This is a genomic window from Dactylosporangium sp. NPDC000244 (genome assembly GCF_040300725.1).
In the GTDB taxonomy this organism is placed as follows: domain Bacteria; phylum Actinomycetota; class Actinomycetes; order Mycobacteriales; family Micromonosporaceae; genus Dactylosporangium.
Genome location: NZ_JBEPEH010000070.1, coordinates 1 through 41,019, shown reverse-complemented (window position 1 = coordinate 41,019; position 41,019 = coordinate 1). Strand labels below are relative to the sequence as shown.

Genomic DNA, 41,019 nt, shown 5'->3' with positions numbered 1-41,019 from the left:
CGGACCGCGCTGGAGTCCGGGCACCGGACGTTCGTCGAGGTCTCCGCGCATCCGGTGCTCACCATGGCGCTCACGCAGATCGTCGACGACGCGCACGTGCTGGACACTCTGCGCCGCGACGCCGACCAGCCGACCCGGCTGCTCGCCAACCTCGCGAAGGCCTGGACGCTCGGGCACCCCGTCACCTTCGACACCGTGCTGCCGCACACGGCGAGCGTGGACCTGCCGACGTACGCCTTCCAGCAGCAACGCTTCTGGCCCACCCCGGCCCCGCAGCAACCGGCCGCGGCCGACGGCCTCGACGCCGACTTCTGGGCCGCCGTCGAGCGCGAGGACCTCGCCGCCCTCGCCGACTGGCGCCGCCGCCGGGAGGCCCGCGCCGTGACCGACGGCCTCGCGTACCGCATCGCCTGGGACCCGATCCCGCGCCCCGAGCCGACCACCGGCCCCTCGACCTGGCTGATCGTCGCGGCCGGCCCGGACGACGGCCTGGCCGAGCAGCTCGAGCGCCGCGGCGCGCGGACGCACGTGCTCAGCCCCGGCTCGGACATCCCGGCCGACGTGGTGTTCGACGGGGTCCTGCACGTGGCGGACTCGCTCACCACGACCCTCGCGCTCGTGCAGACCCTCGGCGCGGCCGGCGTCGCGGCCCCCCTGTGGTGCCTCACCCGCGGCGCCGAGACCGACCCGGAGCAGGCCGCGATCTGGGGCCTCGGCCGGGTCGTCGCCCTCGAGCACCCCGAGCGCTGGGGCGGCCTGATCGACCTGCCGTCCACGCCGGACGATCGCGGCTGGGACCTGGTGTGGGCCGCGCTCACCGGCGCGCACGGCGAGGACCAGCTCACCATCGACGGCGGCGGGCTGCTCGGCCGGCGGCTCGTGCGGGCCGCGGCCGTCGAGCCCGACGCCGACGCGGAGCCCGAGTTCCGCGGCACCGTCCTGGTCACCGGCGGCACCGGCGCGCTCGGCGCCGAACTGGCCGCCTGGCTCGCCGAACGCGGCGCCGAACACCTGCTGCTGCTCAGCCGCCGCGGGCCCGGCGCGCCCGGCGCGGCCGCCCTCATCGAACGCCTGGAGGCCCTCGGCGCGCGGGTCACCATCGCCGCGGCCGACGTCGCCGACCGTGACGCGCTCGCCGCCGTCCTCGCCGCCGTCCCGGCCGACCTGCCCCTCACCGCCGTCTTCCACGCGGCCGGCGTCCTCGACGACGGGGTCCTCGACCGGCTCACCGCCGACCGCGTGAGCGCCGTCCTGCGGCCCAAGACCGTCGGCGCGCTCAACCTCGACGAGCTCACCCGCGACCACGACCTCAGCGCGTTCGTGCTGTTCTCCGCGATGGCGGCCGAGATCGGCAGCGCCGGCCAGGGCAGCTACGCCGCGGCCAACGCCTTCCTCGACGCGCTCGCCGAGCGCCGGCACCGCCGCGGCCTGCCCGCGACCGCCGTCGCCTGGGGCCCCTGGGCCGTCGACGGCATGGCCGCGGGTGACGCCGTCGTCGAGGAGCGCCGCAAGCGCAGCGGCGTCACCGGACTGCCGGCCGAGCGGGCTTTGGCCGCGCTGCGCCAGAGCCTCGGCCGCGGCGAGGCCGTCACGGTGGTCGCCGACATCGACTGGGAGCGGTTCGTGCCCGGCCTCGTCGCCGTGCGCCCCTGCCCGCTGCTCGGCCGGATCGCCCCGCAGGCCCGGCAGGCCCTCGCCGACCCGGCCGGGGACGCCGCCGGCGGCCCGGCGCTCGGTGCCCGGCTCGCCGGCCTCGCCCCCGCCGAGCGGGAGCAGGCCGTCGTCGACCTGGTGCGCGGGCACGCCGCCGCGGTCCTGGGCCACGCCTCGCCCGAGGCGATCGAGGTCGACCGGCCCTTCCGCGACTTCGGCTTCGACTCCCTCACCGGGGTCGAGCTGCGCAACCGGCTGATCGCCGCGGCCGGGGTCCGGCTGCCGGCGACCGTCGTGTTCGACTACCCCAACTGCGTCCTGCTGGCCGAGTTCGTGCGGGCCCTCGTCCTCGACGGTGCCGTGGCGGTCGACAACCCGGTCTTCGGCGACCTGGACCGGCTCGAGGCCACGCTGACCCGGGCCGCGCCCGACCGCAGCGCCCGGGCGCGGATCGCCGAGCGGCTCCACGCGCTGCTCGCCGCGGTCAACGCCGAGGACGGCGCCGGGGACGGGACGGTCACCGAGCGGATCGAGTCGGCGACGCCGGACGAGCTGTTCGACTTCATCGACCGCGAGCTGGGGGTGTCGTGATGGCCATCGCGAGAACGGCGCTGACGAAGGAGTTGACGGGCCGTGGCTGACGAGGCGAAGCTCCTCGAGTACCTCAAGCGGGTCACCGCCGACCTGCACCAGGCCCGCCAGCGCCTGCGCGAGGTCGAGTCCGGCCGGCAGGAGCCGATCGCGATCATCGCGATGAGCTGCCGGTTCCCCGGCGGCGTCGCCTCGCCCGAGCAGCTGTGGGACCTGGTCGCGGACGGCCGCGATGCGGTCGGCGACTTCCCGGCCGACCGCGGCTGGAACCTCGAGTCGCTGTACGACGCCGACCCCGACACCCTCGGCACCTCCTACGCGCGCCAGGGCGGCTTCGTCGACGGCATGGCCGACTTCGACCCCGCGTTCTTCTCGATCTCGCCGCGCGAGGCCCTCGCCATGGACCCGCAGCAGCGGTGGCTGCTCGAGGCCTCCTGGGAGGCCCTGGAACGGGCCGGGATCGACCCGCTGTCGCTGCAGGGCAGCCAGACCGGCGTCTTCGCGGGCAGCACCGGCCAGGACTACGGCGCCGTCGTCATGGGCGCCGCCGAGGGGCTCGAGGGCCACCTCATGACCGGCAACGCCGGCAGCGTCGTGGCCGGCCGCATCGCCTACACCCTGGGCCTGGAGGGCCCCGCGGTGACCGTCGACACCGCCTGCTCCTCGTCGCTGGTCGCCCTGCACCTGGCCGCCCAGGCCCTGCGCCAGCAGGAGTGCGGGCTCGCCCTCGTCAGCGGCGTCACCGTCATGTGCACGCCGGCCGCGTTCGTCGAGTTCTCCCGCCAGCGGGGCCTCGCCGCCGACGGCCGGTGCAAGGCGTTCGCCGCCGCGGCCGACGGCACCGGCTGGTCCGAGGGCGTCGGCGTCCTCCTCGTCGAGCGCCTCGCCGACGCCCGGCGCAACGGCCACCCGATCCTCGCCGTCGTGCGCGGCAGCGCGGTCAACCAGGACGGCGCCTCCAACGGCCTGAGCGCCCCGAACGGCCCCGCCCAGCAGCGTGTGATCCGCCAGGCCCTCGCCAACGGCGGCCTCGCGGGCGCCGACGTCGACGCGGTCGAGGCCCACGGCACCGGCACCACGCTCGGCGACCCGATCGAGGCGCAGGCGCTGCTGGCGACCTACGGCCAGGACCGCGAGCACCCGCTGTGGCTGGGCTCCATCAAGTCGAACATCGGGCACACGCAGGCCGCCGCGGGCGTCGCCGGGGTCATCAAGATGGTGATGGCGATGCGCCACGGGGTGCTGCCGAAGACGCTGCACGTGGACGAGCCCACGCCGCACGTCGACTGGACCGCCGGATCGGTGTCCCTGCTGACGGACGCGCAGGAGTGGCCGCGCGCCGGACGCCCGCGCCGGGCCGCCGTGTCGTCGTTCGGGGTCAGCGGTACCAACGCCCACCTGATCCTGGAAGAGGCCCCCGAGGACGCCCCGGCGGAGCAGCCCGAGGCCACGGCGACCCTGCCGGTCGTGCCCGTGCTGGTGTCCGGCCGCAGCGCCGCCGCCCTCGCGGAGCAGGCCGCCCGCTGGTCCGGGTCGCTGCCCGGCGACGCGTCCGCGCTGGACGTCGGCTGGTCCTCGGTCGCGACCCGCCCCGCCTTCGAGCACCGCGCGGTCGTGCTTGCCGCCGACCGCGAGTCCCTCGCCGCGGGCCTGAGCACCCTGAGCGGCGCGGTGTCCGGCGTCGCGACGCCCGGCCGCCGCGTCGGCGTGCTGTTCTCGGGCCAGGGCGCCCAGCGGGCGGGCATGGGTTCCGGGCTGCGTGACTTCCCGGTGTTCCAGCGGGTGTACGCCGAGGTGCGGTCGCATTTCGGTGAGCTGCCGGATGAGCGGGTCGACGAAACGGAGATCACGCAGCCGGCGTTGTTCGCGATCGAGGTTGCCCTGTATGAGCAGTTGAAGGCGTGGGGTCTCCAGCCGGCAGTGGTCGGCGGTCACTCGATCGGCGAGCTGGTCGCGGCGTATGTGGCCGGGGTGTGGTCGCTGGAAGACGCGTGCAAGGTGGTGGCGGCTCGGGCTCGGTTGATGCAGGCTTTGCCGGCCGGCGGGGGGATGCTGGCGGTTGGTGCTCCGGTCGAGGATGTGCCTGAGGGCGTGTCGGTGGCGGCGATCAACGGGCCGAACTCGTGGGTGTTGTCGGGTCCGGCCGAGCTGCTGCCCGAGTTCCCCGGGATCCGCACCAGCCGCCTGAGGGTTTCGCACGCGTTCCACAGCGCGCTGATGGAGCCGATGCTGGACGAGTTCCGCGCGGTCCTCGACACCGTCACGTTCAACGCGCCGCAGATTCCGATCGTTTCCAACGTCACCGGTGGGCTGATCGCCGAGTTCGACGCCGACTACTGGGTGCGGCATGTGCGTGGCACCGTGTTGTTCGCCGACAACGTGGCCGCCATGCGCGCCGAAGGGGTCGACACCTTCGTCGAGGTCGGGCCGGACGCCATTCTGGTACCGCACCTGCCGTCCGAAGACGCGGTCGTGGTCGCCTCGCTGCGGCGCGACCGCGACGAGGCCGCCGCGTTGCTGGCCGCGCTCGCCGGGCTCTACGTCAACGGGGTCCCCGTCGACTGGGACGCCGTCTTCGAGGGCACCGCGCCGCGCCGGGTGGACCTGCCGACGTACGCGTTCCAGCGCCAGCGCTACTGGCCCCGCCCCGGCCGCGGCATGGGTGGCGAGCCCGCCGCCATCGGCCTGCGCGCCGCCGAGCACCCCCTGCTCGGCGCCGTCGTCTCCGTCGCCCAGGCCGACGCCGTGCTGTTCACCGGGCGCCTGTCGCGCCAGAACACCCCGTGGGTCGCCGACCACGTCGTCTTCGACACGGTGCTGCTGCCCGGCACCGGCTTCGTCGAGATGGCCATCCGCGCCGGGGCGCAGGTGGGCGCCGAGCGGGTACGCGAGCTGACCCTCGAGGCCCCGCTCATCCTGCCGCCGTCCGGCGGGGTCGACATCCAGCTCTGGATCGGCCCGCCCGACGACACCGGCTGCCGCACCCTGACGCTGCACTCGCTGACCGACGACACCGCCGACGAGCCGATCTGGACCCGCAACGCCAGCGGCGTGCTCGAACCGGCGGCGACCGGCGACGCGAACTGGTCCGACTTCGCGCAGTGGCCCCCGGCCGGCGCCGAGGCCGTCGACACCGGCGACCTGTACCGCGGCCTCGCCGCCCAGGGCTACGACTACGGCCCCGCCTTCCACGCGCTGCGGGCCGGCTGGCGCCGCGGCGAGGACGTCTTCGCCGAGCTGGTCCTGCCCGAGGACCCGGCCGCTGAGGCCCGCCACTACGAGCTGCACCCGGTCCTGCTCGACGCCGCCCTGCACACGCTCGGCCTCACCAACCCGCCGCCCGCCGAGGAGAATCCGGGCACGCCGGTCGGGTACGGCCGCCTGCCCTTCTCCTGGAACGGAGTCAGCCTGCACGCGGCCGGCGCCGCCGCGCTGCGGGTCCGGGTCACGCCCACCGGCCGGGACAGCATCCGCCTCGCGGTCGCCGACGTGACCGGCGCGCCGGTCGCCGCCGTCGACCAGCTGGTGTTGCGCCCGGTCTCGGCCGACCAGCTGCGGGTCGCGGGCGCGGGGCACACCGACTCGCTGTACCGCGTCGACTGGACCCCGATCCCCGGCGCCCCCGGCACCGGCTCCGGCACCTGGGCGGTCCTCGGCGACACCCTCGACGCCGTCGCCGCCCCCGGCTACAAGGACGTGGCCGCCCTGGCCGCCGCCGTCCGGGCGGGCACCCCGGCCCCGGAAGTGGTGCTGGCCGCCTGCACCGTGGCCGGCGAGCCCGCCGACGTCCCCGCGGCGCTCGCCGCCGTCACGAACCAGGCCCTGCGCCTGCTGCAGGAGTGGCTCGCCGAGGACGTGCTCGCCGACACCCGCCTCGCCCTGGTCACGCGCGGCGCGGTCGCGACACCCGCCGACCCGGGCGTGTCCGACCTGGCCGGCGCCGCCGTAGCCGGGCTCATCCGCTCGGCCCAGTCGGAGAACCCGGACCGCTTCGTCGCGATCGACCTCGACGAGCACCCGGCGACCATCGCCGCGCTGCCCGCCGCGCTCGGCACCGACGAGCCGCAGCTGGCCGTGCGCCAGGGCACCGTGTTCGCCGCCCGGCTCGGCCGCGTGCCCGCCGCCGAGCAGCCGGCCCCCGGGTTCGACCCGGCCGGCACCGTCCTCATCACCGGCGCGACGGGCACCCTGGGCCGGCTCATGGCCCGCCACCTCGTCACCACCCGCGGCGCCCGGCACCTGATCCTCACCAGCCGCCGCGGCCCGGCCGCCGAGGGCAGCGCCGAGCTCGTCGCCGAGCTGGCGGAGCTGGGCGCGGCCGCCGAGGTCGTCGCCTGCGACGCGAGCGACCGCGACGCCGTGGCGGCACTGCTGGCGGGCATCCCGGCCGAGCACCCGCTGACCGCCGTCATCCACGCGGCCGGCGTCCGCGACGACGGCGTCATCTCCTCGCTCACCCCCGACCGCATGGCGGCCACCCTGCGCTCCAAGGCCGACGCCGCCTGGCACCTGCACGAGCTGACGGGCGGGCACCGCCTGGCCGCGTTCGTCATGTACTCCTCGCTCGCCGCCACCGCCGGCGGCCCCGGCCAGGGCAACTACTCGGCCGCGAACGCCTTCCTCGACGGCCTCGCGCACTACCGCCGCGAGCGGGGCCTGGCCGCGCTGTCGCTGGCCTGGGGCCTGTGGGCCGACCGCAGCGGCATGACCACCGAGCTCGACGACGTCCATCTCAGCCGGATCTCCCGCTCCGGCGTCACGGCGATGACGGCCGAGGAGGGGCTGGCGCTGTTCGACGCGGCCGACGCCGCCGGGGGACCGGCGCTGGTCCCGGCCCGCCTCGACCTGGCCGCCATGCGCGCGCAGATCGGGCGCGGCGCGGTGCCGGCCCTCTACCGGGGACTCATCCGCGGCCAGGTCCGCGCGGCCGCGGACATCGCGGCCGGCCCGTCGCTCGGCGAGCAGCTCGCGGCGCTGGGGGAGGCCGAGCGGCGCGGCGCCCTCGTGGAGCTCGTCCGGTCGCAGGCCGCCGCGGTCCTCGGCTACGCCGACGTGGCCGCGATCGAGGCCCGCAAAGCGTTCAGCGAGCTCGGCTTCGACTCGCTCACCGCGGTCGAGATGCGCAACCGGATGGGCTCGGCGGTCGGGCTGCGGCTGCCGGCGACGCTCATCTTCGACTACCCGACCACGCTCGACCTCGCCGAGCACCTCTCGGCCCAGATCGCCGGCACCGTCCAGCCGGTCCGGCCCGCCGTCGTGGCGGCCGCGAACACCGGCGACGACGCGATCGCGGTGGTCGGCATGGCGTGCCGCTACCCCGGCGGCGTCCGCAGCCCCGAGGAGCTCTGGCGGCTCGTCCGCGACGGCGTCGACGCCGTCGTCGAGCTGCCCGGCGACCGCGGCTGGGACCTCGAGTCGCTCTACAGCCCCGACCCGGACCAGCCCGGCACGTTCTACGCCCAGGCCGGCGGGTTCCTCGGCGGCGTCGGCGAGTTCGACGCCGACTTCTTCGGGATCAGCCCCCGCGAGGCGGTCGCGATGGACCCGCAGCAGCGGCTGCTGCTGGAGACGTCCTGGGAGGCGCTGGAGCGGGCCGGCCTCGACCCGCACGCGCTGCGCGGCAGCCCGACCGGCGTGTTCATGGGCACCAGCGGGCAGGACTACGGCACGCTGCTGGGCAACGCACCGGCCGGCGCCGAGGGCTACGGCCTCACCGGCATCACGTCCAGCGTCGTTTCGGGGCGCCTGTCGTACGTCCTGGGCCTGGAGGGCCCCTCGGTGTCGATGGACACCGCCTGCTCCTCCTCCCTCGTCGCCCTGCACTGGGCCTGCCACTCGCTGCGCCTCGGCGAGTGCGACCTCGCGCTGGCCGGCGGCGTGATGGTGATGGCCACGCCCGCCGCGTTCGTCGAGTTCTCCCGCCAGCGCGGCCTCGCGACCGACGGCCGCTGCAAGTCCTTCGCCGCCGGCGCGGACGGCACCGGCTGGGGCGAGGGCGTCGGCGTGCTCCTGGTCGAGCGCCTCGCCGACGCCCGGCGCAACGGCCACCCGATCCTCGCCGTCGTGCGCGGCAGCGCGGTCAACCAGGACGGCGCCTCCAACGGTCTTACGGCCCCGAACGGCCCCTCGCAGCAGCGCGTCATCCGCCAGGCCCTCGCCAACGCGGCGCTGAGCCCGTCAGAGGTGGACGCCGTCGAGGCGCACGGCACCGGTACGACGCTCGGCGACCCGATCGAGGCGCAGGCGCTGCTGGCGACGTACGGCCAGGAGCGCGAGCGTCCGCTGTGGCTCGGCTCGATCAAGTCCAACATCGCGCACACCCAGGCGGCCGCGGGCGTCGCCGGCGTGATCAAGATGATCATGGCGATGCACCACGGCGTCCTGCCGAGGACCCTGCACGTGGACGAGCCGACCCCGCACGTCGACTGGACCGCCGGAGCGGTCTCGCTGCTCACCGAGAACCAGGACTGGCCGTCCGTGGACCGCCCGCGGCGGGCGGCCGTGTCGTCGTTCGGGATCAGCGGCACCAACGCCCACGTCATCATCGAGCAGCCCGAGCCGTCGGATGCTCCCGAGCCGCCTCCCGTCACCGGACTCGTGCGGGGCGCGGTGGTCTGGCCGATCTCGGGCCGTTCCGCCGCGGCGGTCGCGGAGCAGGCGGCCCGGCTCGCGGAGGTCGCCCACACGGCGCCCGCCGAGCGGATCGCCTGGTCCCTCGCGACGACCCGGGCGGTGTTCGAGCACCGGGCGGCCGCCGTGGGCCGGACCGCCGAGGAGCTCGTAGCCAGCCTGAACGACCTGACGATCACCGGCACCGCGGGCCAGGGCGGCCGGGTGGTGTGGGTGTTCCCGGGTCAGGGGAGCCAGTCGGCCGGTATGGGGGCGGGCCTGTTCTCGTCGTGCCCGGTGTTCGCGGACGCCATCGTGGAGTGCCAGCTGGCTCTGGCGCCGTGGCTGGATGTGGACATCGCGGGCCTGCTGACCGGTGACGACACGGGTTGGCTGGACCGGGTCGAGGTCGTCCAGCCCGTGCTGTTCGCCGTCGGCGTGGCCCTGGCCCGGGTCTGGCAGCGCGCGGGTGTGAAGCCGCACGCGGTCATCGGCCACTCGCAGGGCGAGATCGTCGCCGCCCACGTCGCCGGGATCCTGTCGCTGGACGACGCCGCAAGGGTCGTCGCGGTGCGGGCGCGGGCGCTGAAAGACCTGAAGGGCACCGGCACGATGGCGTCGGTCCCGCTCTCCGCGGACGAGGTCACCCCGCTGCTGCCCGAGGGCGTGATCATTGCGGCCGTCAACGGCCCTCGGACGGTTGTCGTGGCGGGGCCGGTGGGCGCGGTCGAGGACCTGGTGTCGCGGGTGGAGCGGGCGAGGCTCATCTCCGTCGACTACGCCTCGCACCACCCGAGCGTCGAGCAGGTTCGTGCGCAGGTGCTCGCCGACCTCGACGGCATAACCGTGCGGCCCGGGCACATCCCGATGATCTCGACGGTCGCCGGGGCGACGATGTCCGCCGAGTACTGGATGGACAACCTGCGCCAGCGGGTCGAGTTCGAGGCCGCCGTGCGGACCGCGCTCGAGTCCGGGCACCGCACGTTCGTCGAGATCTCCGCGCATCCGGTGCTCACCATGGCGCTCACGCAGATCGCCGACGACGCCCACATCCTCGACACCCTGCGCCGCGACGCCGACCAGCCCACGCGGCTGCTCACCAACCTCGCGCACGCCCACTGCATCGGCCTGCCCGTCGACTACACCGCCGTGCTCGCCCCGGCGGCCCCGGTGGACCTGCCGACGTACGCCTTCCAGCGCCAGCGCTTCTGGCTCGACCCGCAGCCGAACCCGATCCACGACGTCGGCTCGGCCGGCCTGCTCGACGCCGGCCACCCGCTGCTCGGCGCCGCGGTCACGTACCCCGACGACGACCGGGTGCTGTTCACCGGCCGGCTGTCGGTGCGCACCCACCCGTGGCTCGCCGAGCACCGCGTGATGGGCACGATCCTGATGCCCGGCACCGGCTTCGTCGAGCTCGCCAACCACGCCGCCCAGCAGGTCGGCTGCCCGCGCGTCGACGAGCTGACGCTGCTCGCCCCGCTCGTCGTGCCGGAGCAGGGGGCGCTCGCCGTGCAGCTCGCGGTCGGCTCGCCCGACGGCGACGGCCGGCGCACGATCCAGCTGCACTCCCGGCCGCACGACGGCGCCGCGGAGCAGGCCCCGGCTGGCCAAGGGCTTCGGGGTGGGGACTGGACCTGCCACGCCACCGGCGTGCTCGCGCCGGCCGCGTCCGGGCCCGCCGCCGGCGCGTTCGACCTGAGCGTCTGGCCGCCCGCGGGCGCCACCGCGGTCGAGACCGACGGCTTCTACGCCGGCGTCGAGTCCACCGTCTTCGGCTACGGTCCGGCCTTCCGCGGCCTCAAGGCCGCCTGGACCCGCGGCGACGAGGTGTTCGCGGAGGTCGAGCTGCCGGTGGAGTACCGCGGCCAGGCCGACCCCTTCGGCGTGCACCCCGCGCTGCTCGACGGCGCCCTGCAGGCCATGCCGATCGGCGGCTTCCTCGGCCGGATGGGCGACGGCGGCGACCCCACCCTGCCCCGCCTGCCGTTCGCGTGGACCGGCGTGACGCTGCACGCCCGCGGCGCCGGCGCCCTGCGCGTCCGGCTCGCCGCCGCGGGCGAGGCCGGCGTCCGGTTCGAGGTCGCCGACCCCACCGGCGCGCCGGTCGTCACCGTCGAGTCCCTCATCATGCGGCCCGTGAACGCCGACGCCATCGGCGCCGCCTCGGCCCGCAACGACTCCCTGTACCGCGTCGACTGGACCCCCCTCGCCGTGCCCACCGGCCCCGTGCCCGGCACCTCGGGCTGGGTCGTGCGCGGCGACGACGACCTGGCGCTCTGCGCCGCGATGGAGGCGGCCGGCGCGCGCATCCTGCCCGACATCGACGCCGAGACGCCCGACGTGGTCCTGATCGCGGGCACCACGACCCACGACGTGCTCGGGCAGATGCAGGCCTGGCTCGGCGACGATCGGCGGGCCGACGCCCGGCTCGTCGTCGTGACCCGCGGGGCCGTCGCGGCCGGCGACTCCCCGCCGCACCTGGCCGCGGCGCCGATCTGGGGCCTGGTCCGCGCGGCGATGTCCGAGCACCCCGGCCGGTTCCAGCTCGTCGACGTCGACGAGCCGGGCGAGGCGCTCGCGGCCGCCGTCCACAGCGGCGAGCCGCAGCTGGCGATCCGCGGCGGGCAGGTGCTCGTGCCCCGGCTCGGCCGCGTGCCCGCCAACGCCGAGCGCACCGAGCGGTCGATCGACCCGGCCGGCACCGTCCTCATCACCGGCGGCACCGGCACCCTGGGCCGCATCCTGGCCGGCCACCTCGCGGCCGCCCACGGCGTCCGCCACCTGATCCTGGCCAGCCGCAGCGGCCCGGCCGCCGAAGGCTCCGGCGCGCTCGTGGCCGAGCTGGCCGAGCTGGGCGCGACCGCCGACGTCGTCGCCTGCGACGCCGCCGACCGGGACGCCCTGGCGGCGCTGCTGGCCGTCGTCCCCGCCGACCGGCCGCTGACCGCGGTCGTCCACGCCGCCGGCGTGCTCGACGACGGCGTGTTCACCGCGCTCACTCCGGACCGGCTCGACGCGGTCACCCGGCCCAAGATCGAGGCGGCCTGGAACCTGCACGAGCTGACCGCGGGCGAGGACCTGGCCGCGTTCGTCCTGTTCTCCTCCGCGGCCGCCACGTTCGGCAGCGCCGGCCAGGCCAACTACGCCGCCGCCAACGCCTACCTCGACGCGCTGGCCGCCCACCGCCGCGGCACCGGCCGACCCGCCCTCTCGCTCGGCTGGGGGCTGTGGGCGCAGGCCAGCGGCATGACCGGCCACCTGGACGACGCCGACCGGCGCCGCATGGCCGACCAGGGTGCGACCACGCTCAGCACGGAACAGGCGCTGGAGCTGTTCGACGCGGCGATCGTCCTGGACGCCGCGACGATCCTGCCGCTGCGCCTGGACCAGGCCTCGCTGCGGGCCCAGGCCGAGGCGGGCGCCCTCGCGCCCATCCTGCGCGGGCTGGTCCGCACCGGCCTGCGCCGCAGCGCCGACGGCGGCGCCGTCACCGGCGGCCCGACCCTGGGCCAGCGCCTCGCCGGCGTGCCCGAGGCGGACCGCGGCCGGGTCGTGCTCGACGTCGTGCGCACCCACATCGCGGCCGTGCTCGGCCACGCCTCGGCCGACGCCATCGACCCCGACCGGCTCTTCACCGACCTCGGCTTCGACTCACTGACCGCGGTCGACCTGCGCAACCGGCTCAACGCCATCTCCGGGCTGCGGCTGCCGGCGACGCTCGTCTTCGACTACCCGACCCCGGCCGCCCTGGCCGAGCGGCTCGGCTCGGAGCTCGTCACCGACGCCGCCCCGTCCACCCAGCCGGTCTTCACCGAGCTCGACGCGCTCGAGGGCCTGCTGTCGGCGGTGCCGCTCGACGACGCCGCCCGGGCCCGGTTCACCGCCCGCATGTACGAGCTGCTGGCCAAGGCCAGTTCCCCGGTCGGCCGCCTCGACGACGGGGCCGGCTCGCCCGACCTCGAGTCGGCGACCGACGACGAAGTCTTCGAGTTCATCGGAAAGGAATTCGGGATCTCCTGAGCCCATCCCACCGACGCTAGGAAGGTTCAGCAATGAACGAGCAGCGTTCCCGGTCGTTCCTGTCCCGCATGGGGCAGCGCCTGCGAGGCACCGCGGACCCGGACCCGAGCCCGGAGGGCGACGCCGCGACCCGGTCGTCGGACACCGCGGCGCTCGCGCGCGAGCTGGCGGCCAAGCCCCCGGCGGAACAGGAACAGGTGCTGCTCGACACCGTCCGCGAGACCGTCGCGGAGCTGCTGGGGCTGGGTCCGGCCGACGCCGTCTCGCCCGACGCGCTCTTCGCCGAGCTCGGCGTCGACTCCCTCGTCGCCTTCGCCCTGCGGGCCCGCCTGACCGAGGTGACCGGCCTGCGCCTGTCGGCGACGCTGGTCTTCGACTACCCGACCCCGGCAGCCGTCGCCGCGTTCCTGCGCGGCGAGCTGGCCGAGGGCGCCACCCCGTCGCTGCAGCCCCTCTTCGCCGAGCTCGACGTGCTCGAGGGGATGTTCGCGGTCGCCGTGCTCGACGCCGAGTCCCGGGCCCGGGCCCAGCGGCGCCTGCAGGAGCTGCTGAGCGGCATCAGCGAGACCCCGCCGGAGCACGCCGAGCAGAGCCGGCCCGACCTGGCCAAGGCGAGCGACGACGAGGTCTTCGACTTCATCGGCAAGGAATTCGGAATTCATTGAGATGGGTGGCAGCAGATGAGTGACGACGACAAGCTTCGGTACTTCCTCAAACGAGTGACGGCCGACCTGCACGACAGCCGCCGCCAGCTGCGGGCCGCCGAGGCCAAGCAGCACGAGCCCATCGCGATCGTGTCCATGAGCTGCCGCTTCCCCGGCGGTGTCACGACCCCCGAGGAGCTGTGGGACGTCGTGGCCGACGGCCGCGACGCCCTCGGCGAGTTCCCCGACTACCGCGGCTGGGACCTCGAGGCGCTCTACGACCCCGACCCCGACAAGCCCGGCAAGAGCTACACGCGCGTCGGCGGGTTCGTCGACGGCGCGGGCGGCTTCGACGCGTCGTTCTTCGGCATCAGCCCGCGCGAGGCGATGGCCATGGACCCGCAGCAGCGCTTACTGCTCGAGACCTCGTGGGAGGCGTTCGAGCGGGCCGGGATCGCGCCGAGCTCCGTGCGCGGCACCCAGACCGGCGTCTTCGTCGGCATGGCGACCGGCAACTACGGCCTCGGCGTCAACTCCATGCCCGAGGGCGTCGACATGTACGTCGGCACCGGCAACACCACGAGCGTCGCCTCCGGCCGCATCGCCTTCACGCTCAACCTCAACGGGCCCGCCGTCACCGTCGACACCGCCTGCTCCTCGTCGCTGGTCGCCCTGCACTGGGCCTGCCAGTCGCTGCGGCAGGGCGAGTCCGACCTGGCCCTCGCCGGCGGCGTCACCGTCATGTCGACGCCGGGCGTGTTCATCGTCTTCTCCCGCCAGCGCGGCATGTCCGTCGACGGCCGCTGCCGGGCGTTCGCGGCCGGCGCCGAGGGCACCGGCTGGGGCGAGGGCGTCGGCATGCTGCTGCTGGAGCGGCTCTCCGACGCCCGCCGCAACGGCCACCCGGTCCTCGCCGTCATCCGCGGCTCGGCCCTGAACCAGGACGGCGCCAGCAACGGCCTCACCGCGCCGAACGGCCCGGCCCAGCAGCGGGTCATCCAGGCCGCGCTGGCCAACGCCCGGCTGTCCCCGGCCGAGGTCGACGTCGTCGAGGCCCACGGCACCGGCACCACCCTCGGCGACCCGATCGAGGCCCAGGCGCTGATTGCCACCTACGGGCAGGACCGCCCCGCCGACGCGCCGCTCTGGCTCGGCTCCGTCAAGTCCAACATCGGCCACACCCAGGCCGCCGCGGGCGTCGCCGGCGTCATCAAGATGGTGAAGGCGATCGAGCACGGCGTGCTGCCCAAGACGCTGCACATCGACGCGCCCACCCCGCACGTGGACTGGTCCGCGGGCGCGGTGGAGCTGCTGACCGAGGCCCGGCCGTGGCCGGAGGCCGAGCGCCCGCGCCGCGCCGCCGTCTCCTCGTTCGGCGTCAGCGGCACCAACGCCCACGTCATCATCGAGCAGCCCACCGCCGAGGAGACCGAGCCGGCGGCCGAGCCCGAGGCCGCCCCGGCCCCGGCCGAGCCGCTGGTCGCCGGGCCGGTGGTGTGGCCGTTGTCGGGCCGCTCGGCCGGCGCCGTGCCCGAGCAGGCCGCCCGGCTCGCCGCGTTCGTGCGCGCCAACCCGGACGTGCGCGTCGAGGACATCGCGTGGTCGCTGGTCGCGGCCCGCTCGACGTTCGAGCACCGCGCCGCCGTCGTCGGCGCCGACCGCGACACCCTCGCCGACCGGCTCGACGCCATCGCGGCCGGTGTCCCGGCGACCGGCGCGGTGAGCGGGACCGCGACGTCCGGCGGCCGCCTGGTGTGGGTGTTCCCCGGCCAGGGCAGCCAGTCCGCCGGCATGGCCGCCGGGCTGCTGGGCACCTGCCCGGCGTTCGCCGACGCGATCGCCGAGTGCCAGACCGCCCTCGCCCCCTGGATCGACCTGGACATCCCCGCGCTGCTCACCGGCGCCGACACCGCCTGGCTGGACCGGGTCGAGGTCGTCCAGCCGGTGCTGTTCGCCGTCGGCGTCGCCCTCGCCCGGGTCTGGCAGCGGGCGGGCGCGAAGCCGCACGCGGTCATCGGCCACTCCCAGGGCGAGATCGTGGCCGCGCACGTGGCCGGCATCCTCTCCCTCGACGACGCGGCCCGGGTCGTGGCGGTGCGGGCACAGGCGCTCAAGGCGCTCAAGGGCACGGGCACGATGGCTTCCGTCCCGCTGACGGCGGACGAGGTGCCGGACGATGTGGTGGTCGCGGCGGTCAACGGCCCGCGCTCGCTCGTGGTGGCCGGGCCGCCGGACGCGGTGCAACGCCTGGTGGACCGGGTCGAGGGCGCCAAGCTGATTCCGGTCGACTACGCCTCGCACCACCCGAGCGTCGAGCAGGTCCGCGACCAGGTGCTCGCCGCCCTCGACGGCATCACCGTCCAGCCCGGCCACACGCCGATGATCTCGACGGTGGCCGGGGCGACGATGTCCGCCGGCTACTGGATGGACAACCTACGCCAGCGGGTCGAGTTCGAGTCGGCCGTACGGACCGCGCTCGAGTCCGGGCACCGCACGTTCGTCGAGATCTCCGCGCACCCGGTGCTCACCATGGCCCTCACGCAGATCGTCGGCGACGCGCATGTGCTGGACACCGTGCGCCGCGACGCCGACCAGCCGGAGCGGCTGCTGAGCAACCTCGCGCTGGCCCACAGCCTCGGCCACCCGGTCCGCTACGACGCGATCCTCGCGCCCGCCGGGACCGTCGACCTGCCGACGTACCCGTTCCAGCGCGAGCACTACTGGCTCGACGGCACCGGCCCGCTCGTGCCCGCGGCCACCGGCGAGACGGTGGGCGCGGACCCGTCGCAGCGCCGTTTCTGGGCCGCCGTCGACTCCGAGGACCTCACCCAGCTGGCCGAGGCCCTCACCGTCGACGACACCGACCTCATCGGCACCATCGACGCCCTGCGCCCGGCCCTGCCGGTGCTGCTCTCGTGGCGCAAGCAGCGCAACCGCCAGGCCGTCATCGACAACTGGCGCTACCAGGACACCTGGAAGCCGCTCGCCGGCGCGAAGGCGGCCCCGCTGCCGGGCACCTGGCTGATCCTCACCCCCGAGGCCGAGGCGGCGACCGCGTGGGAGCCCGCCATCGCCGCGGTCGTGGCCGAGCACGGCGGCACCGCGGTGACGATCCGGCTCAGCGCGGCCGAGCTGGAGCGCGACGGGCTGGCCAAGCGCCTGCTCGCCGTCGTGCAGCCCGAGACCGCCCCCGACGGCCCGCTGCCCGACGGCATGGTCGCCGGCGCGGACGTGACCGGGGTGCTGTCGCTGCTCGGCCTCGACGAATCCGCCCACCCGCGGCACGCGTCGGTGCCGATCGGGCTCTCCGCGACCGTCGCGCTCGTGCAGGGCATGGGCGACGCCGGGCTGCGGGCCCCGCTGTGGAGCCTCACCAGCGGCGCGATCTCGACCGGCCTGATGGACAAGCTCCGCTCGCCCGAGCAGGCGATGGTCTGGGGCTTCGGCCGGGTCGCGGCGCTGGAGCACCCGGACCGCTGGGCCGGCCTGATCGACCTGCCCGAGGAGGCCGACGAGCGCACGGGCGACCTGCTCGCCGCGGCGCTCGGCGGGCGGGCCGAGGACCAGATCGCGGTCCGCGCCGCCGGGCTCTTCGCCCGCCGCCTGACCCGGGTCGCCCTCGGCGACAGCCTGCCGCAGATGCCCTGGCAGCCGTACGGCACCGCGCTGATCGTCGGCGGCACCGGCGCCCTCGGCAGCCACGCGGCCCGATGGCTCGCCCGGCGCGGCGTCGAGCACCTGATCCTCGTGAGCCGCCGCGGCTCCACCGACCCGGACGCGCCCGCCCTGGAGGCCGAGCTGACCGAGCTCGGCGCCCGGGTCACGATCGTGGCCGGCGACGCCTCCGACCGGGCGCTGCTCGAAGGGCTGATCGAGGAGATCCCGCTCGAGTGCCCGCTGACGACCGTCGTGCACGCGGCGGCCACGTTGGACGACGCGCTCATCGCCGACCTCGGGCCGGAGCAGATGGAGCGGGTGCTGCGGGCCAAGGTCGACGTCGCCCGCCACCTGCACGAGCTGACGATGGACCTCGACGTGTCGGCGTTCATCCTCTTCTCGTCGTTCGCCGGCACGGTCGCCAGCTCGGGCGTCGGCAACTACGCGCCCAGCAACGCCTACCTCGACGGCCTGGCCCAGTACCGCCGCGGCCTCGGCCTGCCGGCGCTGTCGATCGCCTGGGGCGCCTGGGACGGCGGCGGGATGGCCGAGGGCGACTTCGGCGACGTCCTGCGCCGCCACGGCGTGCGCGAGATGGCCCCGGAGTCGACGATCGCCGCGCTGGAGCAGGCGATGGACTACAGCGAGACGTTCCTGACCGTCGCCGACATCGACTGGGAGCGGTTCTACACGGCGTTCACCGCGACCCGGCCCGCGCCGCTGGTGGGGGACCTGCCCGACGTACGCCACCGTCAGCCCGTCGTCGTGGAGGCCGCCGGCACCGAGGAGCACGGTCCGCTCGCGGCCCGGCTCAGCGCCCTGCCGCCGGCCGAGCGGCCCCGGGCCGTGCTGCAGCTCGTCCTCGGCCAGGTCGCGTCGGTGCTGAACTACCCCTCCGCCGAGGCGATCGACGACAACCGGGCGTTCCGGGAGCTGGGCTTCGACTCCGTCACCGCGGTCGAGCTGCGCAACCGGCTCGGGGCGATGACGGGCGTACCGCTGCCCGTCACGCTGGTCTTCGACTACCCGACGCCGGCCACCCTCGCCGACTACGTCTACGCCGAGGTGGTCGTGGACGAGTCGGTCCTGCCCGAGGCCGTCCTGGCCGACCTGGACCGGCTCGCCGACGACCTGCCCGTGATCGCCGGCGACGAGCAGGCCCGGATGCGGGCCATGATGCGGCTCCAGGCGATGCTCACCAGCCTCGAGCAGGCCGGCGACGACACCGCCGCCGGCACCGACATCAGCGCCCGGCTGGCCCAGGCCAGCGACGAGGACCTCTTCGCCCTCGTCGACGGCGACCTCGGCGTCTCCTGACCGCCGGCCCCCGACGACCCGTACCGCATCACGAGGGAGCGCGACCCCGATGGCCAATGAGGACAAGCTCCGTGACTACCTGAAACGGGTCATGGCGGACCTGCACGTCACGCGCCAGCGACTCAGCGAGGTCGAGTCGCAGGCGCAGGAGCCCGTGGCGATCGTGGCCATGAGCTGCCGGTTCCCCGGCGGGGTCGACGCGCCCGAGGACCTGTGGGACCTGCTGGCCGGCGGCGGCGACGCCATCTCGCCGTTCCCGGCCGACCGGGGCTGGCCGCTGGAGTACCTCTACGACCCCGACCCGGACCGCGCGGGCACCTCCTACACCCGGGAGGGCGGCTTCGTGGCCGGCGTCGGGGACTTCGACGCCGGCATGTTCGGCATCAGCCCGCGCGAGGCCCTCGCCATGGACCCGCAGCAGCGGCTCCTGCTGGAGGCGGCCTGGGAGGCGTTCGAGCGGGCCGGGATCGACCCGTCGCGGCTGCGCGGCAGCCGGACCGGGGTCTTCGTCGGGACCAACGGGCAGGACTACGGGCCGCTGCTCATGATGGCCCCGGGCAGCAACGAGGGCCACCTCATGACCGGCAACGCGGCCGCGGTGGTCTCCGGGCGGCTGTCGTACACCCTCGGCCTGGAGGGCCCGTCGGTGTCGATCGACACCGCCTGCTCGTCGTCGCTGGTCGCCCTGCACTGGGCGATGCAGGCGCTGCGCTCCGGCGAGTGCGGCCTGGCCCTGGCCGGCGGTGTGACCGTGATGTCGACCCCGGGCCTGTTCCTCGCCTCGAGCCGGCAGCGGGCACTGTCGCCGGACGGCCGGTGCCGCTCCTTCGCGGCGTCGGCCGACGGGACCGGCTTCGCCGAGGGCGTCGGGCTGCTGCTCGTGGAGCGCCTCGCCGACGCCCGCCGCAACGGGCACCCGGTCCTCGCCGTCGTGCGGGGCAGCGCGGTCAACCAGGACGGCGCCTCGAACGGTCTCACGGCCCCGAACGGCCCCTCGCAGCAGCGGGTCATCCGGGCCGCGCTCACCAGCGCCGGCCTGTCGCCGGTGGACGTCGACGCCGTCGAGGCCCACGGCACCGGCACCACGCTCGGCGACCCGATCGAGGCGCAGGCGCTGCTGGCCACCTACGGCCAGGACCGTCCGTCCGGCCGGCCGCTGTGGCTCGGCTCGGTGAAGTCGAACATCGGCCACACCCAGGCGGCCGCGGGCGTCGCCGGGATCATCAAGATGGTCCTCGCGATGCGGCACGGGGTGCTGCCGAAGACGCTGCACGTGGACACGCCGACCCCGCACGTGGACTGGTCCGCGGGCGCCGTCGAGCTGCTGACCGAGCCGCGGCCCTGGCCCGCGGGGGAGCAGCCGCGCCGGGCCGGGGTCTCCTCGTTCGGGATCAGCGGCACCAATGCGCACGTGATCATCGAGGAGGCGGAGGTCGTACCGCCGCCGCCGGACGAGACCGCCGATGGCCCGGTGCCGGTGCTCCTGTCGGCCCGGACCGGCACCGCCCTGGCCACGGTGGCCCGGCGCTGGTCGCGGTGGCTGGCCGCGCACCCGGACGCCGACGTCGCCGGGCTCGGCCGCGCCTCCGCCGTGTCCCGCGCCGCCCTCGAGCACCGGGCCGTCGTCCTCGCCGCCGACCGCGACGAGCTGCTCGCCGGCCTCGACCGGGTCGCGGCCGGGACGGCACCCCTGACCGGGGTCGCCGGGGCCGGGCGCCGCATCGGGGTGCTCTTCTCCGGGCAGGGCGCGCAACGGGCCGGGATGGGCTCGCAGCTGTACGGCCGATACCCCGTCTACACCCGCGTCTACGACGAGGTCTGCGCCGCGTTCGACGGACTGCTGCCGGTGGCCCTCAAGCACGTCCCGCCGGGGCTCGCCGACGAGACGCAGTACGCCCAGGCCGGGCTCTTCGCCATCGAGGTGGCCCTGTTCGAGCAGCTCCGAGCGTGGGGGCTGCGGCCCGAGGTGGTCGGCGGCCACTCCATCGGCGAGCTGGTCGCGGCCCACGTCGCCGGCGTCTGGTCGCTGCCCGACGCGTGCGCGGTCGTCGCCGCGCGCGGCCGGCTGATGCAGGCCCTCCCGCCGGGCGGCGCGATGCTCGCCGTCAACTGCGACGAGGCCACCGCCCGCGGCCTGCTCACCGAGGGCGTCTGCATCGCGGCCGTCAACGGCCCCCGCTCGGTGGTGCTCGCCGGCCCGGCCGCGGCGATCGACGCCATCGACACCGAGGGATTACGGACCAACCGGCTGCGGGTGTCGCACGCCTTCCACTCGGCGCTCATGGACCCGATGCTGGACGAGTTCCGCGCGGTGCTCGAGGGCGTCACCTTCCACCCGCCCCGGCTCCAGGTCGTCTCCAACGTGCGCGGCGAGCTGATCACGGAGTTCGACGCCGAGTACTTCGTGCGGCACGTGCGCGACACCGTGCGGTTCGCCGACGGGCTCGCCGCCCTGCGCGCGCACGGCATCGACACCCTCGTCGAGGTCGGCCCCGACGCCGCCCTCGCCCCCCACCTGCACGCGAGCGCCGACGGGGCCGTCGTCGTGCCCACCCTGCGCCGCGACCGGCCCGAGCCCGGGGCGCTGCTCACCGCGCTCGCCGAGCTGCACGTCGCCGGCGCCGCCCTCGACTGGGCCGCGTTCCACCCCGGCCCGCCCCGCCACGCCGATCTGCCCACGTACCCGTTCCAGCGCGTCCGCTACTGGCCCGCGTTCCCCGAGCCCGGCGAGGCCCCGGCCCCGGCCGGCGAGACCGACGCGTTCTGGGCCGCCGTCGACGACGAAGACCTCACCGCGCTGACCGAGCTCACCGGTGCTCCCCGCGAGGACGCCGCGGCCGCGCTGCCGGTCCTCGCGGCCTGGCGGCGGCAGCAGCGCGAGCAGTCGGCCGCGGACGGGTGGCGCTACCGCATCGACTGGGAACCCCTGACCGACCGCCCGGAGCCCGTCCTCGCCGGCCACTGGCTCGTGCTCGCCCCCAAGGGGGGCGCCGACCACGACCCGATCGCCGAGGCGCTGCGCACGGCCGGCGCCGAGGTCGTCACCGCCGAGGTCGACCTCGCCGGCGCGAGCCGTGAGCAGCTCATCGACGAGCTCTGGGCCGCGCTGACCCGGCCCGCGCCCGGCGCTCACACCGGCGCGCTGATCGGCGGCGTGCGGGGCGTGCTGTCGCTGCTCGCCCTCGACGACCGCCCCGACCCGCTGCACCCCGGCGCCCCGCTCGCCCTGGCCGGCACCGCGGCCCTCGTGCAGGCCCTCGGCGACCTCGGGCTCGACGCGCCGCTGTGGTGCGCGACCCGCGGCGCGGTCCGCACCGGCGCCGCCGACCGGCCCGCCGACCCGGTGCAGGCCGCCGTCTGGGGCCTCGGCCGCGTCGTCGCCCTCGAGCACCCCGACCGCTGGGGCGGCCTGATCGACCTCCCGGACCGGCTCGACCGGGCCGCCGCCGGGCGCCTCGTCGCGGCCGTCACCGACCCCGACGGCGAGGACCAGGTCGCCGTCCGCGGCTCCGGCCGCCTCGCCTGCCGCCTGCACCACGCGCGGCCCGGCAAGGCCGGCGACGCCGACGGCTGGAAGCTCTCCGGCACCGCCCTCGTCACCGGCGGCACCGGCGGCCTCGGCCGGCACGTCGCCCGCTGGCTCGCCGAGTCCGGCGCCGAGCACATCATCCTGGCCAGCCGCCGCGGGCCCGACGCCCCCGGCGCCGCCGACCTCGCCGACGAGCTAGCCGCCGACGGGGTCCGGGTCAGCCTGGCCGCCTGCGACGTCACCGACCGCGACGCGCTGGCCGCCCTCATCGCCGGCGTCCCGGACGAGCTGCCGCTCACCGCGGTCGTGCACACCGCGGCCGTCCTCGACGACGGCATCGTCGACGCGCTCACCGCCCCGCGGCTCGAACGGATCCTGGCCGCCAAGGCGCTCGCCGCGGCCCACCTCGACGAGCTCACCCGCGACCTGCCGCTGCGCGCGTTCGTGCTCTTCTCCTCCTTCGCCGGCGTCGCGGGCAATGCCGGCCAGGCCGGCTACGCGGCTGCGAACGCCTACCTCGACGCCCTCGCCGAGCGGCGCCGGGCCCGCGGCCTCGCCGCGACCTCGGTCGCCTGGGGCGCCTGGAGCGGCGACGGCATGCCGGCCCAGAACGACCGCACCCGCGAGCGGATGCGCCGGGGCGGCGTCACCCCCATGCCGCCGCGCCTCGCCCTGGAGGCGCTGACCGGCGCCCTGCTCCGCGACGAGACCGCGCCGATCGTCATCGACCTCGACTGGGACCGGTTCGCCGGCGCCTTCACCGGGCTGCGGCCGAGCCCGTTCATCGGCGCGCTGCCCGAGGTCCGGCGCCTGCGCCAGACGCTGGCCGCCGACCCCGAGCCCGCGGCCGCCCCCGGCGACGGGCTGGCGGCCCTGGCGCCGGCCGAGCGGGCCGCGGCGCTGCTGGAGCTCGTGCGGTCGGCCGCGGCCGCCGTGCTCGGCTACGCCGGCGAGCAGGACGTGCCCGCCGACCGGCCCCTGCGCGACCTCGGCCTCGACTCGCTCACCGCGATCGACCTGCGCAACGTGCTGGCCACCGCGACCGGGCTCACGCTGCCCACCACGCTGGCGTTCGACTACCCGGCCCCGGTGCTGCTCGCCGCCCACCTCGACGCGCTCCTCGGCGGCTCAGCGGCCGAGGTCGTGGTCGCGGCCCGCCCGGCGGGCCCGGCCGACGAGGCCATCGCGATCGTCGCGATGAGCTGCCGCTTCCCCGGCAGCGGCTCGCCCGAGGAGCTGTGGCAGATGCTGGCCGCGGGCCGCGACGGGATCACCGAGTTCCCCGGCGACCGGAACTGGCCGATCGAGCAGCTGTACCACAGCGACCCCGACCACGCCGGCACCAGCTACGTGCGCCACGGCGGCTTCCTCGCCGGCGTCGCCGACTTCGACCCCGGCTTCTTCGGCATCAGCCCACGCGAGGCGGTCGCGATGGACCCGCAGCAGCGGCTCCTGCTCGAGTCCGCGTGGGAGGCGTTCGAGCGGGCCGGGCTCGACCCGCACGCCTTACGCGGCAGCCCGACCGGCGTCTTCGTCGGCACCAACCACCAGGACTACGCCGCCCTCATGTACGGCAGCGACAACGCCGAGGGCCACCTGCTCACCGGCAACGCGGGCAGCGTGCTGTCCGGTCGCGTCTCCTACACGTTCGGCCTCGAAGGCCCCGCGGTCTCCGTCGACACCGCCTGCTCGTCCTCGCTCGTGGCCCTGCACCTGGCGGCCCAGGCGCTGCGGCGCGGCGAGTGCGACCTGGCGCTGGCCGGCGGCGTGACGGTGATGTCGACGCCGGGCGTGTTCGTCGGCTTCTCCCGCCAGCGCGGCCTCGCCGTCGACGGCCGCTGCAAGGCCTTCGCGGCCGGCGCGGACGGCACCGGCTGGGGCGAGGGCGTCGGCATCCTGCTCGTCGAGCGCCTGGCCGACGCGCGGCGCAACGGCCACCCCGTCCTCGCGGTGCTCGCGGGCTCGGCGGTGAACCAGGACGGCGCCTCGAACGGTCTGACGGCCCCGAACGGTCCCTCGCAGCAGCGGGTCATCCGCCAGGCCCTCGCCGACGCCGGCCTGGCACCGTCCGATGTGGACGTGGTCGAGGCGCACGGCACCGGCACGACGCTCGGCGACCCGATCGAGGCCCAGGCGCTGCTGGCGACCTACGGCCAGGACCGGGGCGAGCCGCTGCTGCTGGGCTCGATCAAGTCGAACATCGGCCACACCCAGGCCGCCGCGGGCGTCGCGGGCGTGATCAAGATGATTCTCGCCATGCGGGCGGGCGTCGTGCCGCCGACCCTGCACGTCGACACCCCGACCCCCCACGTGGACTGGTCGGCCGGGAAGGTAGAGCTGGCGACCGAGGCCCGTCCGTGGCCGGCGACCGATCGGCCCCGCCGGGCCGCGGTGTCGTCGTTCGGCATCAGCGGCACCAACGCCCACGTGATCCTCGCCCAGCCCGACGAGACGCCCGGCGAGACTTCACAGACGAGCGGCCTGGTCGTGGGGCCGGTGGTCTGGCCGATCTCGGGCCGTTCGGCGGCGGCGGTCGCGGAGCAGGCGGCCCGGCTCGCGGCCGTCGCCCGCACCGCACCCGCCGAGCAGATCGCGTGGTCCCTCGCGACGACCCGGGCGGTGTTCGACCACCGTGCGGCCGCCGTGGGCCGGACCACCGATGAGCTCGTAGCGAGCCTCAACGACCTGACGATCACCGGCACCGCGGGCCAGGGCGGCCGGGTGGTGTGGGTGTTCCCGGGCCAGGGCAGCCAGTCGGCGGGCATGGCGGCGGGGCTGTTCTCCTCGTGCCCGGTGTTCGCGGACGCCATCGTGGAGTGCCAGCTGGCGCTCGCGCCGTGGCTGGACGTGGACATCGCGGGTCTGCTGACGGGTGACGACGCGGGTTGGCTGGATCGGGTCGAGGTCGTGCAGCCGGTGCTGTTCGCCGTCGGCGTGGCCCTGGCCCGGGTCTGGGAGCACGCGGGTGTGAAGCCGCACGCCGTGATCGGCCACTCGCAGGGCGAGATCGTCGCCGCCCACGTCGCCGGGATCCTGTCGCTGGACGACGCCGCAAGGGTCGTCGCGGTGCGGGCGCGGGCGCTGAAAGACCTGAAGGGCACCGGCACGATGGCGTCGGTCCCGCTCTCCGTGGACGAGGTCACGCCGCTGCTGCCCGAGGGCGTGGTCATTGCGGCCGTCAACGGCCCTCGGACGGTCGTCGTGGCGGGGCCGGTGGGCGCGGTCGAGGATCTGGTGTCGCGGGTGGAGCGGGCGAGGCTCATCTCCGTCGACTACGCCTCGCACCACCCGAGCGTCGAGCAGGTTCGTGACCAGGTGCTCGCGGATCTGGCCGGGATCACGATCCGGCCCGGGCACATCCCGATGATCTCGACGGTCGCCGGGGCGACGATGTCGGCCGAGTACTGGATGGACAACCTGCGCCAGCGGGTCGAGTTCGAGTCGGCCGTACGGACCGCGCTCGAGTCCGGGCACCGCACGTTCGTCGAGGTCTCCGCGCACCCGGTGCTCACCATGGCCCTCGCCCAGATCGCCGACGACGCCCACGTGCTCGACACCGTGCGCCGCGACGCCGACCAGCCGACCCGGCTGCTGGCCAACCTCGCGCAGGCGCACGCGCTCGGGCACCCCGTCACCTTCGAGACCGTCCTGGCGCGCACGGCGGCCGTGGACCTGCCGACGTACGCGTTCCAGCACCAGCGGTTCTGGCCCCAGCCGCCGCAGTGGCCGGCCTCAGAGCCGGCGCCGGAGCACGAGACCGAGCACGAGTTCTGGGCGGCCGTCGAGCGCGAGGACCTCGGCTCGCTCACCGAGACCCTCGACGTCGACGCCGACGGGTCGCTGCGCACGTTCCTGCCCGCCCTGGCCGCCTGGCGTCGCCGGCGCCGGGAACAGGGCCGCCTCGATGCCGCCCGCTACCGGGTGGCCTGGACGCCCGTGGCCGCGGCCGGGGAGCCGGCGACGGGCACCTGGCTGCTCGCCGTCCCGCCCGGCGCCGACCCCGAGCTGGTCGCGCAGTGCTCGGCGGCGGTCGGGGGCGTGACGGTACACCTGGAGATGGACGGCACCGAGGAGGAGACGGCGGAGGTCGTCGCCCGGCTCCGGGACGGGTTCGAGGCGCCGGCCGGCGTGCTGTCCCTGCTCGCCCTCGACGACCGCGACCGCGACGACTTCCCGGTGCTCGGCCGCGGCGTGGCCGGCAACCTGCTACTCCTGCAGGCGCTCGCCGAGCTCGACTGGGCGGCGCCGGTGTGGTGGCTCACCCGCGGCGCCGTGTCGGTCGACGCCGGCGACGCCCTCGCCGCGCCCCGGCCGGCGATGCTGTGGGGCCTCGGCCGCACCGCGGCGCTCGAACATCCGCAGCGCTGGGGCGGGCTCGTCGACCTGCCCGCCGAGCTCGGGTCCGCGGGCGTGGACCGGCTCGGGCGGGTGCTGGGCGGCGGTACGGGCGAGGACCAGGTCGCGATTCGGGCCGCCGGCGTGTTCGGCCGCCGCCTCGTCGCCTGCGGACCGTCCGACGGCCCGGCCCCGGGCACCGCGTGGCGGCCCACCGGCACCGCGCTCGTCACCGGCGGCACCGGCGCGCTCGGCGGGCACGTCGCCCGCTGGCTGGCCGGCGCCGGCGCCGAGCGGATCGTGCTCACCAGCCGCAGCGGGTGGGAGGCCCCCGGCTCCGGGGAGCTCGCCGCCGAGCTGCGCGCGCTCGGCGCCGAGGTCGTCGTCGCCGCCTGCGACGTCGCCGACCGGGCCGAGCTGGCCGCGGTCCTGGCCGAGACCGCGGCGACCGGCTCGCCGGTGCGCACGGTGGTGCACTGCGCCGGCGTCAGCGAGGTGATCCCGGTCCGCGACATGGACCTCGCCGACCTCGCCGACCTGGTCGGGGCCAAGGCGGCCGGCGCGGCGAACCTCGACGCGTTGCTCGGCGACGCCGACCTCGACGCGTTCGTGCTGTTCTCCTCCGTCGCCGGCGTCTGGGGCGGCGGCGGCCAGGGCGCCTACGCGGCCGGCAACGCCTACCTGGACGCGCTCGCCGAGCGCCGCCGGGCCCAGGGCCGCCCGGCCACCGCGGTCGCCTGGGGCGCCTGGACCGAGTCGGGCATGTTCGCCGACGGCGCCCAGGACCAGCTGCGCCGCCTCGGCCTCGACGGCATGGAGCCGGCCACCGCGATCGCCGGGCTGCAGCGCGCCCTCGACCTCGCCGACACCACCGTGACCGTCGCCGACGTCGACTGGGCCGTGTTCCACCCCCGGTTCACCGTCACCCGGCCCAGCGCCCTCTTCGGCGAGCTGGCGGCCGTGCGGGCGCTCGAGGCCGCGGACGAGGCCGTCGAGGACACGGCCGATGCCGCCGCCGACTGGCTCGCCCGGACGAGCGCGCTCAACGCCGCCGCCCGGCGCCGGGCCCTCGTCGAGCTCGTCCGCGAGCACGCGGCGAAGGCGCTCGGGCACCCGTCGCCGGACGCGATCGAGGTCGGCCGCGGCTTCCTCGACCTCGGCTTCGACTCGCTCACCGCCGTGGACCTGCGCAACGCCCTGAGCCGCGCCACCGGACGGAAGCTGCCGACGACGCTCGTCTTCGACCACCCGACGACGGACGCGCTCGCCGACCACCTCGCCGGGCTGCTGTTCGACGCCGAGGGGCCGCACGAGCCGGGTGAGGACGCGGAGCTGCGGCAGGCCCTGGCCGCCATCCCGCTCGCCCGGCTGCGCGAGTCCGGCCTGCTCGACCCGCTGCTGCGCCTGGCCGCCGGCGATGAGCCCGCCGCGGCGCTCGCGTCGGAGGCGCCCACTTCGATCCAGGAGCTCGACGTCGAGAGCCTCATCCGGCTCGCGATGGACGGATCCGACTCGTGACCCCGAGGAGCCGGCGATGAGCGTATCGATGGACAACGTCGTCGAGGCGCTGCGGACGGCGCTGGTCGACAACCAGCGGCTCAAGCAGCAGAACCAGCGCCTCGCGGCGGTCACCGGCGAGCCGATCGCGATCATCGGGATGAGCTGCCGGTTCCCGGGCGGCATCGCCTCGGCGGAGGACCTGTGGGACCTCGTCGCGGCCGGCCGCGACGCCATCGCGCCGTTCCCCGACGACCGCGGCTGGGACCTCGACGCCCTCTACAGCCCGGACCCCGACCGCAGCGGCGCCTCGTACGCCCGCGAGGGCGGCTTCCTGCGCGGCGTCGGCGAGTTCGACCCCGGCTTCTTCGGCATCAGCCCGCGCGAGGCCCTCGCCATGGACCCGCAGCAGCGGCTGCTCCTGGAACTGTCGTGGGAGGCGATCGAGCGGGCCGGCATCGACCCGTCCTCGCTGCGCGGCACCCGCACCGGCGTCTACGCGGCCACCAGCGGCCAGGACTACACGGCCCTGCTCGCCGCGACCGCCACCCCCGTCGACGGCTACCTCGGCACCGGCAACTCGGCCTCCGTCGCCAGCGGCCGCATCTCTTACACGCTCGGCCTGGAGGGCCCGGCGATCAGCATCGACACGGGCTGCTCCTCGTCGCTCGTCGCGCTGCACCTGGCCGCCCAGGCCCTCCGCCACGGCGAGTGCACCCTGGCCCTCGTCGGCGGGGTGTGCGTGATGTCGACCCCGGCCGCGTTCGTCGAGTTCTCCCGCCAGCGCGGCCTCGCCGTCGACGGCCGCTGCAAGTCCTTCGCCGCGGCGGCCGACGGCACCGGCTGGGCCGAGGGCGCCGGGCTGCTGCTCGTCGAGCGGCTCAGCGACGCCCGCCGCAACGGCCACCCCGTGCTCGGCGTCGTCCGGGCCACGGCCGTGAACCAGGACGGCGCCAGCAGCGGGCTCACCGCGCCCAACGGCCCGTCGCAGCAGCGCGTCATCCGGGCCGCGCTCGACGGGGCCGGGCTGGGATCGTCCGACGTGGACGTCGTGGAGGGCCACGGCACCGGCACGCGGCTCGGCGACCCGATCGAGGCGCAGGCGCTGCTGGCCACCTACGGCCGCGACCGCGAGCCGGGCCGGCCGCTGCTGCTCGGGTCGGTGAAGTCGAACATCGGCCACTCGCAGGCGGCCGCGGGCGCCGCGGGCATCATCAAGATGGTCATGGCGATGCGGCACGGCCTGGTCCCGGCGACCCTGCACGTCGACGAGCCCACCCCGCAGGTCGACTGGGCGGGCGGCGCGGTCGAGCTGGTGACCGCCGCGCGCCCGTGGCCCGCGTCCGACCGTCCCCGGCGGGCGGGCGTGTCGTCGTTCGGCATCAGCGGCACCAACGCCCACGTGATCCTCGAGTCGGTGGAGGAGCCTGCCGCCGCACCCACCGCCGAGGCCGGCCTGCCGGTGGCGTGGACGGTGTCGGCCCGCTCCGAGGAGAGCCTGACCCGGCAGACGGCCCGGGTGCGGGACTGGCCGGGGTCGCCGCTGGACATCGGCTACTCGCTGGCGTCGACGCGGGCGGGCCTCGAACACCGGGCCGTGCTCATGGGCGAGCAGACCGTGCGCGGCTCGGTGACCCGGGGCGGTCTGGCCGTGCTGTTTCCCGGCCAGGGCTCGCAGCGGCCCGGGATGGGCGAGGAGCTGTCCGCGGTCCATCCGCGGTTCCGGGAGGTGTACGAGGAGGTCCGCTCGCTGCTGCCGGAGCCGTCGGGGTCGGTGGACGAGACGCGGAATGCGCAGGCGGGCCTGTTCGCGATCGAGGTCGCCTTGTTCGAGCAGTTGCGCGAATGGGGTCTGAAGCCGGATTTCCTGGCCGGGCACTCGGTCGGTGAACTCTCGGCCGCGTATTGCGCCGGGGTGTTGAGTCTTGCAGACGCGGTCAAGGTTGTTGAGGCTCGCGGCCGGTTGATGGGTGAGCTGCCGCCGGGCGGGGGGATGCTGGCGGTCGGTGCTCCGGTGGACGTAGTGCCCGATGGGGTGTCGGTGGCGGCGATCAACGGGCCGTCGTCGGTGGTGTTGTCGGGTCCGGTTGAGGTGTTGGACGGGCTGGTGTTCCCGGGAGTGCGCACGACGCGGTTGCGGGTGTCGCACGCGTTCCATTCGCCGCTCATGGAGCCGATGACCGCCGCGTTCGCTGAAGTGTTGCGGTCGGTCGAATGGCGGCCGGCTCAGATTCCGATCGTGTCGAACGTGACCGGTGAGTTGATGACCGAGTTCGACGCGGACTACTGGGTTCGACACGTGCTGGCGACGGTGCAGTTCCACCCGACGCTGCGACATCTGCACCGGGAGGGCGTGCGGACGTTCCTCGAAGTCGGGCCGGGCAGCGCGCTCAGCGTCCTCGGGCCCGACTGCGTCGAGGACGCCGCGTTCATCCCGCTCCTGCGATCCGGCCAGCCCGAGCCTCAGGCCCTGCTGACCGGCCTCGCCCAGGCCCACGTGCGCGGCACCGGCATCGACTTCGCCGCCTACCACCGCGGCGGGACGACCGTGCCGCTGCCGACGTACGCGTTCGACCGGCAGCGCTACTGGCCCGACTTCATCCGCCGCGCCGACCCCGCCGCCTGGCTCTACCGCACCGGCTGGGAACGCCTGCCCGACGCCGAACCGCCCGTGCTGCACGGCACCTGGCTGCTCGCCGTGGCGCCCGCCGACGCCGACGAGTGGACCGCCGCCCTGCGCAAGGCCGGCGCCGACCCGCGCCTGCTCGCTGAGGGCACCGACGGTCCCGTTTCGGGCATCGTCTGCGCGACCGGGCTGCGCGACGCGCTCGACCTCCTGCACCGGCCGGACCTCGATGCTCCACTGTGGTGCGTGACCCGCGACGACCCGATCCTGTGGGGCGTCGGGCGGGTCGCCGCCCTCGAACAACCCGCCCGGTGGGGCGGCCTGATCGAGATTCCCGCCGAGGGGCCGCCGCCGCTGGAGGCCGTTTGCTCCGTGCTCGCCGGTGAGCACGGCGAGGACCAGGTCGCCGTCCGCCCCGACGGCGTCTACGGACGCCGCCTGCGCCGCGCCACCGTGGCCGCCACCGCCCCCGAGGGGGCCGTGACATCCCGCAAGACACCCCGCACCGTCCTGCTGGCCGGCGCGGCCGCCGAGCGCGTCCCGCACGTCACCCGCTGGCTGACCGCGAACGGCGTCGAGCGCGTCATCACCGAGGCCGGCCCGGACGACGTCGTCGACGGCGTGGTGTACCTCGGCGGCGCGACGACCGCCCCGAGCCCGATCGGCCCGGACCTCGCCCGCGCCATCGAGGACGAGACGCGGACCCTGCGGGAGCTCGCCGACACCTACGGCGACACGCCCCTCGACCTGTTCGTCACGTTCGGCTCCACCGCCGCGACCTGGGGCAGCGGCGGCTTCGCGGTCGCCGCGGCCGCGGGCGCCTACGCCGAGGCCGTCGTCGAACGCCGCCGCGCCAAGGGCCTGGGCGGGCTCGCCGTCGCCTGGGTGCCGTGGGCGCAACCGGGCGACGACGACTCGCTGCTGCGCCGCGGCCTGCGCCCCCTCGCCCCCGAGCCCGCGCTCGCCGCGCTCGGCCTCGCGCTCGCCGGCGACGAGGCCAGCGTCGCGGTCGCCGACGCCGACTGGCCCCGCTTCGCCGCCGTCTTCACCGCCGTCCGCCCGAGCGCCCTGCTGCGGGACCTGGTCGAGCCGGAGCCCGCGCCGGTGCCGGAGCCGGTCGAGGCCGATCTGCGCCCGCGGCTGCTCGCCGTCTCCGCCGACGAGCGCTACGACATCCTGCTCCGCCTCGTCGGCGAGCAGGCCGCCGAGGTGCTCGGCTTCGCCGGCGCGGACCGGCTCGACCTCGACCGCGAGTTCCTCGAGCTCGGCTTCGACTCGCTGACCGCCCTCGAACTGCGCAACGCCCTGCGCCGGCGGCTCGGCCTCGAACTGTCCGCCACCCTGCTCTTCGATTACCCCCGGCCCGACCTGCTCGCCCGGCACCTCGCCGCGAGCCTCGGCGGCGAGGACGACGCGGGCGAGGCGGCCGCCGAGCGCCCCGGCGGCATCCTCGGCTGGCTGCTGACCTACACCGAGTCGGTCGGCCGGGCCGCCGACTACACCGAGCTGCTCGTGCGGCTGGCCCAGTTCCGGCCGAGCTTCCGCGACGCCGCCACGCTGGCCGCCCCGCCCGCCGCCGTCCGGCTCGCCCGCGGCGGGGACGCGCCCGCGCTCATCTGCTGCTGCACCATGTCGATGATGTCGGGGGCGCACGAGTACGCCCGCCTCGCCGCCGGGTTCCGCGGCCGCCGCGACGTCTACGCGCTGCCGAACCCGGGCTTCGGGGTGGACGAGCCGCTCCCGGCCGACCTCGACACGCTCATCGCCACGCACGTCGCGACGATCCTGCGCACCATCGGCGACGCCCCGTTCGTGCTGGCCGGTCACTCGGGCGGCTCGCAGGTCGCCAACGTGCTCGCGCACGCCCTCGACGCCCGGGGCCGCTCGCCCGAGGCGGTCGTGCTCATGGACAGCTACGCGATGGGCAGCGAGGTGCTGGGGGAGTGGGTGCCGGAGCTGCTCGACGGCCTCACCGAGCGCACGGTCGCCTACACCCCGATGGACGACTTCCGCACCACCGCTTGGGCCGCGTACCTGCCGTTCTTCGCCGAGTGGAAGGCGCTGCCGATGGCGGCCCCCACACTGCTCGTCCGGGCCTCCGAACCCCTCGGGGTGTGGTCCGGACCGGGCGACTGGCGCTCCTCATGGTCAATGCCCCACGATGTACTCGACACTGCGGGCAATCACTTCACCATGGTCGGAGACCACGCCGACGCCCTCGCCCGCAACGTACAAATCTGGCTGGAGGACCGATCGTGTTGAGCGTTTCAGCGAGCTGGCCCGGAGGACTGCCGTGCCCGTGATCGAGGTCGAGAACCTCATCAAGCGCTACGAGTCGAAGACCGCCGTCGACGGCGTCTCGTTCACCGTCGAGCCCGGCGAGATCTTCGGGATCCTCGGCCCCAACGGCGCCGGCAAGACCACCACCGTCGAGTGCATCGAGGGCCTGCGCCGCCCCGACGGCGGTTCGGTCAAGGTGTTCGGGCTCGACCCGCTGCGCGACGCCGAGGCCCTGCGCGAGCGGCTGGGCGTGCAGCTGCAGGAGAGCCAGCTGCCCGACAAGATGAAGGTGCGCGAGGCGCTGAAGCTCTACGCGTCGCTGTACCGCGACCCGGCCGACCCCCTCGAACTGCTGGAGCAGCTCGGGCTGACGGACAAGCTCGACTCGTACTACAGCAAGCTCTCCGGCGGTCAGAAGCAGCGGCTGTCCATCGCCCTCGCGCTGATCGGCAACCCCGAGGTCGCCGTCCTCGACGAGCTCACCACCGGCCTGGACCCCAGCGCCCGCCGCGACACGTGGGAGCTCATCGAGAAGGTCCGCGACCGCGGCGTCACCATCCTGCTCGTCACGCACTTCATGGACGAGGCCGAGCGGCTCTGCGACCGGCTCGCCATCTTCAACAAGGGCAAGGTCGTCGCCGTCGACACCCCCAGCGCCCTCATCGAGCAGGTGCAGAGCGATGTCCGCGTGCACTTCCAGCCCTCGAAGCCGGTCGACAGCGCCATCCTCGAGGCGCTGCCCGAGGTGACCGCCGTGCACACGACCGCGACCGAGACCGTCGTGACCGGCACCGGCAACGTGCTCTTCGCCGTCACCTCGGCCCTGGCCGCCCAGCAGGTCATCGCGAACAACCTGCGGGTCGAACAGGCGAACCTCGAGAACGTCTTCCTGCAGCTCACCGGCCACTCGATCGAAGATTAGGGCAGAGGAGACAGTCCCTTGAAGGGCTTCGGCAATTTCACCGTCATGGAGATGAAGCTCCTGCTGCGCGAGCCGATCGTGCTGCTCTTCGGCGTGGCCCTGCCGGTCGTGCTGCTCGCCGTCTTCGGCAACCTCGCCATGATGAAGACGCCCGACCCCAACCTCGGCGGCCTGCGCGTCCTCGACGTCTACCTCCCGCCGCTCATCAGCGTCACGATCACGATGCTCGGCCTGTCCACGATCAGCGCCGTGCTGTCGAACTACCGCGAGCGCGGCATCCTCAAGCGGCTGGCCACCACCCCGGCCAAGCCCCTCACCCTGCTGCTGGCCGAGATGGTCGTGCACCTCGTCGTCATGGCGGTGACGGTGGCCCTGCTGCTGGTCGTCGGCATCGGCCTGATGGACATCCCGGCGCCGAAGGACTTCGCCGGCTTCGTCGTCGCGTTCGTGCTCGCCGCCGCGTCCGTCTTCGCCATCGGCCTGCTGGTGGCGGCCATGGCCCCGAACGCCCGGGCCGGCAGCGGCCTGGGCAGCATCCTGTTCTTCCCCGTGGTGTTCTTCGCCGGGCTGTGGACGCCCGGGCCGGCCATGCCCGAGATCCTGCGCCAGATCGCGGTGTTCACGCCGCTCGGCGCCGGCTCCCAGGCCATGCAGGCGGCGTGGGACGGCGACTGGTGGCAGCCGCTGCGCCTGGGCGTCATGGTCGTCTACGCGGTCGGCGGCTGCCTCGCCGCCTCGAAGCTCTTCCGCTGGACCAGCTGAGTCCCCTCCTAGGGGATCGTCGCGCCGGTTAGGGGTTCTCCACTGTGGAGCGTCATCGCTAGCTTCAGGTGACGGAACCGGCGCGACGGGCTGGTGTGATGGACAACGAAGAGAAGCTGCGCGAATACCTCAAGCGAGTCACCGGCGATCTGCGCCGGACCCGGCAGCGGCTCCGGGAGGTCGAGGACGGCCGCGCGCAGCCGATCGCGATCGTCGGCATGGCCTGCCGCCTGCCCGGCGGCATCGCCGATCCCGAGCAGTTCTGGCAGGTCGTCGCCGACGGACACGACGTCGTCGGCGACTTCCCGGCCGACCGCGGCTGGGACCTGGAGGAGCTGTACGACCCCGACGGCGGCCGCGCGGGCAGCACGAGCACGCGCCAGGGCGGCTTCCTCGCCGGGGCCGGCGACTTCGACGCCGCCTTCTTCGGCATCAGCCCCCGCGAGGCCCTCGCCATGGACCCGCAGCAGCGGCACCTGCTCGAGGTCTCCTGGGAGGCGCTGGAGGACGCGGGCATCGACCCGCTGGGCCTGCGCGGCGCCCGCGCGGGTGTCTACACCGGCCTGATCCACGGTGGGTACGCCACCGCCGCCGACCTCCCCGAGGGCGTGGACGGCCACGTGGGCCTGGGCAACTCCAGCAGCGTCGCCTCCGGCCGCGTCGCGTACGCCCTGGGCCTCGAGGGCCCCGCCGTCACCATCGACACCGCCTGCTCCTCGTCGCTCGTCGCCCTGCACCTGGCCGCCCAGGCCCTGCGCGGCGGCGAGTGCGACGTGGCCCTCGCCGGCGGCGTCACCGTGATGCCCGGCCCGGCCACCTTCGTGGACTTCTCCCGCCAGCAGGGCCTGGCCCCGGACGGCCGCTGCAAGGCGTACTCCGCCGCCGCGGACGGCACCGGCATGGCCGAGGGCATCGGCATCCTCGTCGTCGAGCGCCTGGCGGACGCCCAGCGCCTCGGCCACCGGGTCCTGGCCGTGCTCGCCGGCTCCGCCGTGAACCAGGACGGCGCCAGCAACGGCCTGACGGCCCCGAACGGCCCGTCGCAGCAGCGCGTGATCCGTGCCGCCCTCGCCGCCGCCGGCCTCGGACCGTCCGATGTGGACGTGGTCGAGGGCCACGGCACCGGCACGCGGCTCGGCGACCCGATCGAGGCCCAGGCCCTCCTGGCGACCTACGGCCGGCGCGAGCCGGACCGCCCGCCGCTCCTGCTCGGCTCGGTGAAGTCGAACATCGGCCACACCCAGGCCGCGGCCGGCGTGGCCGGGGTCATCAAGATGATCCTCGCCATGCGCCACGGCCTGGTGCCGAAGTCGCTGCACCTGGCCGAGGCGTCCCCGCGGGTCGACTGGACCGCCGGCGCGATCGAGCTGCTCACCGAGGCGCGCCCGTGGCCGCCGTCCGACCGCCCCCGCCGGGCCGGCGTGTCGTCGTTCGGCATCAGCGGCACCAACGCCCACGTGATCCTGGAGTCGGTCCCCGAGGAGCCCGCCCGGCCCACCGCCGACGCCGGTGGGCCGGTGGCGTGGACGGTGTCGGCCCGCTCCGAGGCGGCGCTGGCCGAGCGGGTGGCCCGGCTGGACGGCTGGCCGGGATCGCCGGTCGACATCGGCTACTCGCTGGCCGCGACGCGCGCGGGCCTCGAGCACCGGGCCGTGATCGTCGGCGACGAGACCGTCCGGGGCTCGGTGACACCGGGCGGCCTGGCGGTCCTGTTCTCGGGCCAGGGCTCCCAGCGCGCCGGAATGGGCGCCGGACTGGACTTCCCGGTGTTCCGGCGCGTCCACGACGAGGTGCGCGCGCTCTTCGGCGAGCTCCCGGACGAGCGGATCGACGCGACGGAGATCACCCAGCCCGCGTTGTTCGCGTTCGAGGTCGCGCTCTTCGAGCAGCTGCGGGACTGGGGCCTGAAGCCGGACTTCCTGGCCGGTCACTCGGTCGGTGAGCTGTCGGCCGCCTACTGCGCCGGGGTGATGAGCCTGCCCGACGCGGTCAGGGTCGTCGCCGCGCGCGGCCGCCTGATGGCGCAGCTGCCGCCCGGCGGCGTGATGGTCGCCGCGGCGTGCCCGGCGGCCCAGGCCGAGGCGGCGCTGTCCGGTTCGGTGGCGATCGCCGCCGTGAACGGGCCGTCCTCGGTGGTGCTGTCCGGCCCGGCCGACGAGGTGGCGGCCGTCGTGGCGCGGCTCGGCGATGTGCGCACCAAGGCGCTGCGGGTCTCGCACGCGTTCCACTCGCCGCTCATGGAGCCTGTGACCGCCGCGTTCGCCGAGGTGCTGCGGTCGGTGGAGTGGCGGCCGGCCCAGATCCCGATCGTGTCGAACGTGACCGGCCAGCTCATGACCGAGTTCGACGCGGACTACTGGGTGCAGCACGTGCTCGCGCCCGTACAGCTGGATCCGACGCTTCGGTTCCTGCACGGCCACGGGGTGCGGACCTTCCTCGAGGCCGGCCCCGGGGCCGCGCTGAGCGCCCTCGGGCCGGACTGTGTCGAGGACGCCGCGTTCATCCCGCTGCTGCGCTCGGGCTGGCCGGAACCGCAGGCGCTCCTGCACGGCCTGGCCCAGGCCCACGTGCGCGGCACCGGCATCGACTTCGCGGCCTACCACGCCGGGAACGCCGTGCCGCTGCCGAAGTACCCGTTCCAGCACCAGCGCTACTGGCTCACCCCCGCGGCCCACTCCGGCGACGCCACCGGCCTGGGGCTGGAGACGGCCGGACACCCGCTGCTCGGCGCCCTGGTCCGCATCGCCGGCGGCGACGAGCTCATGTGCACGGGCCGACTCTCGGTCGCCGCGTACCCGTGGCTGGCCGACCACCGCGTGCACGGCGCGATCCTCCTGCCCGGCACCGCCCTGGTCGATCTCGCCGCCGGCGTCGGTCGCGAGGCCGGCTGCCCGGCCGTCGACGAGCTGGTTTTGGACACGCCGCTGACGCTGCCGCCGGGCTCCGCCGTCGCCGTCCAGGTGCGGGTCGCGGCCGCCGACGGCGACGGCCGCCGCGCGGTCACCATCCACTCGGCCCCCGCCGACGGCGGCGACGAGCCGTGGACCCGGCACGCGACCGGTGTGCTGGCACCCGCGGCGACCCCGCCTATCGCGAGCCTGCCGCTGCCGGAGGAGCTGCCGGGGGAGGCGGACCTGGTCGGGGCCGACGAGGTCTACCAGCGCCTGACCGACCTCGGGCTCGGCTACGGCCCGGCCTTCCGCGGCCTGCGATCGCTGCGGCGCCACGGCGACGACGTCTACGTCGAGGCCGAGCTGCCCACGGCCCTGCCGACCGCCGGCTTCGCCGTCCACCCGGCCCTCTTCGACGCGGTCCTGCACGCGGCCGGCTGGGTCGACGGCCACACCGCGGGACTCCCGTTCGCCTGGTCCGGCGTCACGCTGCCGGCCCCCGGCACCGGCTTTTCGGCCGTCCGCGCCCGGTTGAGCCCCGCCCCGTCCGGGGTCGAGATCACCCTGGCCGACCCGACCGGCGCCGTCATCGGCACCGTGACGTCGCTGGCGGCCCGCCCCCTCACGGTCCCGGCCGACCCCCTCTACCGCACCGAGTGGATTCCGGTGCCGGCGACGGCCGGCACGAGCACGGAGACGCTGACGGTCGCGCCGTCGGGCCCGGACGTCCTCGCCGACCTCCACCGGACCGTGCCCGCCGTCCTCGCCCGGATCCAGCAGTGGCTGGCCCGGCCGGAATCGCTCACCATCGTCACCCGCGGCGGCGTCGCCACCGGCCCGGATGACCCGATCGACCCGGTCGCCGCGGCCGTCTGGGGCCTGGTCCGCGCCGCGCAGACCGAGCACCCGGACCGCATCCGGATCGCCGACACCGACACCGACGACGTGCCCGCCCTCCCGGACGGCGAGCCCCAGCTGGCCGTGCGCGCCGGCCGGCTCCTCGCCCCGCGGCTGACCCGGCACGAGACCGAACCGCCCCCGCCCCTGCGGCTCGACGGCACCGTCCTGGTGACCGGCAACCCGGCCGGCCTCGCCGGACTCGTCGCCCGTCACCTGCACGAACACCACGGCGCCCGGATCGTCCTGGCCAGCCGCCGGGGCCCCGCCGCGGACGGGGCCGCCGAGCTGGTCCGCGACGGCGTCGTGGAGCGGACCGTCGCCTGCGACCTGGCCGACCCCGCGCGGCTCGCTGAGCTGCTGCACTCCGTGCCCGGACGCCTGGCCGGCGTGGTCCACACCGCCGGCCTCACCGACGACGCCACCGTGGCCTCCCTTTCCGCCGATCAGATGGCGACGGTACTGCGCGCCAAGGCCGACACCGCCTGGCACCTGCACACCCTGACGGCGGACCGCGACCTGGACCTGTTCGTCTCCTTCTCGTCCGTGGCGGGCGTGCTCGGCGCCGCCGGCCAGGCCAACTACGCCGCCGCGAACGCGTTCCTCGACGCCCTCGCCCGGCACCGGCGTGCCCAGGGCCTCCCGGGCGTCTCGATCGCCTGGGGCCTGTGGGAGCACGTCACCGCGATGACCGCCGGTCTCGGCGAGGCCGACCGCCGTCGCATGGCCCGCGACGGCCTGCAACCCCTGCCGACCCCGGCCGCGCTTCGGCTGTTCGACGCGGCGGCCGCCGGCACCGAGCCGAACGTGGTCGCGGCCCGGCTCGACCCGCGCGCCCTGCGCCGCCGGACCCGCCCGCGCCCCGCCGAGGCCCGCGTCCCGGTCAGCGAGGGCCTGGCCGGGCACCCCGACCACGTCCTGCAGCTGGTCCGCACGCACGTCGCCGCCGTCCTCGGCCACGCCGGCCCCACCGCCATCGGCGCCGAGCAGGCGTTCTCGGAGCTCGGCTTCGACTCGCTCACCGCGATCGAGCTGCGCAACCGCCTGGCCGCCGCCACTGGGCTGCGCCTGCCCGCGACCCTCGTCTTCGACTACCCGCGCCCGGCCGTCCTTGCCGAGCACATCCTGAGTCACCTCGCGCCCGAGGCCGCCCCGGCCACACCCGCTCCCGCCACCGTCCGGCCTGTCGGTGGTGACGGGCCGGTGGCTGGCGACCGGATCGCGATCGTCGGCATGGCCTGCCGCTACCCCGGTGGCGTGGCCGGACCCGAGGACCTCTGGCGGCTGCTGGCCGGCGGCGAGGACGCGATCGGCGACTTCCCGGCCGACCGCGGCTGGGACATCGAGGGCCTCTACGACCACGATCCCGACCCGGAGGGCAAGTCCACCACCCGGCAGGGCGGGTTCCTCTACGACGCCGGCGGATTCGACGCCGCCTTCTTCGGCATCAGCCCCCGCGAGGCGCTCGCCATGGACCCGCAGCAGCGGCTGCTGCTCGAGGTCTCCTGGGAGGCGATCGAGGCGGCGGGCGTCGACCCGTCGACCCTGCGCGGCAGCCGGACCGGGGTGTTCGCCGGCCTGATGTACCACGACTACGCCCGCTCGGCCGGCACCGTCCCGACCGGCGTCGAGGACTTCCTCGGCGTCGGCACCTCCGGCAGCGTCCTGTCGGGCCGGATCTCGTACGCGCTGGGCCTGGAGGGCCCCGCCGTGACCGTCGACACCGCGTGCTCGTCGTCGCTCGTCGCCCTGCACCTGGCCGCCCAGGCGCTGCGGGCCGGCGAGTGCGACGCGGCCCTGGCCGGCGGCGTGACGGTGATGGCGCAGCCCACCACGTTCGCCGACTTCTCCCGCCAGCGGGGGCTGGCCGGGGACGGGCGCTGCAAGTCGTACGCCGACGCCGCCGACGGCACCGGCTGGTCCGAGGGCGTCGGCGTCCTCGTGCTGGAACGCCTCACCGACGCCGAGCGCCTCGGCCACCGGGTCCTGGCGGTGATCGCGGGCTCGGCCGTGAACCAGGACGGCGCGTCGAACGGTCTGACGGCCCCGAACGGTCCGTCGCAGCAGCGGGTGATCCGCGCGGCCTTGGCGAGCGCCGGCCTCGATCCGTCGGATGTGGACGTGGTCGAGGGGCACGGGACGGGGACGCGGCTCGGGGACCCGATCGAGGTGCAGGCATTGCTGGCGACCTACGGCCAGGACCGCCCGGCCCCGGTGCTGCTCGGCTCGATCAAGTCGAACCTTGGCCACACCCAGGCCGCGGCCGGCGCTGCCGGCATCATGAAGATGGTCCTCGCCATGCGGCACGGGGTCGTCCCGCGGACCCTGCACGTGGACACGGCCTCGTCGCAGGTGGACTGGTCGGCGGGCGCGGTGGCGCTGGCGACCGAGGCCCAGCCGTGGCCGGATGCGGATCGTCCCCGCCGGGCGGCGGTGTCGTCGTTCGGGATCAGCGGCACGAACGCGCACGTGATCCTGGAGGGTGTCGAGGCCGCGGAGTCTTCGGCTGAGGCTGATGTGCCGGCGGCGTGGGTGGTGTCGAGCCGTTCTGAGGCTGGTGTTGAGGCGCAGGCGGCCCGACTGGCTGGTTGGCCGGGTTCGCCGGTGGACATCGGGTTTTCGCTGGCGTCGACCCGGACCGGTTTCGAGCATCGCGGTGTGCTGCTGGACGGCGAGCTTGCCGTCCGCGGCTCGGTGGTGCCGGGCGGGACGGCCGTGTTGTTCCCGGGCCAGGGTTCGCAGCGTCTCGGGATGGGTGAGGAGCTGTCGGCGGTCTATCCGCGGTT

Annotated in this window: 8 protein-coding genes and 1 pseudogene; all 9 read left to right on the top strand. The window is 75.5% G+C overall.

Annotated features, from left to right (window positions below; translation table 11 throughout):
* The coding region (locus ABT369_RS54790; protein WP_350626169.1) for a type I polyketide synthase at positions 1-2,244 on the top strand (2,244 nt) is incomplete at its 5' end.
* Positions 2,245-2,286: 42 nt separating this feature from the next.
* A complete protein-coding gene (locus ABT369_RS54785; RefSeq protein ID WP_350626167.1) occupies positions 2,287-12,876 on the top strand; it encodes a type I polyketide synthase in 10,590 nt (3,529 codons plus the stop codon).
* Positions 12,877-12,908: 32 nt separating this feature from the next.
* Complete coding sequence (locus ABT369_RS54780; protein WP_350626165.1) at positions 12,909-13,541, top strand: phosphopantetheine-binding protein; 633 nt, start codon at positions 12,909-12,911, stop codon at positions 13,539-13,541.
* Positions 13,542-13,556: 15 nt separating this feature from the next.
* Positions 13,557-18,494 carry a type I polyketide synthase gene (locus tag ABT369_RS54775; protein WP_350626163.1) on the top strand — a complete coding sequence of 1,646 codons (4,938 nt, stop codon included), beginning with the start codon at positions 13,557-13,559 and terminating at the stop codon, positions 18,492-18,494.
* A gap of 49 nt (positions 18,495-18,543) precedes the next feature.
* A complete protein-coding gene (locus ABT369_RS54770; protein WP_350626161.1) occupies positions 18,544-27,876 on the top strand; it encodes a type I polyketide synthase in 9,333 nt (3,110 codons plus the stop codon).
* Positions 27,877-27,925: 49 nt separating this feature from the next.
* Positions 27,926-32,743: pseudogene (locus ABT369_RS54765) on the top strand (beta-ketoacyl synthase N-terminal-like domain-containing protein); the annotation flags it as partial.
* A 31-nt stretch (positions 32,744-32,774) separates the two neighbouring features.
* Positions 32,775-33,683, top strand: coding sequence for an ABC transporter ATP-binding protein (locus tag ABT369_RS54760; RefSeq protein ID WP_350626157.1), 909 nt, complete (start codon positions 32,775-32,777; stop codon positions 33,681-33,683).
* A gap of 45 nt (positions 33,684-33,728) precedes the next feature.
* Complete coding sequence (locus ABT369_RS54755; RefSeq protein WP_350626155.1) at positions 33,729-34,445, top strand: ABC transporter permease; 717 nt, start codon at positions 33,729-33,731, stop codon at positions 34,443-34,445.
* A gap of 68 nt (positions 34,446-34,513) precedes the next feature.
* The coding region (locus tag ABT369_RS54750) for an SDR family NAD(P)-dependent oxidoreductase (protein WP_502891954.1) at positions 34,514-41,019 on the top strand (6,506 nt) is incomplete at its 3' end.

Coding starts and splice junctions, on each gene's coding strand:
- ABT369_RS54770 (WP_350626161.1), top strand. CDS start 18,544: ATGGCCAATGAGGACAAGCTCCGTGACTACCTGAAACGGGTCATGGCG.
- ABT369_RS54775 (WP_350626163.1), top strand. CDS start 13,557: ATGAGTGACGACGACAAGCTTCGGTACTTCCTCAAACGAGTGACGGCC.
- ABT369_RS54755 (WP_350626155.1), top strand. CDS start 33,729: ATGGAGATGAAGCTCCTGCTGCGCGAGCCGATCGTGCTGCTCTTCGGC.
- ABT369_RS54780 (WP_350626165.1), top strand. CDS start 12,909: ATGAACGAGCAGCGTTCCCGGTCGTTCCTGTCCCGCATGGGGCAGCGC.